The following is a 54606-nucleotide window of genomic DNA, read 5'->3' as shown; positions in this document are numbered from 1 at the left end:
ACCTGCTCGATGCCCGAGGTCTGTTCCTGCGTGGCGGCGGTGATCTCGCCCATGATGTCGGTCACGCGGCGCACGCTTTCGACGATCTCGCCCATGGTGTCGCCGGCCTGTCCGACCAGCTGGCTGCCTTCGTCGACCTTCTGCACCGAACTCTCGATCAGGCCCTTGATCTCGCGCGCGGCGGCCGCACTGCGTTGCGCGAGCGTGCGCACCTCGCCGGCGACCACGGCGAAGCCGCGGCCCTGCTCGCCGGCCCGGGCGGCTTCCACGGCCGCGTTCAGGGCCAGGATATTGGTCTGGAAAGCGATGCTGTCGATCACGCCGATGATGTCGACGATCTTCTGCGAGGCATCGTGGATGGCGTGCATGGTGTCGACCACGCGGGCCACCACGGCACCGCCGCGGCTGGCCACGTCGGAAGCGGACAGCACCAGCTGATTGGCCTGGCGTGCGCTTTCCGCGTTCTGCTTGACAGTGGCTGTCAGCTGCTCCATCGACGCCGCCGTCTCTTCCAGCGAACTTGCCTGCTCTTCGGTGCGCGAAGACAGGTCCAGGTTGCCGGTGGCGATCTCCGCCGACGCGCTGCCGATCAACTCGGTGCCGCTGCGCACCTCGCCGACGATGCGCACCAGGCTTTCATTCATCTGCTTGAGCGCCTGCAGCAGCTGGCCGGTCTCGTCGCGGGAGTTCACCTCGATGCGGCTGCCGAGGTCGCCGTCGGCCACGGTCTGCGCGATGGCCACGGCCTGCTGCAGCGGACGCGAAACCAGCCGCGCCAGCCACAGCGCCAGGGCCAGGCCGAGCGCGACGCCGCCTACCAGCAGGCCGATGATCCAGGCGCGCGACGAGGCATAGCGGGTGTCGCTGTCAGCGGAGGCCTGGTTGGCGCCGGCCTCGTTGATGCGGACGATTTCCCCGATGCCAGCCTCCAGGCCGTTGAACCGCTCCAGGCCCTCGCCGCGCATGATGTCCATGGCCGCGTCGGCCTGGTCGGAGCGCGACAGCTCCAGTGCCTTCTGCATCAGCGCGTCGTAGGCGACCTGCTGCTTGTCGAAGGCCTCGTAGGCCTGCTTCTCCTGCTCGCTGGAGATCAGCGCGCGATAGGTTCGCTCGTCCTTCTGCAGCTTGTCGCGGATCTGGCCCATCAGGGCATCGTATTTCTGCTTGGTGGCCGCATCATGCGAGATGATGTGCTGGAGCACGCCGCTGCGCATGCGCGACAGGCCGTATTCGATCTCGCCGGCCGCGCGTATCGACGGCAGCCAGTTGGTGGCCATGTCGGTCGACGCCTGGTTGACCATGCCGAGCTGCAGAATCGAGAAGATGCCGAGCAGCGCGGTCAACGCCAGCAGGGAGACGAAGGCCAGCAGCAGCTTGTGCGCCAGCTTGAGGTTGCGAAACCAGTTCATGCAATTCACCAGCAGGTGGTTCAGTTGGGAAGGGCGTTGTCCTGGCTGAGCGAGGGCAGCGCTTGCCGGCGTCATGCGGCGTGCCGGCGAGGCGCAGGAGATCCCGCCCGGCAAGCGTTCGGCTTGCCAGCGCAGCGGTCTGGTCGGGGTGGGGGATCTGTCCTTCGGTCTGGGTGCTACTGCGCTGGCGCAGTCAGGTGATGACCCGACTAACGGCAGCGGAGGCCCGGAACTTGATGTCCGGATGTGAGGAATGCGAAAGAATCAGAAAGGGCGCAATGACAATCGCCGCTCCTTATGCATCGGCGGGAGCACGATTCCGCACAGGAGCGCTGTCACGGCCGCCTGCGCGAGGCATGGTCCGCCAATGCTGACCGTGCCGCCAATGGCTCCGGCAGGGGGCCACGCAAGCACGTCCCGGCGCCACCCAGGCCGCCGGGACGCGCCTGCCATACAGCCGCGTCAGCCTTCGCTGGTCCACTCCACCTGCGCGCCCAGGCTGCGCAGGTTCTCCACGAAGCGCGGATGGGCGCGGCGGATCGGCGTGGCATTGCGGATCTCGGAGCGGCCGTCGATGCTGGCGGCGACCATGAACAGGGCGATCGCCACGCGGATGATGTAGGGGCTCTCCACCACCGCCGGGGTGAGCGGGTTGCCGCCGAAGGTAATCAGGCGGTGAGGATCGGAGGAGAAGACATGGGCGCCGAACTTGGACAACTCGCCGGTCCAGCCCAGCGCGCCGTCGTAGACCTTGTTCCAGAACATCGCATTGCCCTGCGCACGCACGCCCAGGGCGATGAAGATCGGCAGCAGGTCGACCGGGAAATAGGGCCAGGGTGCGGCCTCGACCTTGGTCAGCACGTTGCTGGTGAAGGGCGTCTGCACCTGCAGCGGGCCCGAACGTGCCACGCGCGACCAGCCGTCCTCGTGCACGATGCCGATGCCGAACTTGGCGAAGGTGCGGTCGATCAGCGGGAAATTCTCCGGTGCGCTGTTGCGCACCACCACGTCGCCACCGGTGATGGCGCCCAGTGCCAGGAAGGTGGTGATCTCGTGGAAATCCTCGTCGAAGCGGAACTCGCCGCCGCCCAGCGGCTTGCCGCCATGCACCGTCAGGCGCGACGTGCCGATGCCCTCGATGTGTACGCCCAGCATGGTCATGAAGCGGCAGAACTCCTGCACATGCGGTTCGGAGGCGGCGTTGGTCAGCGTCGAGGTGCCGTGGGCCGCGGCCGCGCACAGCACGAAGTTTTCGGTGGTGGTGACCGAGGCGTAGTCGAGCCAGTGGTCGGTCGTGCGCAGGGCGCCTTCGCTGCGCACCAGCAGCGAGCCTTCGGCGCGCGTCACCTCGCCGCCGAACGAGCGGAAGATGTCGACGTGCGGGTCGATCTCGCGCACGCCGAGGGTGCAGCCCTTGACGTTGTCTTCCAGGCGCGCCACGCCGAAGCGGGCCAGCAGCGGCGGCACCAGCATGATCGACGAACGCATTTCCTCCGGCAGGCGGTGGCGCTGCGCGTCGAAGGTGGTGGCGCGGTGGTGCAGGTCCAGCGTGCCGGTCTCGCGGTCCCAATGGACGTCGCTGCCCAGCGTCGAGAAGATCTCCAGGATCTTGCGCACGTCCGTGATATCCGGCACGCCGTGCAAGCGTAGCGGCGCGTCGGTGAGCAGGGTGGCGCAAAGCACGGGGAGGACCGCGTTCTTGTTTGCCGAGGGGGTGATGCGGCCGCGGAGCGGGGCGCCGCCATGCACGATGAGATTGGACATGAGTCGGGGTGCGGGAAAACGGAGGGGCCGGTAACGGCGGGCCAATAAGGGCGGTCCGTATTGTACTGGGGACTGGCGGCCGCGTTTCCGAACCGAGAAGGCAAGCAGCGCGGCGGAGTGCGGGAACAGCCGCCTGGGGCGGCCAAGGTCTTGCCGGCGACACATTGTGCGGGTGCCTTGCCTGCCGCCTGCGGAAGTCTTTCGCTCGCGCGCGGCGCCGCCCATACTGAGACAAGAACGATGGCGGGAGAGGCTGAAATGGTCGAAGCAGCGTGGTGGCGGGGACGGGGCGTGCTCATCGTGGTGCCAGCCTGCCTGTATCTGGCGGGGGCAGTCCTGCTGGCGGCGGGCATCATCGGTGCAAGCCTGGTGGATGCGATGCCCTGGCACGAGACCAGCTGGCAACTGGCCGGCGCCATGCCGGACACCAAGCTCTACGAGACCCGTCTGGAAAGCATCGGCGGCCGGGCGACCTTCCTGGCCGCGGAACTGACGCGCTGGCTGGGGGGCTTCTGCCATGGCAGGCCGCTTGCGATCGGCTTGCTGGCGGTCTGCGCCGGACTGGCGCTGGCGTGCTTCCTCGCGGCGCATCACCTGGTCCAGGCGCAACGGACCGGCGCGCCGGCGGGGCGCCCCTGAGTGCTGCCGTTCGTCTGCCGTTCGTCGGCGCGGATGGCGCCGGCCGGCTTGATGCTTGTCAATTTCGCGCAAAGTCCGGCTGCTATCCTGCTCCGCAACAAAGGAGGGAGGAGGCCTGCATGCAAGAACGGACGCACCGCTACAAGGGGTTCACCATCCGGCTCGCCGTGCCTGACGCCATCGGCGTCGGAGACGGCCACGGCTGGGTGCGCATCACCGGCCCGGACGAGAGTGTCGGTGTGCGCTTCACGCCGGACTGGATGCAACTACCGATCACGATCCGAGAGATCGAAGCCTGCCTGCTGGCTTACGCGACGGGGCTGATCGACAGCGAACTCGCCGGCGGCTTCGGCGTCGACCTCGAAGTCGGCTAGCCAGGGCCGGGGCGCGCGCCGGCAACCTCGTCGAGGACGCGGGCCAGGCGGCAGACGGCGCTGTCCACGGCGTCTTCGGCCACGTTCGCGTAGCCGAAGACGAAGCCGTTGTATTGCGCCTGGGGCGTACCCGGCAACAGGTAGCGGCTGAGCGGGCGCAGCGCCAGCCCCCGTGCCGCCGCGGCGGCACTCACCGTGGTATCGGCCAGCGGCATCTCCAGGCGTGCGCTCAGGTGCATGCCGCCCGCGCTGGCGGAGACCGTCAAGCGCGTGCCCAGGTGGCGTGCCAGCGCGTCCTGCAGCGCATCGCGGCGCTGGGCGTAGAGGCGGCGCATGCGCCGCAGGTGGCTGGTGAATGCCCCGCTGTCTAGGAACTCGGCCAGAGCCAGCTGTTCGGCGACGTGCCCGCCCTGGGGGATGGCGCCGACGGTGCCGGCCAGCAGGGTGGCCAACTGTGGCGGCACCACCATGAAGCCGAGCCGCAGCGCCGGGAACAAGGTCTTGCTGAAGGTACCCAGGTAGATCACCGGCGCATCGGCCTCCAGGCCTTGCACGGCGGGGACCGGCATGCCGTCGCGGCGGAACTCGCTGTCGTAGTCGTCCTCGATGATCCAGGCACCGGCCGCGCGCGCCGCGGCGAGCAGCGCCAGCCGCCGCTCCAGGCTCAGCACCGAGCCGAGCGGATACTGGTGCGAGGGCGTGATGTAGACCAGTCGCGGGGGCACGCGCTGCCAATGTCCGGCCGGCGGCGCGAGCCCGTCGGCGTCCACCGGGATCGATTCCAGGCGCAGGCTGGCCGATCGGAAGGCGGCGTGCGCGCCCGGATAGCCGGGATCCTCCACCCAGGCGGTGTCGCCGGCATCGGCCAGCAGGCGCGCGCACAGGTCCAGTCCCGATTGCGTACCGGCGGTGACGAAGACCTGCGCGGCTTCGCAGCGTACCCCGCGTGCCACGCGCAGGTACTCGGCGATGGCGTGGCGCAGCGCCGGCTGGCCGGCGGCCTGGCCTTGGCCCAGGTGGCGTGCCGACAGGCTGCGCCAGGCGCGCTCGATCGAGCGGCGCCAGCGCGCCAGCGGAAAGGCGTCCAGGGCCGGCACGCCAGGCACGAAGGGCAGCATTTCCCCGCTGTGCGGGTCCTCGCGCCCGAGGCCCGCGGCACGGCGCGACAGGCCCGGCGCCGTCGCGGCGCGGTCCGCCGCCAGCAGATTCGCGAGGCGGCGCGACGACAGGCCAAGCCGGGCCACGGAGGTGCCATGGCGGTCGCCGGCGATGTAGCCCTCCGAGGCCAGCCGCTCGTAGGCGTACAGCACAGAGTTGCGCGCCATGCCCAGTTCGGCGGCGAGCACACGCGACGCGGTCAGGCGCGCGCCCGGCGCCAGGCGGCCGTCGAGGATGGCGGCGCGCAGGCTTTCGTACAGCCGCCGTTGCCCCGACATGCGCTCGGGGTGGCTGGCGTGGCTGGTGGCGAGCAACAGACCGTAGTCCATGCGGTGGCTCCAGGAAACTGCGGGTTCGTGGTTCTAGCAATGGTGCCACGCTCTCATTATTCTGGCGATCCGATTTCCTCTTCTCACCCTGAAGGCATCCGTATGGCATCCACCGCGTCGTCGCCCTCCGCCCTGAACCCGGCATCCGTTCCCGCCGCAGCCGAGGCGGCCCAGCCAGTCCGGCAGGCGCCGTCGGCGCGCACCCGCATCCGGCGCATGCCGGCGCGCGGCAGCTATGACACTGCCGAGCTGCATGCCATCCTGGATGACGCCTACCTGTGCCACGTCGCCTTTGCCGACGAAGCCGGCACGCATTGCATTCCCACCGCCTGCTGGCGCGAGGGCGACCATCTGTACATCCACGGCTCCAACGGCAGCCGCATGCTGAAGGTGGCCGCCGCCGGTACCCAGGTATGCGTCACCGTGACCCACCTGGACGGCCTGGTGCTGGCGCGCTCGGCTTTCCATCATTCGATGAACTACCGCTCGGCGGTGATCTACGGTGTGTTCGAAACCGTCGAGGAAGCGCACAAGGCCGCCGCGCTCGATGCCTTCGTCGAACATATCGCGCCGGGCCGCTCGCATGAGGTACGGCGCGGCGACCGCAACGAGCTTGGCGCCACCACGGTGCTGCGGCTGGCCCTGGACGAGTCGGTGACCAAGTGCCGCCGTGGCGGGCCCAAGGACGACGAGGCGGACATGGCAGTGCCGGCGTGGGCGGGCGTGCTGCCGATGGCGCTGCGCGGCGGCGCGCCGCAGCCCGATGGGGAGCAGGCCACGCTGCCTGCCTACGTGGGGCGCTGGGACGGGACGGTGGTGCCGGCGGGCAGAGCATCGCCGGACGGCACGGCCTGAGCGCTGGCGCGCGGGCCTCGCCGGCATTGAGATTTCGGTTGGCGGCGCCTATGCTCAGGAAGCGGCCGCGGCGGGCGAGAGACCTGCCTGTGCCGTCCATTCCGCGTCCGGGAGAATCGAGATGAGAGCCAAGCTTGCCGCTTTGCCGGCCGTCTGCGCCGCCGCCTGCCTGAGTCTTGCACAGCCGGTGCTGGCCGCCGGCCCCAAGGACAGTCCCAATCCCGCGGACCGCTACGACTACAACTTGCGCAGCGGCAAGGGCGGGCCTGACGGCTCCGGCGGAAAGTTCGACCCCTACACCCAAGGTGCTAACAGCAGCACCAAGTCATCGCTGGCCGATGCGTCGGCGCCGCAGGCGAAGAAGAAGGCGGGCACGAAGTCCCACGGCAAGAAGGGCGCCAGGCAGCCGGCCAAGGCAAGCGAGGCCGGCGCCAGCTGACGCACCAGCGGCGCCGCCGGCGCCCCCGGCGCCTCAGAGCGACGGGCGTTCGCCGATCGACAACTGCAGTTGCACGGCTGCCGCCGCGAGGTCGGCGCGTGCCTGCAGGTAGGCCTGGTAGGTGTCGTCGGCGGAGCGCTGCGCGTCCAGCACTTCCAACAGCGAGGCGGAACCGTGCCGGTAGGCGCGCCGTTTGCCGTCGAGCACGCGGTCGGCGTCCGGCAGCACTGACATGCGGTATTGTTCCGCGTTGTCGCGCGCGGCGAGGTAGGTGGCATGCGCGCTGCGCACCTCCGTCTGCGCGGTGAGCTCGGCGCCGCGCAGGTCCAGCATGGCCTGTGTGATGCGGGCCTCGGCCTGCTCCAGTTCACCGCGCTGCAGGCGCGAGAACGGCAGCGGAATCGAGACCGAGACGCTCAGCATGCGCGAGCGCGCCACGCCATCGCCCAGCGGCTGACCATCGTCTCCCAGCGTGCCGTTGACGCCGGGCGTCAGGTCGAGGCCGACGTGCACGCTCGGGTCGACCCAGCGGTTGGCGCGGGCCAGCGCCAGGTTGTCGTAGGCGTTCTCCAGCGCCGCGCGCGCGATGCGCACGGTATCGCGCCGTTCCAGGGCCTGTGCCAGCAGGGCATCGAGCGCCGGTGGCACGGGCGGCAGGTGCTCGCAGTCGAGCGCCATGTCGCCGAAGGCTTCGGCGGTGGGCTTGCCGAGCGGGATGGCCAGCCGGATCTGCGCGCTGCTGGCGGCGGCGCGCGCGCTCTTGACCTCGGCGGCGAAGCGGTCGCGCTCCACGCGCGATTGCGCCAGTTCGAGGCCGCCGACGTCGCCGGCGCGTTGGCGTACCGCATTGGCACGCGCGATTTCCGCCAGCGCCGCCAGCGAGGACTCCTGGCGCGCCAGCGCGGCGCGGCTGCGGCAGGCTTCCACGAAGGCCGCCGCGGCTTCGCTGTAGAGCCCGTTGCGGAAGCCTTCCACGCCGGCCTCGGTCAGGCGCAGGTTGGACCTGGCGGCCTGGATGCGGCGCGCGCGCTTACCGCCCAGTTCGATCGGCAGGTCCAGCCCCACCTCTTGGGTGCGGGGCGGCTTGGGCGATACGGCGCGGCTCATCTCGATATTGCTGACGCCGTAGGTGACGCTGGGATCGGGCCGTACGCCGGCGATGCTGATCTCCGCCTCGGCGCTGCGGATGGTCTGCTGCTGGGCGGCCAGGGCCGGATTGTGGCGCTCCACTGCGTCGAGGTACTCAGGGAAGCGCAGCCGGCCGGGACCGGGGGGCGCGACCGAAGGCGTCGGTGCGGACGCGGGCGCGTCGGCGGAGATCGGGCCTGCCGCTGCGGCGCTTGCCGCGCTGCTCACAGCGCCGGCCGCCGGCTGGGCGCCGGCATGGGCGGATGCGCTTGCCAGCCAGGCCAGCGCCAGCGTGGAAAAGGCGCTCGCCGCGCCGGCCAGCCGCCGCTGGGGCGGGAATGCAAGGAGTCGGGTCATCTGGGTTCCTCAGGCGCGTGGGGACGGGTCGGCGGCATGTCCGGCCGTGGGGTCCGGCGCCGCGGCCGCGGCGCGGCGTTCGGCGCGGGACTCGATCAGGAAGTAGAGCGCGGGCAGCAGTACCAGCGTCAGCAAGGTGGCGGTGCACAGCCCGCCCACCACCACCGTGGCGAGCGGGCGCTGCACATCGCTGCCCAGGCCGGTGGCCAGCATCGCCGGCGTCAGGCCGAGGGCGGCGACGGTGGCGGTCATCAGCACCGGGCGCATGCGGCTGGCCGCGCCTTCGAGCACGGCCGCGCGCAGCGTGGCGCCGCGCTGCGCGCGCAGCCGGTTGATCTGCGCGATCATCAGCACGCCATTGAGCACCGCCACGCCGAACAGGGCGATGAAGCCGACCGCGCTCGACACATTGAGCGTCATGCCGCGCAGCTGCAGCGCGGCGAGGCCGCCCAGCATGGCCAGCGGCACGGCCAGCAGCACCAGCGCCGGCTGACGCAGATTGCGGAATTCGGCGAACAGCAGCACGAACATCAGTGCGAGCGTCATCGGCAGGATCAGCGCGAGGCGTGCCTGCGCGCGGTTCAGGTTCTCGAACTGTCCACCCCATTCGATCTGCACGCGGCGGCCGTCGACCGGCACCGCCTGCGCGATCGCGGCCTGTGCCTCGCGCAGGAAGCCGGACAGGTCGCGCCCGCGTACATTGAGCCGCACGATGATGTGGCGCCGTCCCATTTCGCGCACGATCACGCTTTCGCCCGCGCTGGTGCGGATGGTGGCCACCTCGGCCAGCGGGATCTGGGCGCCGTTGGCGGCGCTGAGCATCAGCTCGCCGATGGCGTCCGGGCGGTTGCGTGCGGCGGACGGGAAACGCACCGTCATGTCATAGCTCTTCTCACCGACATAGAGTTGTCCGATGGGGGCGCCGCCGATGCCGGTGGAGACCAGCGTGGCCACGTCGGCGGCATTGATGCCGTGGCGGGCGGCCGCGGCGCGGTCCAGTTCGATCTTCAGGTTGGGCAGCGGCGGCTCGACATCGACGGCCACGTCGGCCGCGCCGTGCACGCCGCGCAGCGTGCCGGCCACGCGGCCCGCCACGCTGCGCGCCTCGGCGAGGTCGTCGGCGAAGACCTTGACGACCAGATCGCTGTGCGCGCCGGACAGCTTGTCCTGCACGCCGTCGATCATCGGCTGCATGAAGGCGACCGAGTAGCCGGGCATCTGCGCGTAGCGTGCCGCCAGGCGCCCGATCAGCTTCTGCTTGTCCATGCCGGCCGGCCACTCGCGATAGGGCTTCAGGCCGACGCTGGCTTCGATATGCGAGGGCGTCCAGTAGTCGGTGCCGTCATCGTTGCGGCCGGTCTGCGTGACCACGTAGGACACCTCGGGGAACTCGCGCGTGACGCGGCGCAGTTCGTCGGCCATCCCGGCCGCGCGTTCCAGCGTGATGCCGGGTGGCATCTGTACCTGCAGCCACAGCGAGCCTTCGTCGAGGTAGGGCAGGAAATCGCGGCCGGTGGTCAGTCCCAGTACGGCCAGTCCGGCCAGCGCGGCGGCACAGGCGGCCGCCACCCAGCGCCGGCCTCCGACGCTGCGCGCCAGGAAGGCCTGGTAGTGCCGGCCGAGCCAGTCGAGCACCGGATTGTGGAAGACCGGACGCGGCTTGCGGAAGGCCAGCCAGGCGAGGCCTGGGACCAGCGTCAGCGCGACCAGCAATGCTCCGCCCAGGGCGGCACCCACCGCGTAGGCCATGGGCGCGAACAGCTTGTACTCGATGCGCTCGAAGGAGAACAGCGGCAGGTAGGCGGCGACGATCACCAGCATGCCGAAGCACATCGGCCGCGCCACCTGCAGCGTGGCCGCAATGGCATCGGCGGGTGTCAGCGGCAGGTCCTGCTGGCGCTCGCGCCGGCGCAGCATGTTCTCCACCAGCACCACGGCGCCGTCGACCAGGATGCCGAAGTCGATCGCTCCCAGGCTGAGCAGGTTGGCCGGGATATGAAAGTGCCGCATGAAGATGAAGGCGATCAGCAGCGCCAGCGGGATCGTCAGTGCCACGATCAGCGCCGCGCGCGGGCTGCCCAGGCACAGCAGCAGGACCACGGCGACCAGCACCATGCCCTCGGTCAAGGTCATGCCGACCGTGCGCATGGTGGCCTCGATCAGGTGGCTGCGGTCGAGATAGGGCACCAGCTTGACATCGGGCGGCAGCAGCTTGCCGTTCAGGTCGGCCACGGCGGCGTGGATGCCGGCGAGCGCCTGGGCCGCGTTGTAGTCCTTGAGCAGCAGCACGATGCCGGAGACGGCATCTGCCTGCCCGTCCTTGCCGAGGATGCCGCGCCGCTCGACGTTGCCGTAGCGCAGCGTGCCGAGGTCCTTGACCAGCACCGGGGTGCCATCCTTGCTGGTGACCACCACGTTGCCCATGTCCTGCAGCGAGTGCAGCAGGCCGACGCCGCGCACCACGTAGGACTGTTCGCCGCGGTCCATCACGCCACCGCCGGCATTGGCATTGTTGGCGTTGAGTGCTTCGGTTACCTGCGCCAGGGTCAGGTGGTACTGGTTGAGCCTGGCCGGGTCCAGTTCGAGCAGGAACTGGGTGGTGAGGCCGCCGAAGTTGGTCACGTCGACCACGCCGGCCACCTTCTTCAAGCGCGGGATCACGGTCCAGGCCTGCAGGTCGGACAATTCGCGCAGGTCGCGCGTGGGCGATTCCAGCGTGTAGCGGTAGACCTCGCCAATGGGTGAGGTGTAGGGGTCGAGGCCGGGTTTGGCGTCGTAGGGCAGGTCCACTTCGGCCAGGCGTTCCTGCAGGCGCTGGCGTGCCCAGTAGCCTTCGGTGCCGTCCTCGAACACCACCGTGACCAGCGACAGCCCGAACAGGCTGCGCGTGCGCAGCACGTGCATGCCGGGCGTGGCCAGCAAGGCACGTTCGAGCGGAATGGTGATCTGCTGTTCGACCTCCTCGGCTGCCAGGCCGGGCACCTGGGTGACGATCTGTGAGGTCACGTCGGCGATGTCGGGGTAGGCTTCCACGGGGAGCTGGCGCCAGCTGGCCAGGCCGTACAGCGCGACCAGGGCGAACACCAGCCAGACGATGCCGCGGCGGTGGAAGCAGAGGGTGACGAGGCGGTCAATCATTGAGCAGCACTCCGTTCTTCACCACCACCCGCTCGCCGGCGCGCAGGCCGTCGAGCACCTCGGCCATGCCGTCGACCACGTCGCCGGTGCGCACTGTGCGTGCCGCGTAGCGGAACTCGCCGTGCTCGACCATCACCTTGGTGTAGAGGCCGTCCTGCAGCAGGGCCGACACGGGCACCACCAGGGTCTGGCGCGAACGGCCGCTGAAGGTCACGCGCGCAAACATGCCGGGGCGCAGGCGGCCGTCGCGGTTGGCCATGGCGACGCGGACCTTGACCGTGCGCGTGTCGGCGTCGAGGGTCTCGCCCACATAGCGCACTTCGCCGCTCGCCGGCTCGCCGGGGTAGGCATTGAGGTCGATGCGGGCGCGCTGGCCGACGAAGACGGCGGCGATGTCCTTCTCCGGCACGTTGGCGGCCAGGTAGACGGTGGACAGGTCGGCCACGGTCATCAGCGGCGCATTGGTGTCGTTCCAGTAGCCGCCCGGCGCGCCGTCCAGGGCGATCACGCGGCCGCTGATCGGGGCGCGTATCACGAGCTGGCGGCGTGCGCGCGGGTCGTTGCCGCTGCTGGCGCCGAGCTGGGCCAGGCGGGCCGCGGTGGCTTCGGCTTCGTGGCTGGCCTGGGCATGCGCCAGTTCGGCCTGCTCCAGGTCCTTGCGTGCGGCGATTTCCTCGGCATACAGCGTGCGCTGGCGTTCCAGCTCGAGCCGGGTTTCCTGCAGGGCGGCGCGCGCCTTGCCGGCCTCGGCCTGCGCGCTGCTCAGCTCGGCCGAGTCGAGGGTGACCAGCGGCTCGCCCTGGCGCACGGCGTCGCCGAGGCCGGCGTGCAGCTGCAGGATGCGGCCGGGCAGCGGCGGGGCGATGCGGACCAGGCGCGCGGGATCGGCTTCGATCACGCCCGGCACGGGGATCTGCCGCGCGATCTCCTGCGTGCGGACGGTGTCGACGACCAGCCGGCCGCGCAGCGGCGAGCCGGGCGGCAGGGTGATCTGGCTGCCTTCGAGGATCTTGTCGGTGGCGCTCCGGGACGGAGGTTCCGCTGTCTTGGCCTGGGCCGGGCCGGAGGGTTCGCAGGCGGCCAGCAGCCAGGGGGCGGTGCAGGCGGTGGCCAGGGCGAGCAGGCGCCGCCGGCGCAAGTTGGGGTACGGCATGGGTTCTCCTGGGCGCGGCGATCGAGCGCCGCCACGCATGTCGGGATGCGGTTCGGTGAAGTGGGGCGGCAGCGCGGGCAGGCGGCATCGAGGCCGCTTGGCGTGGCAGGGACGAGCGCAATCCCCAGCGGGCCGGCGGCCGCTGGCCGGACGGATCTCTGGAGGGAGCAGGCTGTGTCGTGCGAAGCGCTGCGCGCGGAGGGGCGCGGCGCCGAAGGGGCGGGGATTCCAGGCGGGCAGGCCCTGCGGGGCGGGGCGGGGCTGCGCTCAGGCGGGAATGGCCGTGCGGGTCCGGTGGGGCCGATCCGCCGGCATCAAGGCTCGGGACGGAGGATCAGGCGGGGCCGGGCGCGCCGCACCTTCGGCGCAAGGGATGGCAACTAGGGTCGGGGTCCATGGGGTCTCCTGGTGAGGCCAGCGTGGCGCCGGTGCGGATCAGTGCGTGGTGGCGGCCAGCGCGCGCGCGGGCTGCGGCACGGTTTCCCAGCGCACCGAGCGCACCAGCGGCGTGAAACCCAGCACCTGCACCAGCCGGACCATGGCGGCACGGGCGTCCTGGGGGCACTGCAGCAGTACGCGGACTTCGGTCAGCTCGCGCTGCGCGAGGCTGCGCGCGTGGAGGCTGCGCAGCGTCATCTGGTTGGCGTCGAGCTCGTCGAGGATCTGCTGTGCGATGCGGCGCTCGCCGGCGTCGCGGCACAGCACCACGACCTGGAACAGTTGCGACGCGGGCATCGCCGGCGGCGGGCAGGCGCCGGCGGCGGCCGCGGCCGTGGCGGCAGGGGTGGCGGGCATCAGCTTGTGGAGAAAGCGCATGGCGTGCTCCCTTTGTTGCAATCGGTAAGGCGGATAGCGCGGGCACGGCCCGGGCTGCTATGGCCTTTCGCTCCGGAGGGCGAGGCGCGGGATGCCGTCCGCTGGCCGCCGGGTCGCCGCGCGCTGGCAAGCGGCGACCGTGCGTTGCCATTGGCAACGCGGGACAGGCGCGTCGAGCCGGCCGTCAGGCTGGCGGACACACGGACGATGAGACGGTATTCGAGGCGAGGGGCCGGCCGGGAGGGCTGGCGGGAAGACACCGCTACCTGGAGGGATCAGGCGCGGAAGAGAGAAGAGATTCCGTACCTGTCAGGCAGCGATGCCGATGCGCGATCGACTACTGTCACTGGTTGCAGAGCCCACGGAAATTCCCTTGGATGAAAAGACGGGCGGAGTGTAAGAGTCATGAGGCGCCATGTCAACCCGAACGGGTCGCTTGGCGCATCTTGTTGCAATTGCCACGGCGCGCGCCGCCGCAGCGGCTGCGCGCGCCAGCGGTGCGGCGCCGTCAGGCGGCAGGCTTGGCGTTGTCCAGCGAGAACGGCGACAGCAGGCGCACCATCTGCGCGAAGGCCTTGGGGTTGCCGGCCAGCACTTCACCTTGTTCCATGTGGCGCGATTCGCCAGCGTAGTTGCCGACCAGGCCGCCGGCCTCGGTCACCAGCAGCATGCCCGCGGCCATGTCCCAGGGCTTCAGGCCGGTCTCGAAGAAGCCGTCGAGGCGGCCGCAGGCCACGTAGGCCAGGTCCAGCGCGGCCGCGCCCGGGCGGCGCAGGCCGGCGCAGCTGCGCGTCATCAGCGCGAAGATCTCCAGGTACTCGTCCAGGCCTTCCATGTCGCGGAAAGGGAAGCCGGTGCCGACCAGGCAGTCGGCCAGCTTGTCGCGGCGGGTCACGCGGATGCGGCGGTTGTTGAGGAAGGCGCCGGCGCCCTTGGTGGCGGTGAACAGCTCGTCGCGGGCAGGATCGTAGACCACGGCCTGGGCGGGCACGCCCTTGTGCAACTGGGCGATGGAAACGGCGTACTGCGGAAAGCCGTGGATGAAGTTGGTGGTGCCGTCGAGGGGATCGATGACCCAGGTGTATTCGCTGGTTTCCTCGCCGTCGGTCCAGGACTGGCCGGACTCTTCCGCTAGAATGGCGTGTTCCGGGTAGGCGGTGCGGATGACCTCGATGATCGCGGCCTCAGCCGCGCGGTCCACCTCGGTAACGAAATCGTTGTGCTGTTTGCGCGAGACACGCAGCAGGTCGACGTCCATCGACGCGCGGTTGATGATGGTACCTGCCTTGCGGGCCGCCTTGACGGCGATATTGAGCATCGGGTGCATGAATCTCTCCAAGCCGGCACGGACCGGGCGCGCGATGGCGCGCTGCACGGCTGGCGGCTGACAACACAACGGATTGTAGAAGAACGGTGGTGCGCCGCTTCCGGGTGCTGTAGAAAGCACAAGGCCGGGGCCACGCCCAAGAGGAATCGCACATTGTATAACAAGCCGGCAAATCAGACGAGCCAGACGGGGAGTCGCCTGGACCAGCCAAGTGGGCGCGCTACGGAGCAGGAAGGCTTCGCCCGGGTGCGTTTCGTCCTCGTCGAGACCAGCCACCCCGGCAACGTCGGCTCGGTGGCTCGCGCGCTCAAGACCATGGGGTTCGGCACGGTACCGGGCAGCCTGGTGCTGGTGCGTCCGCGCGAGCCCGGCGTGCGTGAGCATGCCGAGGCCGTGGCGATGGCCAGCGGCGCCGACGACGTGCTCGCCGGCGCCTGCCTCGTCGACGACGTCGAGCAGGCCCTGGCTGGCACCGCGCTGGCGGTGGCCATGACCGCGCGCCAGCGCGAATTCGGTCCGCCGCGGCTGCTGCCGCGCGCCGCGGTGGCGCAGGGGCGCCTCTGCCTGGACGCCGCCGCCGGCGCCTCGATCGCCTTCGTCTTCGGCAATGAGCGATTCGGCCTGCCCAACGAGGTGGTCGAGCGCTGCTCGGCCGTGACCCATATTCCCGCCAACCCCGCCTACGCTTCGCTCAACCTCGCCCAGGCGGTGCAGCTGGTGGCCTACGAGATGCGCCTGGCCCTGCTGGAGGGGGCGCCGGCGCCGGAGGCGGGGATCGGCTATGCTGGAGAGCCCGCCACCGCCGAGCAGGTCGAGGCCATGTTCGGGCACCTGCAGTCGGGCCTGGAAGCCATCGGTTTTCTCGATCCCGCGCACCCGCGCAAGCTCATGTCGCGGCTGCGCCGCCTGCTGGCCCGCACCGGGTTGGAGCGCGAGGAAGTCAACATCCTGCGCGGCGTCGCCAAGCATATGCTGCTGGCCGCGCAGGACGACCGGGGCGGCCGGGACGACCGCCCGGACGGCGGTACGGACGGGCAGGCAGGCTGACCATCGACAGGAGCGGCGAGCGGTGACGGAGATTCCGGCCTTCTACATGCGCAGCGGCGCCGGCAAGGGCGTGTTCTTGCTGGAGGACGACCTGCCCCAGGACGGCGCGGCGCGCGATGCCTTGCTGCTGCGCTTGCTGGCCGCACCGGGAGTCGCCGCGGGGGATGCCGACGGCCTCGAGGGCCGCGTGGCGCTGATGCGCGCCGCGCGCCGAGCCGGCTGCGACGTGGAGTGCCGCATCGGAGCGGTCGCCACCCAGGTGGCGCGCATGGACTGGTCGGGCGAGGACAGTGGCGAAGAAGCTGGCGGGCCCGCGGCCGAAATGCCGGCCGCGGCCGGAGCCTTTGCCATCTGGCGCGGTTTCGTGCCGGCGCGCGACGGCATCACCACGGTACGGATCTGGCTGCGCAACACCGGGCGCGTCGTGCTCGCGCACGTGCCTTGCACCAACGGCCATCCGCTCGAACCGTGCTCCGCACACGAGGGCGGGGGCGGGGACGGCGCGGCAGATCCTGCCGCCACGATCGAACTCGACTATTTTGCGCCGGCCGCACCGCCGCCCGCCGCGGCGGTGCGGCGTGTCACCGTGCGCTCCGGTGCCCGCCGCCTGCTCAGCGGGCTGGTGCACGTGCCGGAGCGATGTTGACGGTCCGGGCCCGGCGGCTTGCCGCCGGCAAAGTCCATGACGGCATCAGGGCAGCAAATCTCTTACACTCCTGATCCCGTTCCCACCGGCCAATGACCATGCCGGCGACCGCGCGATCCGCTTCCGGACGGGCGCGGCGCACGGCATGGCACCACGACACGACACGATGTTCACTCGTCTGAAGGAAGATATCGACGCCATCATGCTGCGCGATCCCGCTGCGCGCAGCCGCCTGGAAGTCCTGACCTGCTACCCCGGCTTCCACGCGGTCATGTTCCACCGCTTCGCGCACGGCTGCTGGAACGCGGGCTTGCGCTGGCTGGGCCGCTGGATCTCGCACTGGTCCCGCTTCCTGACCGGGATCGAGATCCATCCCGGCGCCACCATCGGCCGGCGCGTCTTCATCGACCACGGCATGGGCGTGGTCATCGGGGAGACCGCCGAGGTCGGCGACGACTGCACCATCTACCAGGGCGTGACCCTGGGCGGTACTTCGCTCTACAAGGGCCAGAAGCGCCATCCGACGCTCGGCGCCAACGTGGTCGTCAGCGCCGGCGCCAAGGTGCTGGGCGGCTTCACTGTCGGCGACGGCGCGCGCGTCGGCTCGAATGCCGTGGTGCTCAAGCCGGTGCCGCCGGGTGCGACGGCGGTCGGCGTGCCGGCACGCATCATCCTGCCGGACGCGCCGCCGCAGCAGCAGGCCGCGAAGCAGGAGTTCTCCGCCTATGGCATCACGCCCAATGCGGACGATCCGGTGTCGCTGGCGCTGAAGAGCCTGATCGACAACGCGGCCCGCCAGCATGAGCGCATCGAGGCGGTACTGGCGGCGCTGGATCGGCTCGGCGAGCACCTGGAGAAGACACCCAACGAAAGCTTCGATGCCAGCGACTTGCGCAAGCTCCTGAAATAGGGCACCTCCGCCACCGCGTCCACGCGGCGGCGGGGCTCGCTTGTTCGCCGCGCGGGCCTATGATGTGGCTGTCGCCGGCGCGTTCCGGCGTTTCTGCCAAGGAGCATCGCCATGCCATCGTCCCCCAGGTACTGGTTCCCTGCCAAGCGTTACGGATGGGGCTGGGGCCTGCCTACGTGCTGGCAGGGCTGGTTGGTGTATGCCGTATATGCGCTCCTGGTCGGCATGGCTGTTGCCTGCTTCCCGCCGCACACCCGGCCGGGCGCTTTCATCGGCAGCCAGCTGACGCTCTGCGCGCTGCTGCTCGCTATCTGCTGGCGCAAAGGGGAGCCGCCGCGCTGGCGCTGGGGTGACGATTGAACACGTGGCGGCGGGTGGCCGGCCGCGCGGGGGGCGATCGCTCCTGCAACGCCGGTTCGACTGAGCCGGCGGCCACGGCCGCTCAGTCGTCCAGGGGGACCGTACGGAAACCGGAGTCGTCGAGTTGCAAGGCCGCCGCGCGTGGCGGGCCGCCGTGCGCGCCGTCGAGATCCCAGTCGGTCAGGACCCAACGCTCGCCGGTGCTTTCCAGGTGGCGTGCGGGCCGGTGCGTGTGGCCGTGTACCAGCAGGTCCGTGCCGCTCGCGCGCATCAGCCCGGCCACGGCCTGCGGCGCGACGTCGCCATAGTTGCGCGGCTGCTGGGGCCGCGCGCGGCCGGCTTCGCTGTCGGCGCGCAGGCGGCGCGCCACTGACAGCCTCGCCGCTAGTGGCAGCGCCAGGAAGGCGCGCTGCACCCAGCGGTTGCGCGTCAGGCGCCGGAAGCGCATATAGCGTGCGTCGTCGGTGCAGAGCATGTCGCCATGGCTGAGCAGCACGCGCCGGCCGGCGCAGCGGATCACGGTGGGATCGGGCAGCAACGTGGCACCGGCCGCGGCGGCGAAGCGCTCGCCGAGCAGGAAGTCGCGGTTGCCGTGCATCAGGTAGACGGCCACGCCGCCTGTCGCCAGCGTGCGCAGTGCGGCGGCCACGTCGGCCGCGAAGGGCGTGCCGGTCTCGTCGTCGCCGATCCAGAATTCGAAGAAATCGCCGAGGATGAACAGGGCGTGTGCCTGCATTGCCGCGCGTTCCAGCGCGCGTTCGAAGGCCGCCAGCGTGCGGGGCATGGCGGGCGTCAGGTGCAGGTCGGAAATGAACCACGCCGGCGCGGGCACCTGGAGTTCAGGCACGCCGGACGCCGGCGGGGCAGGGGGGGCGGTCATGGTCGCGGGGCGCACTTGGCCGCAGCAGCCGGCACGGACCCGCGGCCCGCGCCGGTGCGTGAGGCATTACTCGACGATGGTGGCCTTCTCGATGATCACGTCTTCGAGCGGCACGTCCTGGTGGAAGCCGGAGCTGCCGGTGCGCACGCCCTTGATCTTTTCGACCACCTCGGTGCCTTCGACCACCTTGCCGAACACGGCATAGCCGAAGCCTTGCGGCGTCGGCGACGAGAAGTTCAGGAAGTCGTTGTCGACCACGTTGATGAAGAACTGGGCGGTTGCCGAGTGGGGCGCGTTGGTGCGTGCCATGGCGACCGTGTAGCGGTCGTTCTTCAGGCCGTTGCCGGCTTCGTTGTCGATCGGCGCGTCGGTGCCCTTCTGCTTCATGCCGGGCTCGAAGCCGCCGCCCTGGATCATGAAGTTCTTGATCACGCGGTGGAAGATGGTGTTGTCGTAGTGGCCCTTGCGCACGTACGACAGGAAGTTCTCCACCGTCTTGGGAGCCTTCTCGGCATCGAGTTCGAGCGTGATCACGCCTTCGCTGGTTTGGAGCTGAACCTTGGACATCTGCTTTCCTTTCTCTGGGTCAATGCCTACTGGACGATGCTGGCCGACTGGATCACGATCGGCGTGGCCGGCACATTGCGCATCGGCCCGTAGGCGGTAGTCGGGGCGACCTTGATGCGATCGATGGTATCCATGCCATCGATCACCTTGCCGAAGACAGCGTAGCCGTTGCCGTCCGGTGCCGGATAGTCGAGGTTGGGATTATCTACCACATTGACGAAGAACTGCGCGGTGGCGGAGTTCGGGTCGCTGGTGCGTGCCATGGCGATGGTGCCGGCCTTGTTCTTCAAGCCGTTGCGCGCTTCGAGCGGGATCGGCGCGCGCGTCGGCTTCTCGTTCATCTCGCGGTCGAAGCCGCCACCCTGGATCATGAAGCCATTGATCACGCGGTGGAAGATGGTGCCCGCATAGAAGCCGCTCTTGACGTACTCCAGGAAGTTGGCGACCGTCTTCGGCGCCGCGTCCGGGTAGACCTCGACGGTGAACTTGCCGGCACTGGTGGTGAACTGCACCCGCTCGGCCTTGGGCTTGGCCGCCGGCGCGGACTGCGCCAGCGCGGCCAGCGGGCTCAGGGCGAGGGCGCCGGCCAGCATGCCGGCGATGGCGAGGCGTCTGGAAAGGGACATGACGGACTCCTTGGGTGACGAGGGGAATGCCGCGCGGCCGCCCGGCGCGGCGCGCCGCAGCGGCCTGGCGCGAAGCGGGGGGGCGCGGCCGGGTGGATCTCAGCGCGCTGCCGGGGACGAGGCCGGGTTCGCTCCTGCGGCGGGTTTGGCCGCGGCAGGTGCGGCGGGCGCTGCCGCCTGACGCAACTGGCCGAGGGCGGCGCTGGCGCGCGCATCACCCGGGCTGCGGCGCAGCGCGTCGGCGTAGGCCTGTTCCGCCAGGCGGCGATAGACGTCGCCCAGGTTGGTGTAGGCCACGGCAAAAGCCGGATTGACGTCGATCGCCAGCAGCAACTCGGCCTCGGCCCGCTTCAACTCGCCGCGCCGGGCATACAGCAGCGCCAGGTTGTTGTGCGGTTCCGGCAACTCGGGAAAGTCCTGGGCAATCTCCGCGAAGGCGCGCTCGGCGTCCTGCTCGCGGCCGCCCTGGGCCAGCGCCCAGGCGCGCTCGAAGCGCGCCTGCACGTTGCGTGGATTGGCCGCCAGCACGCGGTCGAACTGCTCCACGGCCTGGGCGTAATGCTTCTGGCTCACGGCCTTCTCAGCGTCGGCCATGCCCGGGTCGGCGGAGCGCACCGGGGTGGAGGCCGCCGGCGCGGCCAGGGACATCGGCATCTGGGCCTGGGCCAGGCAAGGCAGGCCGGCCAGCAGCACGGCAGCGGTTGCCGCGGCGGCGCCGCGGCGGGCCCGAAGCCGCGCGGCCGCGAATTCGAGGGAGGGCAGGAGCAGGCTCATTTTCGGGCGGTCCGTTATACTCGGCGGCATTCTAGCAAAGCGTGGACGGGCGGTACGCGCTCGGCCGCCCCGCGGCGACCGCCAGGCGCGCTTCCGGTAAGATATGGGACGCGCCAGTCTTGCGCTGGAGCAAGCGCCGGCTCGGCTGGAAGTGATTCAATCAGTGATCCGTACTGCAGTACGCGCCCGGCCAGGCGGCACACCGTCGGCGTGCTTCCCCCATCATTCACTTCGTTTCATGCATTCATTGAATATCTACAACACGCTCGCGCGTGCCAAGCAGCCCTTCGTGCCCATCGAACCCGGCAAGGTCCGCATGTATGTCTGCGGCATGACGGTGTACGACTACTGTCACGTGGGTCATGCGCGGGCCATGGTGATATTCGACATGGTGCAGCGCTGGCTGCGCACCATCGGCTATGAAGTGACCTATGTGCAGAACATCACGGACATCGACGACAAGATCATCCGCCGCGCCGCCGAGAACGGCGAGACCATCGGCGCGCTGACCGAGCGCTTCATCGATGCCCTGCACGAGGACGCGGCGGCACTTGGCGTGCAGCGCCCCGACCACGAGCCGCGCGCCACCCAGTACGTGCCGCAGATGCTCAACCTGATCGACAAGCTCGAGCAGAACGGACTGGTGTACCAGGCCGCGGACGGCGACGTGAATTTCTCGGTGCGCAAGTTCCCCGGCTATGGCAGGCTTTCCGGCAAGTCGATCGAAGACCTGCGCGCGGGAGAGCGCGTCAGCACCAACGAGGCCAAGCAGGATCCGCTCGACTTCGTGCTGTGGAAGTCTGCCAAGGCCAGCGAGCCGGACGAGAGCAAGTGGGATTCGCGCTGGGGTCGCGGGCGTCCAGGCTGGCATATCGAGTGCTCGGCCATGAGCTGCACGCTGCTGGGCGAGCATTTCGACATCCACGGCGGCGGCGCCGACCTGCAGTTCCCGCACCACGAGAACGAGGTCGCGCAGTCCGAGGGCGCCAGCGGCAAGCCCTTCGTCAACTACTGGATGCACAACGGCCACGTGCGCGTGAACGACGAGAAGATGTCGAAGTCGCTCGGCAACTTCTTCACCATCCGCGACGTGCTGAAGGCCTACGATTCCGAGGTGGTGCGCTTCTTCATCCTGCGCGCCCACTACCGCAGTCCGCTGAACTACGGCGAGGCCCATCTCGACGATGCGCGCCACGCCCTGACCCGTCTTTACACGGCCCTGAAGGATGCACAGGCCGACGGCGAGCCGCTCGACTGGAACGAAGCCCATGCGCAGCGCTTCCGCGAGGCCATGTGCGACGACTTCAATACCCCGATCGCGTTCTCGGTGCTGTTCGACCTCGCCGGCGAAGTCAACCGTACCGCTTCGCCCGCCGCCGCGCGCCAGCTCAAGGCGCTGGCCGGCACCCTGGGCCTGTTGCAGCGCGACCCGCATGCCTTCCTGCAAGCGGGCAGCACCTCCGACGGACTGGATGCGACGCAGATCGAGGCCGGCATCGCCGCGCGCAAGGCCGCCAAGGCCGAGCGCAACTTCGCCGAGGCCGACCGCATCCGTGCGGAACTGCTGGCGGCCGGCGTGGTGCTGGAAGACAAGCCGGGTGGCGTGACCGAATGGAGGCGTGCTTGAACGCTGTCGCGCGCAAGACGCCCGCCGCCGCCAGCGCGGCCAAGGCTGCGCCGGCCCGCGCCGGCAAGGCTGCCGGCGTGGCCAAGGCGGACGGCAAGGGCGGCGCCGTGCCGCTGCCGGTCGACAGCGACGTCGAGGTCGTGCGCCCCGCCTACTGGGACGAGGCCTGCGCCGACCTGATGAAGCGTGACCGCATCCTGCGCAAGATGATTCCCACCTATGGCCCGGGCCACCTGGTCGCGCGCGGGGACCCGTTCATCACGTTGGCACGCTCGGTGGTGGGGCAGCAGATTTCGGTCAAGTCCGCGCAGGCGGCCTGGGAGCGGCTCGTCGTCGCCTGTCCCAAGCTGACGCCGGCACAGCTGGTCAAGGCCGGCACCGAGAAACTGGCCGCCTGCGGCCTGTCCCGGCGCAAGGCCGAGTACATCATCGACCTGGCCGAGCATTTCAAGGCCGGCCGCGTGCATGTCAACCAATGGGCGGAGATGGACGACGAGGCGGTGATCGCGGAGTTGACGCAGATCCGCGGCATCGGCCGCTGGACCGCGGAGATGTTCCTGATGTTCAACCTGATGCGGCCCAACGTACTGCCGCTCGACGACATCGGCCTGATCAACGCGATCTCGACGAATTACTTCAGCGGCGAGCCGGTCACACGCAGCGAGGCGCGCGAGGTCGCGGCCAATTGGGAGCCGTGGCGGACGGTGGCCACCTGGTATATGTGGCGCAGCCTGGATCCGCTTCCGGTGACGTATTAGTTTCTTCTCGCGAAGATTTTGCGAGAAAGTGTCGCCGGCGATGTCTGCCGGCGGATAAGATCGGGGGTAAATTCCGGTAGAATGCGCCCCTTCACAGACAGGTACATGTGCCTTCATGAAAACCACCTTCCTGGATTTTGAGCAGCCGATCGCCGAACTCGAGGCGAAGATCGAGGAACTGCGCTTCGTGCAGGACGACTCGGCCGTCGATATTTCCGAAGAGATTTCGCGGCTGGCCGGCAAGAGCCAGCAGCTCACCAAGGACATCTACGCGAACCTGAGCCCCTGGCAGGTCGCGCAGATCGCCCGCCACCCGCAACGTCCGTACACGCTGGACTACGTGCGGGAAATCTTCACCGACTTCCACGAACTGCACGGTGACCGTGCTTTCGCCGACGACCTGTCCATCGTCGGTGGCCTGGCCCGCTTCAACGGGCAGGCGTGCATGGTCCTCGGCCACCAGAAGGGCCGCGACACCAAGGAGCGCGCGCTGCGCAACTTCGGCATGTCCAAGCCCGAGGGCTACCGCAAGGCCAAGCGCTTGATGGAACTCGCCGACAAGTTCGGCCTGCCCATCTTCACCTTCGTCGACACCCCGGGCGCGTTCCCCGGCATCGACGCGGAAGAGCGCGGCCAGTCCGAGGCCATCGGCCACAACCTGTATGTGATGGCCGGCCTGAAGGTGCCCCTGATCGCCACCATCATCGGCGAAGGCGGCTCGGGCGGCGCGCTGGCCATCGCGGTGGGCGACGTGGTGCAGATGCTGCAGTTCGCCACCTATGCGGTGATCTCGCCCGAGGGCTGCGCTTCCATCCTGTGGAAGACCGCCGAGAAGGCCCCCGAGGCCGCCGAGGCGCTGGGCCTGACCGCGCACCGCTTGAAGGCGCTTGGCCTGATCGACAGGATCGTCAACGAGCCGCTGGGCGGCGCCCATCGCGACCCGAAGGGCATGGCCGCCATGCTCAAGCGCTCGCTCGCCGATGCGCTGCGCCAGTTCCAGGGCATGGGCGTGAAGGAACTGCAGGCACGGCGCCACGAGCGCCTGCTGGCCTATGGCAAGTTCAAGGAAACCGGCGCCCGCGAGTGATCCCTCCGCGCGCCTGACCGACAAGGTCGCACAGTCCCTGCGGGGCGGTGCGGCCTTTGTTGTTTCTGGCGGTGCGGCGGGAGCCGTTGCGGTGGCGCTGTCGGGCGGGCGCGATTCGGTGGCGCTGCTGCATGCCGCGCGCGCGGCGCTTGCCGACGGCGCGTTGCCGGCGCGGCTGGTGGCGCTGCACGTGCACCACGGCCTGCAGGCACAGGCCGACCAGTGGGATGCCTTCTGTGCGGACCTGTGCGCGCGCTGGCAGGTCGGCTACTTCGTGCGCCGCGCGGTGGTGCGGCCGCTGGCCGGCGAAGGGTTGGAGGCGGCGGCGCGGCGCGCGCGCTATGCGGCGCTGGCAGACATGTGCCGCGACGCCGGGGCCGGCCTGCTGCTGTTCGCCCACCACCTCGACGACCAGGTCGAAACGGTGCTGCTGCGCTTGTTCCGCGGCACCGGCGTGGCCGGGATGGCCGGCATGCCGGCGGCCAGGCGGCTCGCGCCCGGGTCCGACGTGCTGCTGCTGCGTCCCTGGCTGGACGAGGGCAGGGAAGCCATCGATGCCTACTGCGCGGCGCATGCCTTGCCCTGGGTCGAGGATCCCACCAACGCCGACCCGCGCTTCGCGCGCAATGCGCTGCGCGGCCGCATGCCGGACCTGCTGGCGGCCTTCCCCGCGCTGCGCGCCAATGTCGCTCAGGCGGCCGCGCACTTCGCCCAGGCCGGTGCCCTGCTGGACCAGCTTGCCGCCGAGCGGCTGGCGCGGCTGGCCGGCCCGGGTCGCGACGCGGACACGCTGGCCGAGCTGGACCTGGACGGGCTCCGGGCCTTGCCGGAAGGCCAGGCCGATGCGGTGCTGCGCTTGTGGCTGCGCGAACTCGGCATGCACGCGCCGTCGACAGCGCGGTTGGCGGCGATGCGCACGCAGTTGCTCGACCATGCCGGAGGCGAGCCGGCACTCCATCATCAGGACATCGTCCTGCGCCGCTTCCAGGGCCGGGTGCTGGCATGCCGCGCGCGCACGCTGCCGGCGCAGGCAACGGTGACGCTGGCCTGGCACGGTGAGGCCAGCCTGGCGGTGCCGGCCTGGCAGGGCGCGCTCCATTTCACGCGCGACGATACCTTCGGCGTGCCGGAGGCGGTGCTGCGCCAGCCGCTTGCGCTGGCTCCCCGGCGTGGCGGCGAACGCATCGTGCTGCGGCCGGGCGGCCGCGCGCGGGCGCTCAAGCAGGCCTACCAGGAGGCCGGCGTACCGGCCTGGCGCCGCGCCGCGCTGCCGCTGCTGTGGGCCGGGGATACGCTGGTGCTGGCCGCCGGGCTCGGCATGCACCGGCGCTGGCCGGACGCCGGGACGGGAGCGCGCTGGCGCGTCGAGTGGGTGGAGCGGGGCGGCGACGAGGCCTGGGTGAGGCCTGGATGAAGCCTGGACGAGGAAGCCGCTCACAGGTATCGCCGGCACGCCTGCGTGACTGCCGCGGGACATGGCCGCGCAGTGGCGGCGCCCTGCCTGGTGTGAGATCGAGATGTGGCGTGATGTCCGACTCGTGCGCTGATCGACCTGCTGCCTTGCCTGACAAGGGTTCTTGGTGTATTTTCAGTGGTTTTGCACAATCGCTGGCGTCGACAAGAAGATGGCTCTCATCGTTCACAAATACGGCGGCACTTCGATGGGTTCCACGGAACGCATCAAGAATGTCGCCAAGCGCGTGGCCAAGTGGCACCGCGCCGGTCACCGCGTAGTCGTGGTGCCTTCGGCCATGTCGGGCGAAACCAATCGCCTGCTGGGCCTCGCCAAGGAGATCTCGGCGCAGCCGAGCCCGCGCGAGCTGGACATGCTGGCCTCCACCGGCGAGCAGGCCAGCGTCGCGTTGCTCGCCATCGCCCTGCACGGTGAGGACATCGACGCCGTCAGCTACACCGGCTGGCAAGTGCCGGTGAAAACCGATTCGGCCTTCACCAAGGCCCGCATCGAGTCGATCGACGACGAGCGCATCCTGGCTGACCTCGACGCCGGCCGCGTGGTGGTCATCACCGGCTTCCAGGGCATGGACGCCGACGGCAATATCACCACGCTGGGCCGTGGCGGCTCCGATACCTCGGCCGTGGCGATCGCCGCTGCCATCGAGGCCGATGAGTGCCTGATCTACACGGACGTCGACGGCGTCTACACCACCGACCCGCGCGTGGTGGAAGATGCCCGCCGCCTGGACCGCATCACCTTCGAGGAAATGCTGGAAATGGCCAGCCTCGGTTCCAAGGTGCTGCAGATCCGCTCGGTGGAGTTCGCCGGCAAGTACCGCGTGAAGACCCGCGTGCTGTCGTCGCTGACCGACCCCCTGCTGCCGCTCGAACAGGAAATGCATTCGGGCACGCTGATCACTTTTGAGGAAGAGTCTGACATGGAAGCAGCCGTCATCTCCGGCATCGCCTTTGCCCGTGACGAGGCCAAGATCACCGTTCTGGGCGTGCCCGACAAGCCCGGCATCGCTTACCAGATCCTGGGCCCGATCGCCGACGCGAACATCGACGTCGACATGATCATCCAGAACCAGTCGGTGGACGGCAAGACCGACTTCACCTTCACCGTGCCGCGCGGTGACTACCAGCGCGCGCTGGCGATCCTGAACGACGGCGTCAAGGGCCACATCGGCGCCGCCACCGTGCTGGGCGACCCGAAGGTGTCGAAGGTGTCGGTGGTGGGCGTGGGCATGCGCTCGCACGTCGGCATCGCCAGCAAGATGTTCCGCACGCTGTCGGAAGAGGGCATCAACATCCAGATGATCTCCACTTCGGAAATCAAGATCTCGGTGCTGATCGACGAGAAGTACATGGAACTCGCCGTGCGCGCCCTGCACAAGGCGTTCGAACTCGAGCAGGCCTGACGCATTCGCCTGCTTGCTGGCGGGGCACGAAAAAAAAGTGCAGTTGTCATCGAATTATCATTGACCAACTGACTTAGCCTCGCTAGAATGCGTGCTTCGTTGTGCAGCCTCCCTTGCACAACGCAAGTTTGGGAGACGTGGCCGAGAGGTCGAAGGCACTCCCCTGCTAAGGGAGCATCCGGGCCAAAACCTGGATCGAGGGTTCGAATCCCTCCGTCTCCGCCAGTTAATGGCGGCGGAACCCCGGAAGATCGCGGTCTTCCGGGGTTTTGTTTTTTGGGCGTTCTTCAAGGGCTCCCACGCTCCCACGCCCTGACCACTGCTTCACGGCTTGCCTCGCAGCCTGCTTCCCGGAGAAGCAGTGTCATGCCATGTTCCCTGTCTTGCCGAGGCGCGATAGCGGTCTCTGTCCGGATCTCTCTCCAGGCATGCCCCCGATTGCCGGGCCGGACCTCGGTGCGCACGTATGCCTGGTGGTCGTTTCTCAGGCGTTGGTGGCGGCAGTTCTCCATGCCGCAAACCAATGATCCCGTTTGCGATCCGGTCTCTCGCGTACCGCGTTGCGCAGGTGCAAGCGCACGAGGTTGGCCACCGCTTCCTGCTGGCCGGCCAGCAGCATGTCGATCCGCGTCAGGGGCCCGCGGCAGCGTCCCTCGGCGTGTCGCGGTCCACCGCCTTGCGGTATTCCAGGAGCCGGCTCCCACCGCTGCGGCTGCCCGGATTGGCATTGCCGGGCGTACAGTACGGATACCGGCGGAAGCGAGAGCCCAGGATGCCCGTGTCTCGCCACACCGCGATGCAGACCAGGACCCGACATGACCCCAAGTACCTCAGCCCGCATGCCCACGTATTTCATTTCGCACGGTGGCGGCCCCTGGCCATGGATGCCACAGGCGTTGCAGACCACGTATGCGCGCCTGGCGGCCGCGCTTGCCGACATGCCGCGCCAGGTGGGACGCAAGCCGAAGGCGATCCTGATGGTGTCGGCCCATTGGGAGGCGCCTGCCTTTACCGTGCAGGGGGCGGAGCGCCCGGGCATGATCTACGACTACTACGGCTTTCCTGAAGAAACCTACCAGGTCCGCTATGCCTCCTCCGGTTCTCCTGCGCTGGCGGTGCGTACCCTCGAACTCGTGCGCGCGGCAGGGTTGCCGGCCGACATCGATGCCGCGCGCGGCTACGACCATGGCATGTTCTCCCCGATGGCCGTCATGATTCCCGAGGCCGACGTGCCGGTGGTACAGCTGTCGCTGCTGCGCGGGCTCGACCCCGAGGCGCATATCCGCCTCGGCCGCAGTCTTGCGGCGCTGCGCGACGAGGAGGTGCTGATCGTCGGCAGCGGCCTGAGCTACCACAATCTGCGTGCCTTCGGCCCGGCGGGCCAGGCCGCGTCGGCGGCCTTCGATGGCTGGCTGGGCGATGCGCTGATGCATCACGAAGGCAGTGCCCGAACCGAACGGCTGCTGCGATGGGAGCAGGCACCCGCTGCCCGCCAGGCCCACCCGCGCGAAGAACACCTGATTCCCGTCATGGTCGCCGCGGGTGCCGCCGAGAACGAGGCCGCCACGCGCGTCTATCACGAGGACGGTTTCGCCGGCGGCATCTCGGTTTCGAGCTATCGCTTCGGCTGATGTCCGGCACACCTGCGGCGGTCGTCCGCCTCCTGCTCGGTTCCGTCCGGTCCGAGGTGCTGGTCAGCAGCGCGGATGGGCGCCGCCACGCGCTCACGCTGGCGCTCGGCCTGGACAATGTCCGCCCCGGTCCCTTGCGCAGCGAGCCTCCCTCCGCCATGGAACTGGAGGCCGCCATCGAATACGTCGAAAACGTGGTGATGCCGCTCGCGCGTCAGTTGCCCTCCGGCGCCTTGCTCCATGTGGAGGGCGAACTGCCTCCCGGTGTCGAGGCGCTGCGCAGCATCGAAGAGATCGAAGCGCGCTTCAACGAAATCGTGGCCGTGGCGCACGGCAGGCCGGCCGGCCGATCAGGCCTGGCCGACCGGCGCCAAGCAAGCGCCGTGCTGATCCTGCGCGAGTGGATGCACCATCTCGGCTTTGCGGCGATCGGGCGCGGGGATTGAAGGCCGCGCCGCTCGTGGCGGCTGCGCCGGCCCCTTACTCCGTCGTGCTCGGGTGTGCCGGAGCCGTCTTCTTGCCGCTCTTGGTGTGCTTCATCTTGTCCTTGGCGCTGGTCAGGTTCGAGCGCGTGCTCTGGTTGGCGCCCTGCGTGTACGGATCGAACTTGTCCGTCGACCTGGCGGCGTCCGGGACATAGCCGTCCTTGTTGGTGACGTGCATGTCATAGTCATAGCGGTCCGGGGGATTCGCCGGTCCGGCAGCCAGGGCTGCACCGGATGCCAGCAGTGCCATGGTGAACGCGATCAGAAATTGCATGGGGAATCTCCTGCGCGGGTTCAGGTGGGCGCGACGCACTCTGCATCGGCAATGATGCGCGGCGATCGCTCTGTGTCGAGCGCGAGCGCGGGAAGTTTCATCCAACACGCGCTGCACGGCGACTGGGTCAGCATAGAAATCAGCATAGCGGGGCCGCGCCCGGCTGGAAAGGACGTTACCGGTGGAAAGCGCCGCGGCGCGCCCGGGTGACATGATGCAACCGGACTTCGAGAGGATGGAGGCCCCTGGCCGCCGGCCTCTTCGCCGGCACCTGGCGCGGCGGGGCGCTGCGCAGGCGTCTCTTCTTGTCCATATCGACATTTCCGCTCGAGCGGCCACACGGACCGCGCGGCGGAATTTCCCGCTTGCGGCATTGCGCAACGACGATGGACAGGCTTACGATGGCGGCTCCTCATCCGCGATGGCGAACCCCCGGCAAGGAGTCCGCATGAAGACCAGCGATGTCCGATCGAAGGCGTTCGCGATGCCGTTGACCAGCCCCGCGTTTCCCCTGGGTCCCTACCGCTTCGTCGATCGCGAGTTCCTGATCATCACCTGCCGCACCGATCCGGCCCGCCTGCGCGAAATCGTGCCGGAGCCCCTGCAGATCACCGAGCCGATCGTGCACGACGAATTCATCCGCATGGCCGACTCGACCGGATTCGGCGACTACACCGAAAGCGGCCAGGTGATCCCCGTCGGATGGGCTGGGCGAAGTCGTCCACGACTACCTGGCGCAACGACGCCGACGGCCCATCATCTTCTCCCACCAACGATCAAGACAGGAGTTCGAGCATGAGCACGCTGAACGGAAAGACCGCAGTGGTCACGGGCGCCGCGAGCGGCATCGGCAAGGAAATCGCGCTGGAGCTGGCCAAGGCCGGCGCAGCGGTGGCGATCGCCGACCTGAACCAGGATGGCGCCAATGCCGTTGCCGAAGAGATCCGGCAGGCCGGCGGCAAGGCCATCGGCGTCGCGATGGACGTGACGAACGAGGATGCTGTCAACCACGGCATCGACAAGGTGGCCGAGACCTTCGGCTCGGTCGACATCCTGGTGTCGAACGCGGGTATCCAGATCGTCAACCCGATCGAGAACTATGCGTTCGCTGACTGGAAGAAGATGCAGGCGATCCACGTCGACGGCGCGTTCCTGACGACGAAGGCGGCGCTCAAGCACATGTACAAGGACGATCGCGGTGGCGTGGTGATCTATATGGGGTCGGTGCACTCGCATGAGGCGTCCCCGCTCAAGTCGGCCTACGTGACGGCGAAGCATGGCCTGCTGGGGCTGGCGCGCGTGCTGGCGAAAGAGGGCGCCAGGCACAATGTGCGTTCGCATGTCGTGTGCCCGGGTTTCGTGCGCACGCCGCTGGTGGAGAAGCAGATTCCGGAACAAGCGAAGGAGCTGGGAATCAGCGAGGAGGATGTGGTGAAGAAGGTGATGCTCGGCAATACGGTCGACGGTGTGTTTACCACGGTGCAGGACGTCGCCCAGACCGTGCTGTTCCTGTCGGCATTCCCGAGCGCCGCGCTCACCGGCCAGTCGTTTGTGGTCAGCCACGGCTGGTTCATGCAATGAAGCCGCGCGCTCGCACCGAAAAGCAGGCCATCGATCCGGTCGAGCCGCGCCACGAGGCGGGCGGGGCGGGCGCTCCGCGCGCACTGCCCTACGAGACGATCGCGCTCGTGCTGCAGGGCGGTGGCGCCCTTGGCGCGTATCAGGCCGGAGTCTTCGAGGGGCTGCACGAGGCGGGCATCCCCCTCGACTGGATCGCGGGCATCTCGATCGGCGCGCTCAACACCGCGCTGATTGCGGGCAATGCGCCCGAGCATCGCGTCGATCGGCTGCGCCAGTTCTGGGAGACGATCTGCCAGCCCGCGTTCTTTCCGGCGATCCCGGTGGCGTTCGAGTCAGCGTTGTTCAACAGCATCGACCAGGTGCGCACGCTCTTCACCGCGTCGCAGGCCGCGAGCGCGATGATGCAGGGCCAGCAGGGCTTCTTCGTGCCGCGCTTTCCGCCGCCGCTGCCGGGCGTGCCCGACCATCCGGAGAAGATCAGCTGGTACGACACCTCCGCACTGCGCGCGACCTTGCTCAAGCTGTGCGATTTCGATCGCATCAACGCCGGCGAGACCCGCGTTTCAGTGGGGGCGGTCAATGTCGGCACCGGCAACTTCGTCTACTTCGACAATGTGCATACGCGCCTCGCGCCGGAGCACTTCATCGCGTCGGGTGCGCTGCCGCCCGCGTTCCCGCCCGTCGAGATCGATGGCGAATACTATTGGGACGGCGGCGTCGTGTCGAACACGCCGCTGATGGAGGTGCTGGGCGCACGGCCGCGCCGCGATACGCTCGCCTTCCAGGTGGACCTGTGGAGCGCGCGCGGACCGCTGCCGCGCACCATGGGCGCCGTCACCGAGCGGACGAAGGATGTGCAGTATTCGAGCCGGACGCGCTTCGTTACCGATACGCTGGAGCGCGAGCAACGGTATCGCAACGTGCTGCGCAAGGTGCTCGATCAGTTGCCGGAGGCGCAGCGCCGGAGCGACCCCTGGTGTCTCGAGGCCGAGGCGCTGGCATGCAGCAAGAAATACAACATCCAGCACCTGATCTACCAGCAGAAGGCGCACGAGCGTCACTACAAGGACTATCAGTTCGGGCTGTCGACCATGCGCGATCACTGGTCCGCCGGGCTCGCCGATATCCGCAGGACACTCGCCAACAAGGATGGTCTTGCCCTGCCGGACAATGACGCGGGCTTCGTGACGCATGACGTCCATCGCAAGGCCGTCACGCCGTGACAGGTTTGCCTCGGCATGGGACGGCGGCGTAATCCCGGGCGCGACGGTCAACGCGCTGAGAGGCTGCATCGGGCCGCCAGGGCGCCGGTGCGCTGACCCGCCGATCCGGCCGGCAGCCCGGCCTCACTGCCGTGCCAGCCTCTCAATCCGGAGCAATCGCCCGCACAGTGACTTCGCCCTTGTCGTCGTCCTTTCGGGCATCCCCGGAACCCTGCGGTCCGGCCCCGGCCGCCATGGACAAGGGCTCCACCGGGTAGCCGTGAAGCTCCCACGCATCCAGGCCGCCCTTCAAGGCGCGTATGTGCCGGAAGCCCTTGCGGCGCATCTGCTGCGATATCGTCTTGGCGGTGGCTTCGTTCGGGCAGACGCAATAGACGACGAGGTCATGTTCGAGCAGCGCCTCATCGACTTTCCCAGGGGAGGCGAGGTCGATGAGCATGGCGCCCGGAATGCGGTGCGGCTCTGCCTGGCGGACGGCGTGCGGGCGTGCGTCGAGAATGACCGGAGGGTGCTCCGACCGCATCATCGCATCGAGTTGCTGAGGCGTGATCCGGATATGTGCGAGCCAGCGGCGGAAGCGCAGGCGCTGGATCCACCGGTAGGCCAGGAATACTGCCACGACCGCGAGCAGCGTTTCGGCGACGGTGATGCCGTGCGCGCTGACCGCCAGCATCATGCGGTTCAGCTGCGAACCGAACAGGGTTCCCCCGGCGAGCCACGCGCCCGACCACATCGCCCCTCCGGCGAGGTCCCACGAGAAGAAGATCCTCCGGTCGATCTTGGTGCTGCCCAACAGCGGGGAGGCGACCAGTCCAAGGCCGGGGACGAATTTCGCGACCAGCAGCAGCGGCGCTCCGTACCGCTCGAACCAGGCGTGGGTCCGCCGTATGCTCGAGTCGAGCGACAGCGATACGCGGACCAGTCTCGTGAGGAGATGGCGTCCGTAGCGGCGTCCGAGCGTAAACCACAGTCCGTCCGAGATCAGGACACCGGCGACGGCTGCCGCGAATACCGAACCGAAGGAGACGAAGCCGGCCGCGACCTGCGAGCCGGCGAGCAGAAGCATGGGCGCGGCCGGAACCGGCGCGCCGAGTTGTGTGACCAGCACACTGAGGAACACGGCCCAAGCTCCCCATTCGGAAATGAAAGCGGGGGAAACCATCGGCAACAACTGACTCCGCTCAGGATTGATTAGCGCTGGGGCACAAGCGCTGGGGGCGCCCGACTTGCATGTCGGCGTGCCGCATTGTCGCACAGGCCATGATGCGGTGCCGCGCGGAGCGTGATGCGCTGCCGGCAGGGATGGCAAGTCCTGCGCCGCGGTCGATCGGAGACGCTCCGGAGCGCGCCGGCGACGGCGTGCAATCAGTCGAGGCCCAGGTTGAGGGTCGGGCGCAGCCACTGGATGAAATCGGCGACTTCTTCTCCGATGATCTCGTGCCCCATCTCGTAGAAGCGGGTCTGGTGGCTGACGCCGAGACGCTGCAGCCACGCTTCGGCCAGCTCGGCCCACTTCGCGGGCAGTTTGTCGTCACGCCGGCCGTGCCCGACGAAGGCCGAGAGGGAGCGCAGTGCTTCCACTGGCGCGATATGGCTTTCCAGCTCGGGCAGGATCCGTCCGCTCAACAGGCCGAAGCCGGCGACTTTCTCCGGTGCGCTGAGCCCGACGCTGGCGCTGAGGATGCCGCCCTGGCTGAATCCCGCGATCACGGTCGGCAGCGGCGGCAATGCGTCGAGCAGGCGCAGCAGGCGCAGGCGGCTGTCTTCAGCCTGTTCCGCACGGATGACCGGGCCGTTGGCGGTAAAGCTGACCTGGAACCAGGCGAAGCCTTGCGCGCCGAGTGGCAAGGGGGCCCGCAGCAGCAGGACCTCGACGCCGGCGGGCAGATGGCGGGCCAGGCTGGCGAGGTTGTCCTCGTTGCCGCCTACGCCATGCAGCAGCAGGACACGGGCCAGCGGGGCTTCGGCACCGCGGCCGATGCGGAATTGGAGGCCGGAATGCGGCTCCTGCTGGAGTTCGGAGAAGACGATGGTTGCGTTCATGATGGTATGGCTGCGTGCAGCATGTCCTGTGCGGAGGGAACAGTCGAGGGGCAGAAGAGATAGTGGTCCATGGCCAGCACGCCGTGCTGCACGCCGCCTTCGAGCACGCGCAGCGCGTAGTGTTCGCCGGCGGCCCCCAGGGCGACGAAGAGCGGCAGGATATGCTCTTCCGTGGGGTGGGCGCGCTCCGCCTCGGGGGCACGGTTGCGGTAGTCGAGCAAGGCGTCCAGGTCCGCGGCCTGCAGAGCATGCGCCGTCCAGCGGGCAAAGCGCTCCACATATCCTTCGACCGGGGCGCGGGCGGCTCGGAATTCATACAGATTGTGGGTCAGGCTCCCCGAGCCGACCAGCAGGACGCCCGCCTCGCGCAGCGGCCGCAGGGCCCGGCCGAGTTGCCAGGCGCCAAGCGGATCGAGCGGCATGGGCAAGGACACTTGCAGGACCGGGACGTCGGCCGTCGGTACCAGGTGCAGCAACGGCACCCAGGCGCCATGGTCGAGTCCGCGGCGCGGATCGGCGAGCGAGGACCATCCAGCCGCCGACAGCAGCCGGCGGATTTCCTCCGCCATCGCAGGCAGGCCGGGCGCCGGATATCCGAGCTGGTACAGCGCCGGCGGGAAACCGCCGAAATCGTGCAGCGTCGCGGGCGCCTCGCTGGCGGTGACGCCGACCCCGCCCCGGGTCATCCAGTGCGGGGACACGACGACGATCGCGCGAGGACGCGGCAGTTCGGCGCCCAGCGCCATCAGGCTTGCCCCCGCCAGGCCGGGTTCGAGGGCAAAGGTCGGGGCGCCGTGCGAAACGAACAGGGTCGGAAAGGCATGGCGCATGGCGGTCATCTCCTGGGCGGCTTGCTTACTTGTGGATCCAGGTCGGGGCGATCGAAGTGCCCAGGCCGGCGCCGTAGCCAAGGTAGATGTTCAGGCCGGCCAGCGGCTCGAGGTAACGGGCATTCACCAGGCCGCCGGCATCGACGCCCTCGAAGCCGAGACTGCGTGCCAGCGCCAGCGCGGTCTGCCTGGCTCGCTCGCTGTCACTGGCGGCGAACACGCTGCCGCGCTGCCCGCCGGCGAACAGCGGGCCATCTGCCAGGACCTGCGCGAACAAGGTGTTGAAGGCCTTGACCAACTCGATGCCGGGCAGCGCCTTGGCAATTTCCTCGGCTGCGCTGCTGCTGTGGCCGACGGTCAAGCCCATGTAGTCCGCGGTCAGCGGATTGGTGATGTCGATGACCACCTTGCCGCGCAGGTCGCCGAGGCTGCGCAGCGCGCCGACGGCATCCGGGTAGGCGGTGGCGACGATCACGACCTCGCTGTCTCCGAGGGCTTGCGCGGCCGGGTAGGCTTCGACATGGGGGAACTGTTCCGCGAGCGCCTGGGCCTTGGCCAGGTCGCGGCCGGTGATCCGGACCTGGTGGCCGGCCCGGTCCAGTTGCCGCGCGAAGGCGGCGCCCATATTGCCGGTGCCGATGAGGGTGATGTGCATCTCGGTGTCTCCAGGTGGAGTGGGAAGATGCCTTCAGTTTATGGATTCAGATTTCGAGATAAAGATGTTCTAATGCGATAAATTGTCTCGATTATCGAGCCTATGACTGATCGTGCACTCGAAATGCAGGTCTTCTGCACCGTCGTCGACAAGGGAAGCTTCATCGCGGCCGCGGAGCCTTTGGACATGTCCAAGGCCGCCGTATCGCGGCATGTCAACGCCCTGGAAGCACGGCTCGGGGTGCGGCTGCTGCAGCGGACGACGCGACGCCTGTCACTGACCGAGGCAGGGCGGGGCTTCTACCAGCAGGCGCGCGAGGTCCTGGGGCTGATGGACGCCGCGGAAAGCGCCGTGGCATCCGGTGCCGTCGAGCCGAGCGGTGTGCTGCGCCTGAGCGCGCCACTGAGCTTCGGCATCCAGCATCTCGCGCCGCTGTGGGCGGACTTTCTGCGCGCCCACCCACGCATCGAACTGGATATCAGCCTGAATGACCGGGTGGTGGACCTGGTCGAGGAAGGCTTCGACATGGCGGTGCGGATCGCGCGCCTGCAGGACTCCTCGCTCATCGGCCGGCGCCTTGCCAGCACGCGCATGCGTCTCTGCGCCGCACCGTCCTACCTGGCGCGGCATCCACCCCTGGCGACGCCGGCCGATCTCGCCGCGCACCCCGTGATCGCGTACAGCCACTTCGCCACCCGCAATGAATGGCGCTTTACCGGGCCGGAGGGCGAGGTCAGCGTGCAGACGCACTCCACCGTACGCTGCAACAACGGCGACACGTGCCGCGCCATCGCCATCGGCGGCGGCGGCATTCTGCTGCAGCCGAGCTTCATGCTGTACCAAGACCTGCGCCGCGGCGACCTGGTGGAGATTCTCCCGGCGTACCGATCCGTCGAGCTGGGCATCTATGCGGTCTATCCCTCGCGCAAGCACCTGCCGCCGAAGGTCCGCGCCCTGATCGGCTATCTGGCGGAGTGCTTCGTCGATGTCGCCTGGGATGATTGAACTCATGCTGCCCGATGCCAGGTGCCGTCCGGCCTTGGGCCAGCCCTTGTGCCGTCGCTCAATCGCTCAATCGCTCAATCGAGCGGAAGTGTCGAGAGCTCCCAGGCCCTCGCTTCGCGCAAGAGCGCCTGGTTCCGCTGAAGCTGTTCGACGGCACCGGCCGCGCGATCGGCGGAGGGCCATTCCGGGAGGGGAGGCGGTCCGGCCGCCTATTGACGCCAAGTGACGAATGAAATGATAATGCGTCGCATTTGCGATTCTGCGTGATCGTGCTGCGCCCTTCCCGGCGATGCATCCCGGTCCACCAGGCCACGCTTCATTTCCAATCCTTCCCTTCCCAAGTACCTCGCCGTCGTAGCGAAGCGCGGGGAGGCGAGATCCTGAGCCGCGTTCCCGATGCCGTCCCGGACCCTGCGAGCGCTGGGGCTGTTCGCCTACTACGAAGAGTTGGTGAACACCTGGACGCGCAAACTGAGCAACCGCCATGCCGCCGAAGACCTGACGCAGGATGCGTTGCTGCGCGTCCTGGAGGCCAAGGCAGCCCCTGAGCAGGCACGGGCCTACCTGCACCGGACGGCGAGGAACCTGGCGATCGACGCGTTCCGGCAGCAGGGCGGCCGCGAGTCGTTGGCGCTTGACAGCATCGAGTCCCATCCCGCAACCTGCGGGGATCCCGAGGCAGAGTGCAGCGCGGTGCAGTTCGCCGCGCAGATCGAAGCGGCGCTGGCCGAGTTGCCGCTGAAGTGCCGGCAGGTGTTCGTGTGGCAACGCCTCGACGGCTGCTCGCAGCAGGAGATCGCCGAGCGCCTCGGTGTCTCGAAGAACATGGTCGAGAAGTACATGATCCGCGCGATGCGGCACCTGCGCGATCGCGTGGGGGCGCTGGGTCCGCACTGAGCACTTCGTCGAGCGCCTCGCCCCATGTCCCGCCCGATGCCGAATCCGTCTCCGTTCCTGTTTCCGTTCCTGTTTCCGCTCCCGCCCGGCTGCGCCCGGTGTCCCGGTAGGTGTCCGACTGCCCCGACCTATGAGTAAAGCCGATCGTTCCCGTGATGCCGCCGCGCGCTGGTTCGCGCGGGCGCAGGATCCCGACATCAGCGCGCAGGAGCGGCAGGCCCTGGCCGAGTGGCTGGCCGCAAGCGAGCGGCACCGGGCCGAGTACGCGGCCCTGGAGCGGATCTGGGGAACTGCCGGCGCCATGGATGCGGCGCGCTTGCGCGCGCTGGCCGAGCCGGCTGGCGGGGCGGGAATGCCTGCGGCGCGGCGGGCGGCGGTGGGCTGGCCGGGGCGGCGAGGCGCCTGGGTGGCTGGCACGTGCGCGCTGGCGCTTGCCGGTGGCTGGCTGGCCTGGCAGTCCGCCGTGCCCGAGCCGGGCGGCAGGGTGGCCGGCGCACAGGTTCCGGCAGCCTACCAGGCCGCGTTCAGCACCGCGCCGGGCGAGCGCCGCACGGTCCGCCTTCCGGATGGCTCACGCATCCAGCTCAACACGCGCAGCCGCGTCGCGGTGCATTTCCAGGCCGGGCGGCGGGACGTCGCCTTGCTCGAGGGCGAGGCGATGTTCGAGGTCGCGCACGACGGCGCGCAGCCATTCATCGTGGACGCGGGCGCCGGATCGGTGACGGTGACCGGCACCCGCTTCGACGTGCGCCGCCGGACGGCCGGCATGGAGGTGGCGGTCGAGTCCGGTTCGGTCGACGTGCGCGGGCACTCCGACGCGCCGCGCAAGGCCGGGGCGGCAGTCAGGCTGACGGCGGGGCTGGGTGCCACGGTCGACGGCAGCGGCGCGGTCGCGCCGGCGGCGCCGGTCGACCTGTCCGCCGCGCTGGCCTGGCGCGACGGCAAGCTGGTGTTCAACGACAGGCCCTTGTCGGAGGTGGCGGCCGAAGTCTCGCGCTATCGCCGGCAGCCGGTGCGCGTGGCCGATGCCGTGGCCGCGCGGCTGCGCGTCAGCAGCGTGTTCAGCGCCGACGATCCCGATGCCCTGCTGGCGGCACTGCCACACTTCCTGCCGGTCGCCGTCCGCCAGCTGGCCGACGGCAGCGCGGAAATTTTTTCGCCATAGATTCAGGTTTTGCGCGCGGGCTTCGTCTTCATGTCGACGGCGCCCGCTGAGGCGGGCCGTCTTCTCCCCGGACGCAACCCGAGAGCAAGCTGACGTGACACCGTTCCAACCCATCTTTCCCGGCGCCCGCCGCGGCACCATGGCCGCCGTGGCCGCCACCCTCCTTGGCGCCGTGGCGGCGCCTGCGCTCGCGGAGGCCGATCGCAAGGCGGCCGTGGCGATCGATATCCGCGCCCAGCCGCTGGCCGATGCCCTGGCCCAGCTAGGCCGCCAGACTTCCATCCAGCTCTTCTTTGCCCCCGCCCTGGTGGCCGGAAGGCAGGCCCCCGCGGTACGCGGCAGCATGCCGCCGGAGGAGGCGCTCGCGGTCCTGCTCCAAGGCAGCGGCATCCGCTACCAGCGCAGCGGCAGCCACGGCTTCGTGCTGCAGCCTGCGGCGCAGGCCGGCGCCGCGGCGGACGCTGTCGCGCCGCCTGCTGCTGCTGCTGCTGCTGCTGCGGGTCCAGTCGACCCGGGCACCATGCTGGCACCCGTGGAGGTGACCGCCTCGCGCACCTCCAGCGACCTGGTGCGTCCCACCCGCCAGGTGACCGTGATCGAGCGCGCGGAACTGGAGGAACTGAAGACCGGGTCGGACAGCCTGGCCACCGTGCTGGCCAAGGTTATCCCGGGGATGGCCGATTCCAGCCATACCATCACCGACTACGGGCAGACGCTGCGCGGGCGCGGCATGCTGGTGCTGCTGGACGGGGTGCCGTTGAACACCAACCGCGATTCGGCGCGCAATCTTGCCAATATCGACCCGGCCCTGGTGGAGCGGGTCGAGGTCTTGCGCGGCAGCAGTGCCATCTATGGTGGCGGCGCGACCGGTGGCATCGTCTCCATCACCACGCGCCCGGGGGGCGGGCCGCCGCAGGCCGATACCACCCTGTCGCTCGGCTCGCCATTGACGCGCTTGCGTGCCGATGGCCTGAGCGTCAACCTGCAGCAGCACTTTTCCGGCAGCGAGGGCATCGTCGATTACGCTTTCGATGTCGGTGCGCGCCGCACCGGCAGCAGCTATGATGCGCGCGGCCGGCGCCTTGCGCCGGAGCCGAGCCAGGGCGACCTGTTCCAGTCGGGCAACTACAACATCGGCGGCAAGCTCGGCCTGCGCCTGGCGCCGGAGCAGCGTGTGCAGATCGCGGTCAGCCACTTCAATGCCGACCAGGACACCCGCTTCGCCCCGGATCCGGGCGTGGCCAGGCTGGCGCCGGGAAGCGTGCCGGCGCGCGCCATCGGCGGCCTGCAACTGGCGGAGCAGAACCAGATCCGCAATACCCTCGTCAACCTGGAGTATGAGCACCGCGACCTGTTCGGCAGCACGCTGTCGACCCAGTTCTACTACCGCGACTACTTCAGCCGCTTCACGCCTTTCGATGCGCGCAGCGTGTCGACGCGTGGCGGCAATGTCGACCAGACCATGCAGAATTCGCAGGTGTTCGGCAGCCGCCTGACGGTGAAGACGCCACTGGGCAGCGACAAGCGTACGCGCGTGGTCTGGGGCATGGACTTCGAGCAGGAGCGCAGCGACATGCCGATCGACATCTTCGATGCCAAGGCCTATGACGCCAGCGGCGGGCGCGTCTTCAACAAGACCGGCACGCTCACCTACATGCCGCCCATCACCACGCGCAGCCTGGGCGGCTTCGCCCAGCTGCAGCACAAGTTCGACGAGCAGTGGTCGGCCGAGGGCGGCCTGCGCTACCAGTACGCCCGTGCCAGCTTCAACGATTTCGTACCGCTCTCGCAATCGCGGCTGGCCAATCCCGCCACCGTCGGCGGCAGCGCCGTGGACTACAGCGCCGTGCTGGGCAATATCGGCGTGGCCTACAAGCCGGCCAAGGGCCACGAGTTCTATGCCGCCTTCAGCCAGGGCTTCAGCCTTCCCGATATCGGCCTGCAGGTGCGCAATGCGCGCGCCGGGTTCGACATCGGTCCGTCGGACCTGCAGCCGGTCAAGACGAACAACTACGAGCTGGGCTGGCGCGGCGCCTTCGGCAATACGCTGGCCTCGCTGGCGGTGTTCTACACCACCTCGGAGCTCGGCGACGTGCAGAGCTTCAACAATGGCCTGATCCTGACCCGTACCGCCGAGCGCATCGTCGGCGTGGAAGCCGCCGCCGACTACCTGTCCGATGACGAGCGCTGGGGCGCGGGTGGTACCGCGACGTGGATGCAAGGCCGGGAAACACCGCAGGGCGGGAGCAGCCAGCAGATGAGCGGCTACCGAATTCCTCCGCTCAAGCTGACCGCCTACCTGCAGTACCGCCCGCTGCCGCAGTGGAGCAACCGCCTGCAGGCGACCTTCTTCGCCAGCCATGATTACCGGCTGAACGGCGTCGACAGCTTCGGCCGGCGCGAGGTCGGCAGCTACACCACCGTCGACCTGATCAGCCGTTATCAGATCGGCCGCAAGGACACGGTCACGGTGGGCATCCAGAACCTGTTCAACCGTGACTACTATCCGCTGTACAGCCAGTTGCTGCGCAACAGCAACAACACCAGCCATCTTCCGTCGGCTGGCATCACGCTGACCGCGAGCTACCAGCACCGCTGGTAGCCGCAGGGCAGGCTGCGGCCATCATCCATGGCCGCGATGACGCGATCGAATCGGCGTGCTCACGCGCCGACTCGCCGCGACGCATGCTTCATGCTTATGCCGGCAGGCTCTCGAGCCAGGATTGATAGTGCCGCTTCTGGTCTACCACGGTCGACGGGCAGACATCGGGGCCATAGGCGAAGATCCCGACCATGTCCGTCTCTCCTGGTTCCAGCCCCATCGTCAGCTGGTAGGCCGTCAGCCCCTTGCCCGTCCGCCGGATGGAGTCGATGCAATAGACGTCCAGGCTCGCGCCATAGCAGATCGGATGCAAGCCGGACAATGCCATGATGTCGCGCACCTGGCAGAGTGCCGCAAAGAAATCCGGTCCCATCGTGTCGATGAACTGTTGACGGTAGCTTGCGCGCAGGCGACAAGCGCCGAATTCCTCGCCGATTCTGAACTGGATCGTTTCACCGTCTTGGCCACCCCCAAGCGGCACCTCGACGATGCCTGATGTGGGTACGTCGAGACCGACGGTCATCAGGGAACGGATTGAAGCCATTGATCGTAGTAGTCGCGCTGCTCCGGCACGGTGGCGGGAATCACGGCCAGGCCATCGAAGACCAGCACCAGATCGAATTCCGTGATCGCCCTGCCCATGGTGAGATGGTAAGCAAGCAAGCCCCGGCTCCGCCTGCGAGTGGATCCCGTGGGGTACACGTCGAGGCTCGCGCCGGAACAGAGAGGGTGGAATCCATCGCGCCCGAGTGTCTCCCGTATCCGGCACAAGGCGTCGAAGAAGTCCATTGCGGTCACTTCGATGACATCTTCCCGGTAACGCGCGCACAAGCGGCAGTTCGTGTCATTGTCCCAGCCTTCGAACTGGATCGTGTCGCTGACGTTGTCGCCGACTAGCGGAGCCTGAAATACAAACATCGACAGGAATGCCAGGGCGTCCTGCCCCTGGCTGATCGATTACCGTATCTACAGTCTAGGTGACTGCCGGCCTCCGGGGCCGCCCGCGCCCTGTCCGGAATGCATGGGTTTCAGCGTGGCGCCGGGCCGGCATTCCGGTCCTGCCGGTCTCATGTGCGGTCTTGCCATCCCTCATGCGCGCCGGGTTCTCGTCGCGCTGCTTGTCAACGCTCTCGCCGCGACAGGTGGCAGCATGGGGCACGACATCCGGCGACGAGCACCTTGTCATTGCGCGGGTCGCTCCATGGGCATGGGTCATCGTTCCCGGCCTGAGGTTGGCACGCTGCTTGCGGCTGACCTGATGCGGCAGTCCGCCGCATGATGGATGCAATGGAGACTGAAATGGGACAGCAACAGCAACCGGGTCAATCGCAATCGAGTGGGCAGCCGGGCCAGAAGCATGAAGAGTCGCAGACCGGACAACGCGACAGGAAGCAAGGCCAGACGCAGGGTGGCGGCCAGATGGGCGGCCAAGACCAAGGGCAGGGCCAGCAAGACCGGGGCGGCCGGCAGGGCCAGCAGGGCCAGCAGGGCGGCCGTCAACCATGATCTGCGCGATGATCGGCAAGTGATTGTCGAGGGAGGCGTGGCGGTCACACCCGATGCTGCCGCGACGCACTGCTTAGATTCACTGCGCAGATGATCGGGGTGCCGGGACTTCGCGTTCCGGCCTCTTTTTGCCCCGGTCTCTGTAGGGGTATTCCTACAAGGGAAACAGTCAATCCCCGGCGCGCATTCCATCCATTGCCGACTCAAAGGATGGGATGCGGCACCCTACCCTGGAGTCAGGGTGGCTGGACAGGGGAACTGCTTTGTATCAGCTATATGAGCTGCACAGTACGGCCCGGGCGTCGTTCCTTCCCTGGCTGCAGGCCAATGCAGGCTGGCTGGAGGCCAACGGGAACGCGCTGCCGTTCACGCCTGGCCGCTACCTCGCGGCCGGCTGCCAATTGTTGGCGCGCCTTTGCCAAGGCTATCCCAGGCCGCAATTCGGCTTGACCCGGACCTCGATCGACGGGCATCGCATAGCGGTCTCGGAGTCGGTCGTGCTGGACAAGGCGTTCTGCCGCCTTCTGCATTTCGAGCGCGCGGCTTGCCTCGGACAGCCCGTCGTTCTGCTCGTCGCACCGCTGTCCGGCCACCACGCCACGCTGTTGCGCGACACGGTGCGGACGATGCTGCCCGACTTCGATGTCTATCTCACCGACTGGCGCGATGCCCGCGAGGTTCCGCTCGCGGACGGCGTCTTTCACCTGGACGACTATGTCGCCTACCTGCAGGAGTTCATCGACTACCTCGGGACGAAGTTCCACATCGTCGCGGTGTGCCAATCGACCGTGCCGGCGCTCGCCGCCGTGTCCTTGCGGGCGAGTCGTGGTCAATCCACGCCGCAAAGCATTACGCTGATCGGCGGCCCGATCGACGCCAGGTGCGAGCCCACGACGGTCGGCGAACTGGCGGCAAGCCAGCCGCTCGCGTGGTTCGCGCGCGAAATGATCGACACCGTGCCGGCCTGCTATCCCGGCGCCGGCCGCAGGGTCTGTCCGGGTTTCCGCCAGCAGATGGCATTCATCGCGATGCACCCGGAGCTTCACCTGCGATCGCACCTGGACTTCTACTTCGACATGGTCGCAGGCAATGCCGACAGGGCTCGCAGGCATCGATCCTTCTATGACGACTACAACGCCATGCTCGACATGCCTGCCGAGTATTTCCTGGAGACGGTGCAGATCGTTTTTCAGGAGTGCCGGCTGGCGCGCGGCACCTGGTGCATCGGCGGCGAGTCGGTGCGTCCCTGCGATATCCGCGACAGTGCATTGATTACGGTGGAGGGCGAGCACGACGACATCTGCAGCCCGAGCCAGACCCGCGCAGCACTCGATCTGTGCGCGGGTATCGGCGCCTCCCGGAAACATGACCTGACTGCCAGCGGCTGCGGCCACTATGGCATCTTTTCCGGTACCAAGTGGCGCACCTGGATCTATCCGCGCGTCCGCGCGCTGATTTATCGGTACGCATGCCTGCCGGCCGCGCACATGTAATGGATGCAAGGCCGCGCAGACTTGCCCGACGCGGCGCAGCGCGCCGCTGCCTTCGCGCCGGTTCGCGCTGGCGCGCACCTTGCGTCGGAACGGTGACAGACCAAAGCCATGGAGGACCAGGCGATGACAGCAAGCCGCAAGAAGACACCGGACGGGCAGCAGGCCGAGCCCAGGCGCCCGGGAGGACAGCGCGCCCGCTCGCAGACCGACGCGCAAGCCGGTGACAAGAGATCGACCTACCAGGAATCCGTCGACGACGCCCTCGAGATGACATTTCCCGCCAGCGACCCGGTCTCTACCAGTCCGGCCATGCATCCCGTACGCCGGACCCAGACCGGGCGTGACGAAGTGGACTGGCACCTGCAGCCTGGCAGCGAGCGGCCGCCGGCGCGCCACAAGGGCGGCAACAAGGCAGGCAACAAGGCAGGCCACAAGGGCGGCAACAAGGGAGGCATACACCGCTGAAGTCCCGCACGGTCGGCATTGCCGCGCTCGTCGCGCGAGGACCGGTACGGCAGGGCACGGCATTTTTCTTCGAATTTCCCGATCCCGCCTGCAGCCGGCAGGCCTGGATCTTCGCTGCGGACAGGGCACGTCATGTTGCCGGAGGGCCGCGGCCACATGGAGACCATCATGCCCAGAGCATCCAGCATAGCGCGCGCAAAGGTTGACAAGCGGGCGGGCAAGGCGCCGAGCACCCAGGCCGGTCATTTCGTTCGCGACGAAATCGAGGCCGTGCGCAAAGGCAAGCATGGCGTGCGCTCTGCCAAGCAGGCGATCGCGATCGGCTTGTCGGAGGCGCGCCGCGCCGGCATTGACGTCCCGCCGAAGAAGGGGGCCGGCCCGGCAACTTCCAAGTCCGCCGGCAAAGACGCCGGCAAAGACGCCGGTAAGGCGGCGCCGCGACGCGCCAGTTCGGAAAGCAAGGCCAAGCGCAGCAGGGTGGCTACCGAGGTGCTCAAACAGGAGGGCACGGCCGGGGTCTCGCATCGCGCGCTGTCCGCCCAGGCCAAGCGTGCGGCCGGCAGCCGTACTGCTGCCGATCGATCCGCATCCGCCAAGAAGGCTGCCAAGACCAAGGGCGCGGCGGGCCGTTCCGAGGCGGCCCGCAAGGCTGCGCGTACTCGCGCGGCGAGAGGATAGCTGCCTGAAAGGCTGGCCGGCTGTATCGCTGAGTCAACGCATTCCATGGAGAAAGCGCACCCGGGCGGCGGTGCATCCGGGGCGCAGGCCAGGCGCGCAGCATGGCCGCAGCACGGCGATGGCCAGCCTTTGCAACCACGCGCACGGCGCTGGCGGCGCGGTCGATCGCGGGGACATTGCGAATGACGCCGTGGACGGATGGGCCGGCGCCGACGGCGAGGAAATGCACGCCAGCGTATGCCCGCAGTCCGTGCCCTCGTCGAGCCGGGTCGCCAGCTCGCCCGGCGACAGGATGCCGGCGAAATGATGGTCGGCATCGATGACCAGAAGCCGGCGTACCTGGGCACTCTCCCTCTTCTGTCTGGCCAATTCGATCGGATCGGATCCGCTGCACCGGTACCGTCCCTCGGACATGGCAGCGCGCGGTGACGTCGCGGTCGGTCAGCACGCCGACCAGCCTGCGACCGTCGCGGACCGGAATCGCGCCGACGCGCTGCTTTGCCATCATCCGTGCCGCAAGCCGCACCGGGTCCACAGTGCCCAGGTAGGCCGGCTCCGCGTCATGACATCGGCAACGCAGGGCCTGGCCCTGCCCGGGTGTTGCACTGCTGGCATCGCGTTCTCCAATCTTCGAGGCTGCGGACGGCTCGTCGGCGGAACCCCGGGGCGCGCAAGATCCGTTCCCGCTTCCTCACCGGTTCACGGGCCAGGTGCTGCGGATCCTGGCTGCGGCGGGGGACGGAGCATGCGATGGCGAAAGAACCTGGCCTGCCAGATTGGATGGATTCCGGACGGGCAGCGGTCACGCATGGTTCACGATGCCGCGTTTATGCTGAACGCCACAAAGAATGACAGGAGACATCGATGATCGCCATTTTTGTCAGGGGCGCTTCACATCGGCCGATTTTCATTCCGACCCGCGTGGCCGACACACGGTCGCTGCAGCCGAGCGCGGGCGATTTCGTCAGTGTGTTCTCCATCGACGGCGGCGTCGAATACTGCATCCGTCTGCATGGTCCGGTCGGCCCCGCCTGCTGGCGCGGCACCATCCTCTCCATCGGTCGGGAAGGCGTGCCGGCCGTGGTTGCCCAAGGGATTGAACTGGATGATGTGGTTGAGGTCGACCAGTCCGAAATGACGAATCTCATCCACTGCCAGCGGATAGGCTAGCGCTGTCTTTGCGACGAAGCGGCCTCCTGCCGGGGGCGTGCCGTTCAGGTCGCCGCCATCATGAGAAATCGAGGCCGATGGGGATTCCCGGAGCCAGGGGCCCTGGAGACGGCCCTTGGCGATCCGGGTCCTGCAGTGCCTGCCGCCGACATGTAATTCTTACCGATCCCGGAAGCTTTTTCCGTAGCCGGCCAGCCGTCGTGCGCCTTGTCGGCACGTGCGGCTCGGCCGGCCTGCTGGCCTGAACGTTGCGTCTTTGCTGGTCTACCGGATGGCGTGGCCGAGCAGCGAGGACAAGATGGCGACAGCAGGCCGAAGGAAAGCACTCGGCGCACCGCACGCCGTGGCGGCCGTTCCGGCCCGGGCGGACGCGCAGGCCGGAACGGCCACGCAGGGCGCGGCCTGCCGGCAGAGCGTAGACGATGCGCTGGAGATGACGTGCCCCGCCGGCAACCCGATTTGCCCAGGACCGGCCATGCCATGGCGAAGACGCTGCTGATCCATTCCGGCGCGCTCGGGGGCCGGGGCGGCCATCGCGAAGTCACGCTCTACAACCTCGGCTGCCTGTTGGCCGAGGCAATGGGCTATGAGTTCGGCGGCGTGTGGAGCGAGGCGGCGCGCGGGCGCGATGTCTACCTGCTGCCTCTGCAGACCGTGGTGGGGATGGAGTCGGCCAGCCGGCTTGGCATCCGCTCCAGCGCCGACCTGTTCGGCGGCGTGGTGCCTTTCCCTTTCGTAGCGACCAAGGCCATCACGCACGGCTTGGTGTCCGCCGACGCGGCCGCGCCGCCGGGATGGGTGCCCGCGCTGGCGCGGCGGCTTCGGAACGTGGTCCTGCCGGGCTACACCGCGTTCTCCAGGCGCGACGCGCGGATCGCGGCGGGGCGCCTGCTGCGCAATGGTTCCGTTCGCGTCAAGGAGGCGGGCAGCGATGGCGGCCGGGGCCAGGGAGTGGTACGCAGCCTGGCGGAACTGGAGGCCTTGCTGGATGCGCAGGAAGCGGACGGCTCGTCCCGCCTGGCTGCGGAGGGCCTGGTGCTCGAACGGAATCTCGAGCGGGTGCAGACCTTCAGCGTGGGACAGTTCAGCGTCGGCGAGATTACTGCCAGCTATTGCGGCGTGCAGTCGTGGACGCGCGACAACCGGGGCGAGCGCGCCTATGGCGGCTCCACCCTGACGGTGGTGCGCGGTGGCTTCGAGCGCCTGCTGGCGCTCGGCGCCCGCCGGGCGCCGCCGGATGTGGTGCGCGCGGCGGTCGCCTATCACTCGGCCGCACTCGACTGCTTCCCGGGATCATGGGTGTCGCGCAGCAACTATGACGTGGCGCTCGGTGAGGCGCCGGAGTGCGGGCGCCTGCTGGGCGTGCTGGAACAGTCCTGGCGCGCAGGCGGTGCCAGCGGCGCCGAGATCCTGGCGCTGGACGCGTTCCGCAGGAGCCCCGCCCGGCAGGTCGCGGCAGTGGCCACGCGCGAACGATACGGCGCGGTCGCGCTGCCGGCGCACGCGCGACTGCTGTTCGAGGGAGAGGACCGTGAGCAGGGCGTGATGGCCAAGTACGCCATCCTGCTTGCGGATGCGGTGGACGAGGCTGACGGGATGGCTGACGATGGCAGCGCATGAAAGACCGGTGGAGATCCGCGCTGGCAGCGGCACCATCGCCGGCACGTTGATCGCACCGGCGACGGAAATGCCGGGTGTTCTGTTCGTGCATGGCTGGGGTGGAAGCCAGGAGCAGTATCTTGCTCGGGCGCGCAAGGTCGCCGGCCTTGGCTGTGTGTGCCTGACCTTCGACCTGACCGGCCATGCTGCGACCCGTTCGCTCTACGAGACGGTCAATCGCGAGCGCAACCTGGAAGATCTGCTTGCGGCCTATGACCTTCTTACCAGCCAGCCGATGGTCGACAAGCGTGCCATCGCCGTGATCGGCAGTAGCTATGGTGGCTATCTCGCCGCCCTGTTGAGCGAGATGCGGCCGGTGCGCTGGCTGGGACTGCGCGCGCCCGCACTCTATATGGACAGCGGCTGGGAGCTGCCCAAGCGCGAACTGCACCGGACCCAGGACCTGGTGGCCTACCGGCGCACGGTGGTGCCGGCGCAGAGCAACCGGGCGCTGCGCGCCTGCGCGGCGTTCGAGGGCGATGTGCTGGTGATCGGCTCCGAGCTCGACATGATCGTGCCGCACACGGTGGTCACGTCCTACGTCGATGCCTTCTCGCGCGCGGAGTCCATTACCTACCGCACCATCCGCGGCGCGGATCACGGGCTGACCGAAGAAGAGGCCCAGCGTGCCTACAGCACGCTGTTGATGAACTGGCTGCGGGAAATGGTCACCGGGGCCCGTTCGGGGCCTGTGTCGCCCGGTGCGAGGCCGAACGATCCGGTTGCCGCCACCAAGCTGCTGCAGCGCGCAGCGGAGCCGGCCTAGTTGAGGCAGTCGACTAGGCTTCGCCTGCACCGAGGCGGCGCTTGACGGCGCCTGCGGCCTCCAGCAGTTCCAGTACGCGCGGCCGCCAGCGCGCGGCGTAGGCGCGCAGGCCAGGAGTGCGGCCGCGCGAAGCCTGGTCGCGCAGCAGGGTCAGGTATTGGGCTTGTGCTTCGATGCAGACGGTCTGCAGGTAGATGCCGTCGAACTTATCGGGCGGTACGGTGCGCAGCCGCGCGGCTTCCGCCGCTTCGGGAATCCGTTCCGCCGGTTCGACGCCCGCTGCCTTGGCCAGTGCCTCCAGTTCGGCCTGAGCCTGCGTATAGCTGCGCTCCGTGCGCGCGCTCAGTTCCTTCAGGCCGGCATCGCGTGCCCGATTCCGTGCGAGCCGTGCTGCCACGCGCTGCAGCTGGAGTGAGAGCACGGCTTCGTCGAGGAAGCGCAGGTCATTGGTCGTCAGGGCGGTGTCGGGCGGACTCCTGCCGCCGGGGCGGTGCTGATGATCGTCGGGCAGGCCGCCGAAGGTGTCCGGCGGCGCGGTCTGCGGCGGCGCGGGGGCGGAGGGATCGGCGGCCGCCGGCGGCCGGGCAGTATCCTGCGCCAGCCGCTCGCCGGCGCCCGCCGGGGCGAGGCATAGCGGCGGCGTCACGGCGCACAGCACCAGCAGAGAGCGTAGAGAGATGGGAACGATGGTCTTGCGAAGCATGGGGAGACTCCTCGGCTCCAGCGTGGGACGGGAGATCGGTCGGTCGGAGCCGGCGCGCCGGGAGGTGCTGGGGCCTTCGCGGGAGCGCTGTGTCCAGCGGGCTTGTTCTCCGGCCGGCGGCTCGCGTCCATGCGTCCGCTTCGTGGCGACAAGCGCCCGCCGCGATGGCGCACAGGGCGGCGCAGCCGGAGAGTCGGACGCGGGACGGGAGGCTCGTCATCCGCTCCTCGATCTCGGTCAACAGGGAAAGGTCGGTGGGGCAAGGTGATCACTGTTCCGATGCCCCGGTGTCCGCGCCGGCGCCACCGGCGGTCCTGGCGGCGGCTCCGTGCAGGGCCATGCCGGGCTCCCAGGTGGAATAGGGGGGGACCTTGCGGGGATCCTGGCCGCGCAGTCCATTCGCGCCGCGATTCGGCGCGCCGCTGTGCTCCAGGCTTTCCCAGGGGCGGGCCGCTGCGCTGGCGTGGTCGCCGCATGGGATCGCGCTGGCGGGGTCACCCGAATGCGCGTCGCGGTCGACCAAGGAGAAGGCCGGTGCGGCCATCGGCACCAGGCTCTGGGCGCCCGCGCCGGCGATCATGGTGCAGAGACCGATAGCCAGCAGGCTGGCGAAGGCAGGTTTGCGTTGCATGAGATCCTCCTCTGCGCGGGAGTCGCCGATGAAAGGGGGGCTGCATATCACGTGCCTGTTCCTCGTATTGCCGGCAGCCCGCGTCGATAGCCGGCGGCGGGGGGGGGCGCCAAACGCCTGCGGCTTGGAGCCGCCGATCGCCTCCCCCCGCATTCCGCTCCGGATCGTTGCCGGTGCAGGGAACAGGCAGCCACGCGGTCGCGCGTGCGGTGGCTTCCTTGAATATCCTCGCCGGACGGGATCTCCGCCCCGCATCACCGGTGATGCCCCCGCGGTGTGCCGATCTCCTGAGAGGAAACGAAAGAGGAAACGAAAGGAGCATGCAGGGCGACGGAGCGTCGGACACAGGCGGACAGTCTTCGGCAGGAAAATTTCCTAAGCTTCCCAGTAAAGATTACACACCGGGCCGAAAGCCCATGTTTCCCATCCGTGGCAACGAAGGCGCACAGCCAGGGTTTCCCCAGGCGGTTCTGTATTGCCGACGTCCGGGCCAGGTGGCCCGGTAAATGGGGTGATAGCGATGGCTCATTCGATGGCTCATGTCCTGATCGTGGACGACGACGAAGCGACGCGCGAGGTGCTCGAGCAGGTTGTGACGGACGAAGGGCTCTCCGTCGCCAGCACTGGGTCATTGCGCGACGCGGCCGTGCACATCGAGCGCAAGATGCCGGACGCGTTGTTGGCGGATCTGCAGCTTCCCGATGGCAGCGGGCTCGAACTCATCTCCAAGATCGACAGGGCGTGCGCCGACGTCATCGTCACCACCGGCTACGCGGATGTCGAGACGGCGATCGATGCCATGCGTTTCGGCGTGGCTGACTACCTGGTCAAGCCGATCGACCTGTGCTACCTGCGGACACTGCTCGCCAGGATTGCCGGCAAGCCGCGGCCGGCGCGATGCGCAGACAGTCCGGCGGCCGCGCCGGAGCAGGCGTGGCAGGCGGGCTTCGGCTCCATGGTGGGCACCTCGGAAGCCATGCTGCGCATGTACGAAACCATGCGCCGCGTCGCGCCGACCGATGTCAGCGTGCTGCTGATCGGAGAGAGCGGCACCGGCAAGGAATTGGTCGCCCGGACCCTGCACGAGCTCTCGCTGCAGCGCGGCGCGCCGTTCCTGGCGGTCAATTGCGCTGCCATTTCGCCGCTGCTGCTGGAGAGTGAGTTCTTCGGCCACGAGCGGGGGAGCTTTACCGGTGCGAATCGGCGGCATGATGGCTACTTCGCCCAGGCAGAGGGAGGAACCCTGTTCCTGGATGAGATCACCGAAATGCCGGCCGAGCTGCAGGTCAAGCTGCTGCGCACGCTGGAGTCCGGCACCTATATGCGAGTGGGCGGGCAGCAGGAGTACCGCGCGAACGTTCGCATCATTTCCGCGACGAACCGGGATCCCTGCCAAGCCATCGCGGAGAACAGGCTGCGTGCCGACCTGTTCCATCGGTTGAGCGTCTTCCCCATCATGATGCCGCCGCTGCGCGAGCGCGGCGACGATGTGGTGATGCTTGCGGAGGCGGTGCTGGAGCAGCTCAACAGCCGCTATGGCAGCCACAGGCGGTTCGGTAGCGCCGCGCTGGACGCCCTGCGCCGCCATGCCTGGCCCGGCAACGTCAGGGAGCTGCGCAATGTCGTGCAACGTGCCTACATCATGGCGGACCGTGACGTCGTGGATGAGATCACGCTGCCTCCCCCTTGCGCCGCGCCGTCGCCCCGCGATCGCTCCACGGTCTCCTTTCGCATCGGGTGCTCGATTGCCGAGGCGGAGATGCAATTGATCTTTGCCACCCTGGCGGCCTGCAAAGGCGTGAAGAACCATACGGCCAGCATGCTCGGGGTCAGCCTCAAGACGCTTTACAACCGCCTGGAGTACTACCGGGCGCGCGGCGAGCTGCCGTCCTGGCTGCAGGAGGGCTGTGCCCGGCGCGGGCCGGACAGCTAGTCCGCTGAATCATTGCTGAATCATTGAATGGGGAGGTGAAAGACATGGCCTGCGGGAATCAGCGCCAGGCGCGAAGCACAGCCATCGCGCGATGGCGAGCCTTTGCAGCGATGCGATGCGCCCGCATGGCATGGCAGGCACCGACCGAACCCTGGGATTCAGTGGGCCAGGATATCGTGAGCCTACGGGTGCGACCATGGTGCGCACGCCCTTGCGATCCAGCATGCGCCGGCAGCCGGAGGCCCGGCTCGCCAGCACGGTCGAATCCGTGCATGCGCCGCGCGCGAGGCCGGTCGCAGGCGGCCGCCTTCTTGTGGCAGCGCCCGCCACGCTCACCGCGCCGCGCGCTCGCTTGCGCCGTCCCTTGCCTGCTGCGCCAGGCGCACCAGTTCCACCAACGCTTGTTCCGCCGCTTCGCGCCCGCGCTTGCCGTGGTCGTTGACCAGCCTGCCGTCGACCTGCCGCAGGACATCCGGCAGCCGCAAGGCGGCGGCGAGCAGTGCGCGTTCGTCGGCGCTGAGCGGGGGCGGGGCGCCGGTGCGCAGCAGCCGTACGACGAGCCAGCCGGATCCAAGGAGGGTGAGCAGGCCGAGCATCGCGGCGATGGCCGGCCAGGGGCCAGCCTGGTGGCGCGCCAGGATGGCAGCCGCGGGCGTGAGGATCCAGCCGGCGCTCACGGCCAGGCAGGCCAGGATCAGCGGGCGCATCGGCATGCGGTCCGGGCAAGGGTGCTGGCGCGCGCACGCGCCTGGTCTCTGGCTGATGCCGTCAAGCTTCGGCTCCTTGTGTTGTTCGCGGTCGGGCATGGGCAGTGCTGGCGCGCGCAGGCCGACCATTGCGCATGCCTGGTATGACGGCTGCGCGTGCGCCGGGATGGAATGCTGGCGGTGCCGTCGCGGGCCGCGCGAACCGCGCAAGCTGATCCCGGCCTTGAACGACATGATGGCGCGGCCCAGCGAGGCGGATGACGACCGGGCGGCAATGCGCTGACGCAGCCAGGCCGGAGCCTTGCGCGCCTTCGTGGCGAGGCATCGCGCGGCCCATCGACGGGCTTAGGGCTGGCTTCATCAACCAAGCTGTGATTGAGGACACTAGCCCGCTTCCGCCGCTGGATTGGCGCTGGCCCGCAGGCAGTCGAGCGCCAGCGCCACGGCCTGGCGGCTGACGCTGTCCGGCCGCCAGTACATCGCCACCGCGCCGGAACTGCCGAGTGGCATCGGCATGGCCAGCACGCGCAGCACGTTCAGGCGCTCGAAGCGCGCCGCGGCGCGGTGCGAGGCGACGCCGATCAGGTCCGCCTGGTTGAGCAGCGTGACATTCAGCATGGCCGAATTGGACTCGACGCAATGCTGCGGCATGGCCTGCCCGGCGCTGGCCAGCGCCGATTCCAGCGCGGTGCGCACCGGCGTGCCCGGCGGCCACACGATCCACGGGTAGCGGAACAGGTCGTTCCAGTCGACCGCGGTGCGCTGCGCCAGCGGATGCTGCAGGCCCACCACGAAGTTGACCGGATCGCGATACAGCGTTTCGGTCTCCAGCCCCGGGTCGAGCTGGGCGTTGGCGGCGCGGCCCACCACCACGTCGATCTCGCCGCGCACCAGCGCAGGCATCAGCTGGTTCATGGTGCTCTCGACCAGGCGCACCTGCGCGCGCGGCATCTGCCGCACCAGGCGGGCCACCGCCATCGGCACGGTGTCGGCGGCCGAGACGCCCGAGGTGCCGATCGATACCAGTCCGCTGCCGCCATCGCGCAGCGCCAGCATGTCGTCGCGCGCGCTGTCGAGATGGCCTTCGATGCGCCTGGCATGCTCGATCAGCGCCATGCCGTAGGGGGTGGGGCGCAGGCCGCGCGCGTGCCGCTCGAACAGCGGCAGGCCGATGTCCTCTTCCAGGTCCTTCAACCATTTGGAGAGGGCCGGCTGTGTCGTATTGAGCGCCTCGGCGGACTGGCTCAGGTTGCCGGTCTGGCCGACGGAGAGCAGCATCTGCAGATGGCGCAGCCGCAGGCGGTGGGTCCAGTCGGTGGTCATCTGCGTTCGTCCAGATATACGAGAAATCGTATGAATGAGAAGAATTCGTGATTTTACATGGTATAGCTCGCCGCCCTATAAATACAGCCATCCCGACCACGAACGAAGCGGTCCGGGCCATGCGGCCCGCAGCCGCA

The 54606-nt window shown here is 68.7% G+C and carries 53 protein-coding genes, 1 tRNA gene and 1 pseudogene (1 of these 55 running past the window's edge); 30 read left to right on the top strand and 25 right to left on the bottom strand.

What is annotated here, in order from left to right:
• Together BKK79_RS03960 and BKK79_RS03955 are read right to left on the bottom strand one after the other, a co-directional pair.
• On the bottom strand, positions 1 to 1409 hold the 5' portion of the coding sequence (locus BKK79_RS03960; RefSeq protein ID WP_084084480.1) for a methyl-accepting chemotaxis protein. 376 nt of this gene lie to the left of the window's left edge; only the first 1409 of its 1785 coding nucleotides appear in the window; it begins with the start codon at positions 1407 to 1409; its stop codon lies beyond the left edge, outside the window.
• A 462-nt stretch (positions 1410 to 1871) separates the two neighbouring features.
• Positions 1872 to 3173, bottom strand: coding sequence for a UDP-N-acetylglucosamine 1-carboxyvinyltransferase (locus BKK79_RS03955; protein ID WP_071012170.1), 1302 nt, complete (start codon positions 3171 to 3173; stop codon positions 1872 to 1874).
• Positions 3174 to 3431: 258 nt separating this feature from the next.
• Between BKK79_RS03955 and BKK79_RS03950 the strand changes: the two genes are divergently transcribed.
• Together BKK79_RS03950 and BKK79_RS03945 are read left to right on the top strand one after the other, a co-directional pair.
• Complete coding sequence (locus BKK79_RS03950) at positions 3432 to 3812, top strand: hypothetical protein (protein ID WP_071037192.1); 381 nt, start codon at positions 3432 to 3434, stop codon at positions 3810 to 3812.
• Positions 3813 to 3931: 119 nt separating this feature from the next.
• Positions 3932 to 4186 (top strand): hypothetical protein, encoded by a 255-nt coding sequence (locus tag BKK79_RS03945; protein WP_071012172.1) that lies wholly within the window; start codon positions 3932 to 3934, stop codon positions 4184 to 4186.
• Here BKK79_RS03945 and pdxR read toward each other — a convergent pair.
• Positions 4183 to 5673 carry a MocR-like pyridoxine biosynthesis transcription factor PdxR gene (gene pdxR / locus BKK79_RS03940; RefSeq protein ID WP_071037190.1) on the bottom strand — a complete coding sequence of 497 codons (1491 nt, stop codon included), beginning with the start codon at positions 5671 to 5673 and terminating at the stop codon, positions 4183 to 4185. The genes BKK79_RS03945 and pdxR overlap by 4 nt on opposite strands.
• Before the next feature lie 102 nt (positions 5674 to 5775).
• On the opposite strand from pdxR, the gene BKK79_RS03935 reads away from it, so the two are divergent.
• Both BKK79_RS03935 and BKK79_RS03930 read left to right on the top strand, forming a co-directional pair.
• Entirely contained in the window at positions 5776 to 6528 is a 753-nt protein-coding gene (locus tag BKK79_RS03935) for a pyridoxamine 5'-phosphate oxidase family protein (protein WP_071037188.1), read from the top strand.
• A gap of 121 nt (positions 6529 to 6649) precedes the next feature.
• Positions 6650 to 6967, top strand: coding sequence for a hypothetical protein (locus BKK79_RS03930; RefSeq protein ID WP_071012177.1), 318 nt, complete (start codon positions 6650 to 6652; stop codon positions 6965 to 6967).
• A gap of 33 nt (positions 6968 to 7000) precedes the next feature.
• On the opposite strand, the gene BKK79_RS03925 is transcribed toward BKK79_RS03930, so the two are convergent.
• The 5 genes from BKK79_RS03925 to BKK79_RS03905 form a co-directional block, all read right to left on the bottom strand.
• Entirely contained in the window at positions 7001 to 8452 is a 1452-nt protein-coding gene (locus BKK79_RS03925) for a TolC family protein (RefSeq protein ID WP_083384021.1), read from the bottom strand.
• 9 nt (positions 8453 to 8461) lie between these two features.
• Entirely contained in the window at positions 8462 to 11590 is a 3129-nt protein-coding gene (locus tag BKK79_RS03920; protein WP_071037186.1) for an efflux RND transporter permease subunit, read from the bottom strand.
• Entirely contained in the window at positions 11583 to 12743 is a 1161-nt protein-coding gene (locus tag BKK79_RS03915) for an efflux RND transporter periplasmic adaptor subunit (protein ID WP_071037185.1), read from the bottom strand. The genes BKK79_RS03920 and BKK79_RS03915 overlap by 8 nt, the downstream gene beginning before the upstream one ends.
• 435 nt (positions 12744 to 13178) lie before the next feature.
• Complete coding sequence (locus BKK79_RS03910) at positions 13179 to 13559, bottom strand: hypothetical protein (protein ID WP_071012185.1); 381 nt, start codon at positions 13557 to 13559, stop codon at positions 13179 to 13181.
• 508 nt (positions 13560 to 14067) lie between these two features.
• Entirely contained in the window at positions 14068 to 14886 is an 819-nt protein-coding gene (locus BKK79_RS03905; RefSeq protein ID WP_071012187.1) for an inositol monophosphatase family protein, read from the bottom strand.
• A gap of 153 nt (positions 14887 to 15039) precedes the next feature.
• Here BKK79_RS03905 and BKK79_RS03900 point away from each other — a divergent pair, with 153 nt between their 5' ends.
• From BKK79_RS03900 to BKK79_RS03885, 4 genes are all read left to right on the top strand, one after another.
• On the top strand, positions 15040 to 15933 hold the full coding sequence (locus tag BKK79_RS03900; RefSeq protein ID WP_071012188.1) for an RNA methyltransferase: 894 nt from the start codon (positions 15040 to 15042) through the stop codon (positions 15931 to 15933).
• A 22-nt stretch (positions 15934 to 15955) separates the two neighbouring features.
• Positions 15956 to 16579: a PrpF domain-containing protein gene (locus BKK79_RS03895; protein ID WP_071037184.1), complete on the top strand. Its 624-nt coding sequence runs from the start codon at positions 15956 to 15958 to the stop codon at positions 16577 to 16579.
• Positions 16580 to 16745: 166 nt separating this feature from the next.
• Positions 16746 to 17489 (top strand): serine O-acetyltransferase, encoded by a 744-nt coding sequence (gene cysE, locus BKK79_RS03890; protein WP_071012191.1) that lies wholly within the window; start codon positions 16746 to 16748, stop codon positions 17487 to 17489.
• Positions 17490 to 17600: 111 nt separating this feature from the next.
• On the top strand, positions 17601 to 17849 hold the full coding sequence (locus tag BKK79_RS03885) for a hypothetical protein (protein ID WP_071012193.1): 249 nt from the start codon (positions 17601 to 17603) through the stop codon (positions 17847 to 17849).
• Between the two features lie 82 nt (positions 17850 to 17931).
• On the opposite strand, the gene BKK79_RS03880 is transcribed toward BKK79_RS03885, so the two are convergent.
• The 4 genes from BKK79_RS03880 to BKK79_RS03865 all read right to left on the bottom strand — a co-directional run bounded on the left by BKK79_RS03880 (position 17932) and on the right by BKK79_RS03865 (position 20696).
• Complete coding sequence (locus BKK79_RS03880; RefSeq protein WP_071037182.1) at positions 17932 to 18729, bottom strand: UDP-2,3-diacylglucosamine diphosphatase; 798 nt, start codon at positions 18727 to 18729, stop codon at positions 17932 to 17934.
• Between the two features lie 66 nt (positions 18730 to 18795).
• The gene (locus BKK79_RS03875) at positions 18796 to 19296 is read right to left on the bottom strand and encodes a peptidylprolyl isomerase (protein ID WP_071012197.1); all 501 of its coding nucleotides are present in this window, start codon (positions 19294 to 19296) and stop codon (positions 18796 to 18798) included.
• 26 nt (positions 19297 to 19322) lie between these two features.
• On the bottom strand, positions 19323 to 19922 hold the full coding sequence (locus tag BKK79_RS03870; RefSeq protein ID WP_071012198.1) for a peptidylprolyl isomerase: 600 nt from the start codon (positions 19920 to 19922) through the stop codon (positions 19323 to 19325).
• 99 nt (positions 19923 to 20021) lie between these two features.
• Positions 20022 to 20696, bottom strand: a complete 675-nt coding sequence (locus tag BKK79_RS03865; RefSeq protein ID WP_071012200.1) for a tetratricopeptide repeat protein — start codon at positions 20694 to 20696, stop codon at positions 20022 to 20024.
• A gap of 238 nt (positions 20697 to 20934) precedes the next feature.
• On the opposite strand from BKK79_RS03865, the gene cysS reads away from it, so the two are divergent.
• The 6 genes from cysS to BKK79_RS03835 all read left to right on the top strand — a co-directional run bounded on the left by cysS (position 20935) and on the right by BKK79_RS03835 (position 27269).
• A complete protein-coding gene (gene cysS / locus BKK79_RS03860) occupies positions 20935 to 22323 on the top strand; it encodes a cysteine--tRNA ligase (protein WP_071012201.1) in 1389 nt (462 codons plus the stop codon).
• Positions 22308 to 23081, top strand: coding sequence for a DNA-3-methyladenine glycosylase family protein (locus BKK79_RS03855; RefSeq protein ID WP_083384022.1), 774 nt, complete (start codon positions 22308 to 22310; stop codon positions 23079 to 23081). Before cysS ends, BKK79_RS03855 begins: the two co-directional genes overlap by 16 nt.
• 115 nt (positions 23082 to 23196) lie before the next feature.
• Positions 23197 to 24168, top strand: a complete 972-nt coding sequence (locus BKK79_RS03850) for an acetyl-CoA carboxylase carboxyltransferase subunit alpha (RefSeq protein WP_071012203.1) — start codon at positions 23197 to 23199, stop codon at positions 24166 to 24168.
• Positions 24134 to 25582 carry a tRNA lysidine(34) synthetase TilS gene (gene tilS, locus BKK79_RS03845; RefSeq protein ID WP_198173313.1) on the top strand — a complete coding sequence of 483 codons (1449 nt, stop codon included), beginning with the start codon at positions 24134 to 24136 and terminating at the stop codon, positions 25580 to 25582. Before BKK79_RS03850 ends, tilS begins: the two co-directional genes overlap by 35 nt.
• Before the next feature lie 211 nt (positions 25583 to 25793).
• The gene (locus BKK79_RS03840; RefSeq protein ID WP_071012207.1) at positions 25794 to 27044 is read left to right on the top strand and encodes an aspartate kinase; all 1251 of its coding nucleotides are present in this window, start codon (positions 25794 to 25796) and stop codon (positions 27042 to 27044) included.
• A 131-nt stretch (positions 27045 to 27175) separates the two neighbouring features.
• A tRNA-Ser gene (locus tag BKK79_RS03835) sits at positions 27176 to 27269 on the top strand.
• Positions 27270 to 27528: 259 nt separating this feature from the next.
• Here BKK79_RS03835 and BKK79_RS41930 read toward each other — a convergent pair.
• Entirely contained in the window at positions 27529 to 27663 is a 135-nt protein-coding gene (locus BKK79_RS41930; protein WP_257786753.1) for a hypothetical protein, read from the bottom strand.
• A 196-nt stretch (positions 27664 to 27859) separates the two neighbouring features.
• Between BKK79_RS41930 and BKK79_RS03830 the strand changes: the two genes are divergently transcribed.
• Entirely contained in the window at positions 27860 to 28675 is an 816-nt protein-coding gene (locus BKK79_RS03830; protein ID WP_071012212.1) for a DODA-type extradiol aromatic ring-opening family dioxygenase, read from the top strand.
• Complete coding sequence (locus BKK79_RS03825; protein WP_071037178.1) at positions 28675 to 29121, top strand: hypothetical protein; 447 nt, start codon at positions 28675 to 28677, stop codon at positions 29119 to 29121. Before BKK79_RS03830 ends, BKK79_RS03825 begins: the two co-directional genes overlap by 1 nt.
• Positions 29122 to 29155: 34 nt before the next feature.
• On the opposite strand, the gene BKK79_RS03820 is transcribed toward BKK79_RS03825, so the two are convergent.
• Positions 29156 to 29434, bottom strand: a complete 279-nt coding sequence (locus BKK79_RS03820) for a hypothetical protein (RefSeq protein WP_071012215.1) — start codon at positions 29432 to 29434, stop codon at positions 29156 to 29158.
• A 448-nt stretch (positions 29435 to 29882) separates the two neighbouring features.
• Here BKK79_RS03820 and BKK79_RS03815 point away from each other — a divergent pair.
• The 3 genes and pseudogenes from BKK79_RS03815 to BKK79_RS03805 all read left to right on the top strand — a co-directional run.
• Positions 29883 to 30152: pseudogene (locus BKK79_RS03815) on the top strand (acetoacetate decarboxylase family protein); the annotation flags it as partial.
• Positions 30153 to 30229: 77 nt separating this feature from the next.
• Complete coding sequence (locus BKK79_RS03810) at positions 30230 to 31015, top strand: 3-hydroxybutyrate dehydrogenase (RefSeq protein ID WP_071012217.1); 786 nt, start codon at positions 30230 to 30232, stop codon at positions 31013 to 31015.
• Positions 31012 to 32238 (top strand): patatin-like phospholipase family protein, encoded by a 1227-nt coding sequence (locus BKK79_RS03805; RefSeq protein ID WP_071037177.1) that lies wholly within the window; start codon positions 31012 to 31014, stop codon positions 32236 to 32238. Before BKK79_RS03810 ends, BKK79_RS03805 begins: the two co-directional genes overlap by 4 nt.
• A 142-nt stretch (positions 32239 to 32380) precedes the next feature.
• Here the strand turns inward: BKK79_RS03805 and BKK79_RS03800 are convergent, their stop codons facing one another.
• The 4 genes from BKK79_RS03800 to BKK79_RS03785 all read right to left on the bottom strand — a co-directional run bounded on the left by BKK79_RS03800 (position 32381) and on the right by BKK79_RS03785 (position 35766).
• Positions 32381 to 33400 carry a VTT domain-containing protein gene (locus BKK79_RS03800; RefSeq protein ID WP_232346292.1) on the bottom strand — a complete coding sequence of 340 codons (1020 nt, stop codon included), beginning with the start codon at positions 33398 to 33400 and terminating at the stop codon, positions 32381 to 32383.
• A 203-nt stretch (positions 33401 to 33603) separates the two neighbouring features.
• Positions 33604 to 34281, bottom strand: coding sequence for an alpha/beta hydrolase (locus BKK79_RS03795; RefSeq protein WP_071037176.1), 678 nt, complete (start codon positions 34279 to 34281; stop codon positions 33604 to 33606).
• Positions 34278 to 35111: a DODA-type extradiol aromatic ring-opening family dioxygenase gene (locus tag BKK79_RS03790; RefSeq protein ID WP_071037175.1), complete on the bottom strand. Its 834-nt coding sequence runs from the start codon at positions 35109 to 35111 to the stop codon at positions 34278 to 34280. The genes BKK79_RS03795 and BKK79_RS03790 overlap by 4 nt, the downstream gene beginning before the upstream one ends.
• Before the next feature lie 25 nt (positions 35112 to 35136).
• On the bottom strand, positions 35137 to 35766 hold the full coding sequence (locus tag BKK79_RS03785) for an NADPH-dependent F420 reductase (protein ID WP_071037173.1): 630 nt from the start codon (positions 35764 to 35766) through the stop codon (positions 35137 to 35139).
• Between the two features lie 102 nt (positions 35767 to 35868).
• Here BKK79_RS03785 and BKK79_RS03780 point away from each other — a divergent pair, with 102 nt between their 5' ends.
• From BKK79_RS03780 to BKK79_RS03765, 4 genes are all read left to right on the top strand, one after another.
• Positions 35869 to 36771: a LysR family transcriptional regulator gene (locus BKK79_RS03780; protein WP_071037171.1), complete on the top strand. Its 903-nt coding sequence runs from the start codon at positions 35869 to 35871 to the stop codon at positions 36769 to 36771.
• A 396-nt stretch (positions 36772 to 37167) separates the two neighbouring features.
• Entirely contained in the window at positions 37168 to 37668 is a 501-nt protein-coding gene (locus BKK79_RS03775) for a sigma-70 family RNA polymerase sigma factor (RefSeq protein WP_071012229.1), read from the top strand.
• Between the two features lie 130 nt (positions 37669 to 37798).
• Positions 37799 to 38833 (top strand): FecR family protein, encoded by a 1035-nt coding sequence (locus BKK79_RS03770; RefSeq protein WP_071037169.1) that lies wholly within the window; start codon positions 37799 to 37801, stop codon positions 38831 to 38833.
• Between the two features lie 139 nt (positions 38834 to 38972).
• Complete coding sequence (locus BKK79_RS03765; protein ID WP_071038415.1) at positions 38973 to 41435, top strand: TonB-dependent receptor; 2463 nt, start codon at positions 38973 to 38975, stop codon at positions 41433 to 41435.
• A gap of 94 nt (positions 41436 to 41529) precedes the next feature.
• Here BKK79_RS03765 and BKK79_RS03760 read toward each other — a convergent pair whose 3' ends face one another.
• The 3 genes from BKK79_RS03760 to BKK79_RS03750 all read right to left on the bottom strand — a co-directional run bounded on the left by BKK79_RS03760 (position 41530) and on the right by BKK79_RS03750 (position 42935).
• The gene (locus BKK79_RS03760; protein WP_071012233.1) at positions 41530 to 41958 is read right to left on the bottom strand and encodes a hypothetical protein; all 429 of its coding nucleotides are present in this window, start codon (positions 41956 to 41958) and stop codon (positions 41530 to 41532) included.
• Positions 41958 to 42353, bottom strand: a complete 396-nt coding sequence (locus BKK79_RS03755) for a hypothetical protein (RefSeq protein WP_071037167.1) — start codon at positions 42351 to 42353, stop codon at positions 41958 to 41960. Before BKK79_RS03755 ends, BKK79_RS03760 begins: the two co-directional genes overlap by 1 nt.
• Before the next feature lie 294 nt (positions 42354 to 42647).
• A complete protein-coding gene (locus tag BKK79_RS03750; RefSeq protein WP_071037165.1) occupies positions 42648 to 42935 on the bottom strand; it encodes a hypothetical protein in 288 nt (95 codons plus the stop codon).
• 221 nt (positions 42936 to 43156) lie between these two features.
• Here BKK79_RS03750 and BKK79_RS03745 point away from each other — a divergent pair, with 221 nt between their 5' ends.
• The 6 genes from BKK79_RS03745 (at position 43157) to BKK79_RS03715 (ending at position 49172) form a co-directional block, all read left to right on the top strand.
• Positions 43157 to 44434 (top strand): polyhydroxyalkanoate depolymerase, encoded by a 1278-nt coding sequence (locus tag BKK79_RS03745; protein ID WP_071037164.1) that lies wholly within the window; start codon positions 43157 to 43159, stop codon positions 44432 to 44434.
• Between the two features lie 123 nt (positions 44435 to 44557).
• A complete protein-coding gene (locus BKK79_RS03740; RefSeq protein ID WP_157128384.1) occupies positions 44558 to 44899 on the top strand; it encodes a hypothetical protein in 342 nt (113 codons plus the stop codon).
• Between the two features lie 168 nt (positions 44900 to 45067).
• Entirely contained in the window at positions 45068 to 45577 is a 510-nt protein-coding gene (locus BKK79_RS03735; protein WP_071016260.1) for a DUF6496 domain-containing protein, read from the top strand.
• Positions 45578 to 46441: 864 nt separating this feature from the next.
• A complete protein-coding gene (locus BKK79_RS03725; protein WP_071037158.1) occupies positions 46442 to 46747 on the top strand; it encodes a hypothetical protein in 306 nt (101 codons plus the stop codon).
• Between the two features lie 480 nt (positions 46748 to 47227).
• On the top strand, positions 47228 to 48367 hold the full coding sequence (locus BKK79_RS03720) for a DUF3182 family protein (RefSeq protein ID WP_071037156.1): 1140 nt from the start codon (positions 47228 to 47230) through the stop codon (positions 48365 to 48367).
• On the top strand, positions 48354 to 49172 hold the full coding sequence (locus BKK79_RS03715; RefSeq protein WP_071037155.1) for an alpha/beta hydrolase family protein: 819 nt from the start codon (positions 48354 to 48356) through the stop codon (positions 49170 to 49172). Before BKK79_RS03720 ends, BKK79_RS03715 begins: the two co-directional genes overlap by 14 nt.
• 13 nt (positions 49173 to 49185) lie before the next feature.
• Here BKK79_RS03715 and BKK79_RS03710 read toward each other — a convergent pair whose 3' ends face one another.
• Positions 49186 to 49875 carry a DUF4142 domain-containing protein gene (locus BKK79_RS03710; protein ID WP_071037154.1) on the bottom strand — a complete coding sequence of 230 codons (690 nt, stop codon included), beginning with the start codon at positions 49873 to 49875 and terminating at the stop codon, positions 49186 to 49188.
• Between the two features lie 268 nt (positions 49876 to 50143).
• A complete protein-coding gene (locus tag BKK79_RS03705; protein ID WP_071037152.1) occupies positions 50144 to 50506 on the bottom strand; it encodes a hypothetical protein in 363 nt (120 codons plus the stop codon).
• 520 nt (positions 50507 to 51026) lie between these two features.
• Here BKK79_RS03705 and BKK79_RS03700 point away from each other — a divergent pair.
• Entirely contained in the window at positions 51027 to 52439 is a 1413-nt protein-coding gene (locus tag BKK79_RS03700) for a sigma-54-dependent transcriptional regulator (protein ID WP_335582911.1), read from the top strand.
• A 332-nt stretch (positions 52440 to 52771) separates the two neighbouring features.
• On the opposite strand, the gene BKK79_RS03695 is transcribed toward BKK79_RS03700, so the two are convergent.
• Positions 52772 to 53380 carry a hypothetical protein gene (locus BKK79_RS03695; RefSeq protein ID WP_157128383.1) on the bottom strand — a complete coding sequence of 203 codons (609 nt, stop codon included), beginning with the start codon at positions 53378 to 53380 and terminating at the stop codon, positions 52772 to 52774.
• 150 nt (positions 53381 to 53530) lie between these two features.
• Positions 53531 to 54469, bottom strand: coding sequence for a LysR substrate-binding domain-containing protein (locus tag BKK79_RS03690; RefSeq protein WP_071012258.1), 939 nt, complete (start codon positions 54467 to 54469; stop codon positions 53531 to 53533).
• Positions 54470 to 54606: the final 137 nt, after the last annotated feature.

It is taken from the genome of Cupriavidus sp. USMAA2-4, assembly GCF_001854305.1.
GTDB classification, from domain to species: Bacteria; Pseudomonadota; Gammaproteobacteria; order Burkholderiales; family Burkholderiaceae; genus Cupriavidus; species Cupriavidus malaysiensis.
Note: the sequence above shows the minus strand (reverse complement) of the source record. Positions and strands in the feature narration are given on the sequence as shown.

Coding starts and splice junctions, on each gene's coding strand:
- BKK79_RS03955 (WP_071012170.1), bottom strand. CDS start 3,173: ATGTCCAATCTCATCGTGCATGGCGGCGCCCCGCTCCGCGGCCGCATC.
- BKK79_RS03950 (WP_071037192.1), top strand. CDS start 3,432: ATGGTCGAAGCAGCGTGGTGGCGGGGACGGGGCGTGCTCATCGTGGTG.
- BKK79_RS03945 (WP_071012172.1), top strand. CDS start 3,932: ATGCAAGAACGGACGCACCGCTACAAGGGGTTCACCATCCGGCTCGCC.
- pdxR (WP_071037190.1), bottom strand. CDS start 5,673: ATGGACTACGGTCTGTTGCTCGCCACCAGCCACGCCAGCCACCCCGAG.
- BKK79_RS03935 (WP_071037188.1), top strand. CDS start 5,776: ATGGCATCCACCGCGTCGTCGCCCTCCGCCCTGAACCCGGCATCCGTT.
- BKK79_RS03930 (WP_071012177.1), top strand. CDS start 6,650: ATGAGAGCCAAGCTTGCCGCTTTGCCGGCCGTCTGCGCCGCCGCCTGC.
- BKK79_RS03925 (WP_083384021.1), bottom strand. CDS start 8,452: ATGACCCGACTCCTTGCATTCCCGCCCCAGCGGCGGCTGGCCGGCGCG.
- BKK79_RS03920 (WP_071037186.1), bottom strand. CDS start 11,590: ATGATTGACCGCCTCGTCACCCTCTGCTTCCACCGCCGCGGCATCGTC.
- BKK79_RS03915 (WP_071037185.1), bottom strand. CDS start 12,743: ATGCCGTACCCCAACTTGCGCCGGCGGCGCCTGCTCGCCCTGGCCACC.
- BKK79_RS03910 (WP_071012185.1), bottom strand. CDS start 13,559: ATGCGCTTTCTCCACAAGCTGATGCCCGCCACCCCTGCCGCCACGGCC.
- BKK79_RS03905 (WP_071012187.1), bottom strand. CDS start 14,886: ATGCACCCGATGCTCAATATCGCCGTCAAGGCGGCCCGCAAGGCAGGT.
- cysE (WP_071012191.1), top strand. CDS start 16,746: ATGTTCACTCGTCTGAAGGAAGATATCGACGCCATCATGCTGCGCGAT.
- BKK79_RS03885 (WP_071012193.1), top strand. CDS start 17,601: ATGCCATCGTCCCCCAGGTACTGGTTCCCTGCCAAGCGTTACGGATGG.
- BKK79_RS03880 (WP_071037182.1), bottom strand. CDS start 18,729: ATGACCGCCCCCCCTGCCCCGCCGGCGTCCGGCGTGCCTGAACTCCAG.
- BKK79_RS03875 (WP_071012197.1), bottom strand. CDS start 19,296: ATGTCCAAGGTTCAGCTCCAAACCAGCGAAGGCGTGATCACGCTCGAA.
- BKK79_RS03870 (WP_071012198.1), bottom strand. CDS start 19,922: ATGTCCCTTTCCAGACGCCTCGCCATCGCCGGCATGCTGGCCGGCGCC.
- BKK79_RS03865 (WP_071012200.1), bottom strand. CDS start 20,696: ATGAGCCTGCTCCTGCCCTCCCTCGAATTCGCGGCCGCGCGGCTTCGG.
- cysS (WP_071012201.1), top strand. CDS start 20,935: ATGCATTCATTGAATATCTACAACACGCTCGCGCGTGCCAAGCAGCCC.
- BKK79_RS03855 (WP_083384022.1), top strand. CDS start 22,308: ATGGAGGCGTGCTTGAACGCTGTCGCGCGCAAGACGCCCGCCGCCGCC.
- BKK79_RS03850 (WP_071012203.1), top strand. CDS start 23,197: ATGAAAACCACCTTCCTGGATTTTGAGCAGCCGATCGCCGAACTCGAG.
- tilS (WP_198173313.1), top strand. CDS start 24,134: ATGGCAAGTTCAAGGAAACCGGCGCCCGCGAGTGATCCCTCCGCGCGC.
- BKK79_RS03840 (WP_071012207.1), top strand. CDS start 25,794: ATGGCTCTCATCGTTCACAAATACGGCGGCACTTCGATGGGTTCCACG.
- BKK79_RS41930 (WP_257786753.1), bottom strand. CDS start 27,663: ATGCTGCTGGCCGGCCAGCAGGAAGCGGTGGCCAACCTCGTGCGCTTG.
- BKK79_RS03830 (WP_071012212.1), top strand. CDS start 27,860: ATGACCCCAAGTACCTCAGCCCGCATGCCCACGTATTTCATTTCGCAC.
- BKK79_RS03825 (WP_071037178.1), top strand. CDS start 28,675: ATGTCCGGCACACCTGCGGCGGTCGTCCGCCTCCTGCTCGGTTCCGTC.
- BKK79_RS03820 (WP_071012215.1), bottom strand. CDS start 29,434: ATGCAATTTCTGATCGCGTTCACCATGGCACTGCTGGCATCCGGTGCA.
- BKK79_RS03810 (WP_071012217.1), top strand. CDS start 30,230: ATGAGCACGCTGAACGGAAAGACCGCAGTGGTCACGGGCGCCGCGAGC.
- BKK79_RS03805 (WP_071037177.1), top strand. CDS start 31,012: ATGAAGCCGCGCGCTCGCACCGAAAAGCAGGCCATCGATCCGGTCGAG.
- BKK79_RS03800 (WP_232346292.1), bottom strand. CDS start 33,400: ATGGTTTCCCCCGCTTTCATTTCCGAATGGGGAGCTTGGGCCGTGTTC.
- BKK79_RS03795 (WP_071037176.1), bottom strand. CDS start 34,281: ATGAACGCAACCATCGTCTTCTCCGAACTCCAGCAGGAGCCGCATTCC.
- BKK79_RS03790 (WP_071037175.1), bottom strand. CDS start 35,111: ATGCGCCATGCCTTTCCGACCCTGTTCGTTTCGCACGGCGCCCCGACC.
- BKK79_RS03785 (WP_071037173.1), bottom strand. CDS start 35,766: ATGCACATCACCCTCATCGGCACCGGCAATATGGGCGCCGCCTTCGCG.
- BKK79_RS03780 (WP_071037171.1), top strand. CDS start 35,869: ATGACTGATCGTGCACTCGAAATGCAGGTCTTCTGCACCGTCGTCGAC.
- BKK79_RS03775 (WP_071012229.1), top strand. CDS start 37,168: ATGCCGTCCCGGACCCTGCGAGCGCTGGGGCTGTTCGCCTACTACGAA.
- BKK79_RS03770 (WP_071037169.1), top strand. CDS start 37,799: ATGAGTAAAGCCGATCGTTCCCGTGATGCCGCCGCGCGCTGGTTCGCG.
- BKK79_RS03765 (WP_071038415.1), top strand. CDS start 38,973: ATGGCCGCCGTGGCCGCCACCCTCCTTGGCGCCGTGGCGGCGCCTGCG.
- BKK79_RS03760 (WP_071012233.1), bottom strand. CDS start 41,958: ATGACCGTCGGTCTCGACGTACCCACATCAGGCATCGTCGAGGTGCCG.
- BKK79_RS03755 (WP_071037167.1), bottom strand. CDS start 42,353: ATGTTTGTATTTCAGGCTCCGCTAGTCGGCGACAACGTCAGCGACACG.
- BKK79_RS03745 (WP_071037164.1), top strand. CDS start 43,157: ATGCGGCACCCTACCCTGGAGTCAGGGTGGCTGGACAGGGGAACTGCT.
- BKK79_RS03740 (WP_157128384.1), top strand. CDS start 44,558: ATGACAGCAAGCCGCAAGAAGACACCGGACGGGCAGCAGGCCGAGCCC.
- BKK79_RS03735 (WP_071016260.1), top strand. CDS start 45,068: ATGCCCAGAGCATCCAGCATAGCGCGCGCAAAGGTTGACAAGCGGGCG.
- BKK79_RS03725 (WP_071037158.1), top strand. CDS start 46,442: ATGATCGCCATTTTTGTCAGGGGCGCTTCACATCGGCCGATTTTCATT.
- BKK79_RS03720 (WP_071037156.1), top strand. CDS start 47,228: ATGGCGAAGACGCTGCTGATCCATTCCGGCGCGCTCGGGGGCCGGGGC.
- BKK79_RS03715 (WP_071037155.1), top strand. CDS start 48,354: ATGGCAGCGCATGAAAGACCGGTGGAGATCCGCGCTGGCAGCGGCACC.
- BKK79_RS03710 (WP_071037154.1), bottom strand. CDS start 49,875: ATGCTTCGCAAGACCATCGTTCCCATCTCTCTACGCTCTCTGCTGGTG.
- BKK79_RS03705 (WP_071037152.1), bottom strand. CDS start 50,506: ATGCAACGCAAACCTGCCTTCGCCAGCCTGCTGGCTATCGGTCTCTGC.
- BKK79_RS03700 (WP_335582911.1), top strand. CDS start 51,027: ATGGCTCATTCGATGGCTCATGTCCTGATCGTGGACGACGACGAAGCG.
- BKK79_RS03695 (WP_157128383.1), bottom strand. CDS start 53,380: ATGTCGTTCAAGGCCGGGATCAGCTTGCGCGGTTCGCGCGGCCCGCGA.
- BKK79_RS03690 (WP_071012258.1), bottom strand. CDS start 54,469: ATGACCACCGACTGGACCCACCGCCTGCGGCTGCGCCATCTGCAGATG.